This is a genomic window from Hyphomonas sp. (genome assembly GCF_018402285.1).
Taxonomy (GTDB): domain Bacteria; phylum Pseudomonadota; class Alphaproteobacteria; order Caulobacterales; family Hyphomonadaceae; genus Hyphomonas.
Window position 1 is genome coordinate 522,398 of sequence record NZ_JAGYJH010000006.1, and the last position, 54,574, is coordinate 576,971.

The window sequence follows — 54,574 nt, forward strand, 5'->3', positions numbered from 1 at the left end:
CGGAGGCTTCGGAAAAGCCGAGGGCGGCGGGCACACCGGAGTCCGGCACCGGCACGATCACGTCGGCATCGGCATGCGTTTCCAGCGCAAGCTGGTTGCCCATCCGGCGACGGACCTCATAGACCGAGCGGCCCTGGATAAAGCTGTCGGGGCGGGCGAAGTAGACATATTCGAAAATGCACGGGCTTGGCGGGCGCGGCGGGAAGGCGCGGATAGATTCGATGCCTTCCTCGCTGATCACGACGACTTCGCCATTCTCGATCTCTCGGACAAACTCTGCGCCGATGATGTCGAGCGCGCAGGTTTCGGAGGCCAGCACATAGGATTTGCCATGCCGGCCGAGGATCAGCGGGCGCAGGCCAATGGGATCCCGTGCCCCGATGAGTTTCTTGCCGGTAATGCCGACGAGGGCGTAGCCGCCTTCGATCTGGTGCATCGCGTCGACAAGACGTTCGACGAATTTCTTCTTCGGGCTGCGGGCGACGAGATGCAGGATGACTTCGGTGTCCATCGTGGACTGGAAGATCGCGCCATTGCGGACGAGTTCCTGGCGCAGGATGCGGGCATTCGTCAGGTTGCCGTTATGCGCCACGGCGAACCCGCCGGTATCTAGGTCTGCAAAGATCGGCTGGATGTTGCGGGCCATCGGGCGGCCCTGCGTGGAGTATCGGTTGTGGCCGATGGCGGCGTGGCCGGGAAGGCGCTGGCGAAGGTCTCCGCCGAAGCTTTCGCCGACGAGGCCCATATGGCGCTCGGAAGAAAACCGCTTGCCGTCATAGCTGACGATGCCGGCCGCTTCCTGTCCGCGGTGCTGGAGGGCGTGAAGCCCCAGGGCTGTGAGCAGACTTGCTTCAAGGCTGCCAAAGACTCCGAAAACGCCGCATTCTTCGCGGGGTTTATCGTCATCATGATCGAAAAAGACCATCGGACGTTCCGGCTTTGCTGGTGGGGGCCTATGCCTAGGCGGGGATATAGGCCGGTTCGTCTGCGGGCGAAAGCCCGTCAGTGACATTCCTGTCATCAAATCACAGGAGGTGTCTCAGAATGGCTCTGCCGGCATCGAGGCGGCGTGGCGGAAAACGATGTCGGCTGCCGAAGGGTGGAGCGGACGCAGGCGCGGCAATGTCTCCGAAACCTGTTGGCGCCAGCCCGCCACGTCCGGTGTTTCGGGCAGGGCGCGCAGGTCGAGCCAGCCGGACCCGGGGATTATGTCTGCCAGGGCCGCCTCCTGCGTCTGCACGATCCAGACATGGTTGTCTGCCGCTTCGCCGTGGCGCCGGGCGGCGGCCGCCATATCCTTTTCGCCCGTGTGGGCGGGAAGCTGGTCCACGCCCCAGAAAACAGCGGCCCGTTCAGGGGCAGCCTCAGAGGCCGCCGCGCAATGCATTCCGGCTATGCGGATGGTCCTGTCGATGTTCACCGCGTTCCAGCCCCGAAGCACGGTGAGGGTATCTGCCAGCGCGGCTGATTTCTGTCCATCATGGATGGGCGCTTCGCGAACAATCTCGGTTGCAAGCTGGCCCGTCGCAGCGCCGGCCGCATACGCGTCGAGGACAGCAGCCCCCGCACACGGGACATCGAGGATCAGCAGGCCGAGCATGCCCGATTGGGCCAGGGCTTCTGTCAGGGCGCCTTTTAGCGCGACGCGCTCCTGGCTGATCGCTCCGCCGCCCTCGAAGCTGATCAGATCGGCTCCCGATACACTGAGCGCCAGCGCGGCGATGCCCGGATCCCCTGGCGAAAGTGTCTCCACTCGAACGGCCAGCGTCTTGAGTGTCTCTGAAACGGCTGGCTTGGGAGCAGGCTCCACCGGCGGGGCGGGCGCGGGCCGGGTGGCGCACGCTGAGACAAGGGCTGCCGCCAGACCTGCCAGGAACAGCGGGCGGGCGAATGTCAGCGCGCTGGTCTGCATCATTTGGATCCTCGGGTTTTGCTGGAAAGCAGTCTAGCCCGCCTGTCGCGGCTGACAAGCTGCGGCGCTATTGCTGCCGGAGCGCCTCGATTTCACGGCCCGCTTCCTCGGCTTCTCCCGTCACGGTATCGGCAATCTGCTCGAGATAGGGATAGCTGAAGCTCTCGTAGATGAAGGGCGGCACCCGGTCATGTTCGACGGCGACATTCAGCAGCACGGCAAAGAAGACCAGCGCGATGAAGCCCCGGAAGATACCGAAGACGAGCCCGGCGATGTGATCGAACAGGCCGATCTCGCCATTGGTCATGATCGATTTGGACAGGCTCTGACCGAACCACGCGACGATGACATAAACGATGAGGAAGGCCGAGATCACCAGAATGATGTCCGGCGCGAGCGGGTGGCTGCCTTCCGGCAGCAAGCCTGCAACGGTCGTGCTGAAGAATTTGCGGGCATAGTAGGCTGCCGCCAGGGCGCCGATGAACGCGCCGAGTGTGGCCAGTTCCCTCAGGAAGCCGCGCGCAAACGCCATGATCGCCGAAACGATGACGACGCCGGCGACGATTCCGTCAAAAGCTGAAATGTTTTCAAGCATCAGGCGCGTCCGGCGCGAGTAAATCGACGAGGCCGATAAGCCGCGCAATCGGGGTCACCGTCAACCCGCTCTCTGCTGATGGGCTGCCCTCCGGCACGAAAGCCGTATGGAAACCGAGCCGCGCTGCCTCTTTCAGGCGCTGGTCCATGCGCGGCGCTGGCCTGACCGCGCCAGACAGCGCGATTTCACCAAAGAACACCGACCGTTTGGGAACCGGGTTTCCGGCGAGCGAGGAGAGCAGGGCCGCCGCCGCCGCCAGGTCGCCCGCAGGTTCGGTAATCTTGTACCCGCCCGCGACCGAAAGGTAGACATCCATCCCGGTAAAATTGACCCCGCAGCGTGTCTCGAGCACCGCCATCAGCATGGCGAGCCGCCCGGCATCAAATCCGATCACGCTCCGCCGGGGCGTGCCGAACGGGCTCTTGGCCACCAGCGCCTGCACCTCGGCCAGAACGGGGCGCGAGCCTTCCATGGCGGCAAACACAGCCGTGCCCCCCCCGCCTTCATCCTCGGTGGAGAGGAACAGCGCCGAAGGTTCCTTCGCCGGGGCGAGGCCATAAGGGTGCATCTCGAAGATGCCGATCTCGTCTGTCGGCCCGAAACGGTTCTTCACCGCGCGCAGGATGCGGAACTGATGCCCGCGCTCGCCTTCGAAATAGAACACCGCGTCGACCATATGCTCGACCACGCGCGGCCCCGCGATCGTGCCCTCCTTGGTGACATGGCCCACCAGCACCAGCGCTGCGCCAGACTTCTTCGCCCAGCGCACCAGCTCCTGCGCGCAGGCCCGCACCTGCGCTACCGAGCCGGGCGCAGCCTCCAGGCTGTCCGACCAGAGCGTCTGGATGGAATCGATCACCACGAAATCGGGCGCGCCTTCCTTCAGCGCGGCGAGGATCTTGCGCAGGTCTGTCTCGGTCGCAAGCTGGACGGGCGAATTGGCCACCTTCAGGCGCTTCGCCCGCTCCTGGATCTGCGCCGCCGCTTCTTCGCCCGACACATAGACCGTCTTCACCCCATTGCGGGCAAGACGCGCCGCCGCCTGCAAAAGGAGCGTGGATTTGCCGATCCCGGGATCGCCCCCGATCAGCGTCGCCGAGGCAGGCACGATGCCCCCGCCAAACACCCGGTCAAGTTCTTCCACACCGATGACGATCCGGCTCACCGCTTCGGTCTCCGCGTCCAGCGCGACAAACTCCGCCTTCGGGCCGCGCTTGGTGCCCGCCTTCTCGGCCTTCAGCGCGCCGGGCGGGGCAGAGACGGCTTCTTCCACCAGCGTGTTCCATTCCCCGCAGGCTTCACAGCGTCCGGCCCATTTGGCGGCAACCGCCCCGCAGGACTGGCAGACAAAAGCGGACGTGGGCGTTTTCGCCATGGGGAATCGGTTTCCATCTGTATTGTGAGCAACAGAGTCTAGGCGCGGGGCCGGGCCAGCGCAAACGGCAACCCCACCTGAACCGGTGGTTTCCAGACGGTCAGACATAGTGCAATCTCATCCAGGATAGGGACGACACATGATGATCCGCGCACTTGCCGCTCTGGCCTTGCTCGCCGCCGCCAGCCTTCCTGCGGCGGCAGAATATGACGAGCCTGCCAATATCAATGCCGCCTTCGCTCAGGGCAGGACATTTGCTTAAAAAGCCACAGGCAGCCAACGAGAAATGGACCTGCGCTGCCTTCTGGTATGTCTGGTCAGACATGGCCGTTGATGAATTTGGCGAGGCGATGGTCGCCAGACTGGGCCCGGCGATGAGGGAAGCAGCGGCGCGGGAAGCCTCTGCGCACTGGGAAAAACAGGCAGTGCTTGAAATGGGCCTCGGCATGGGCGAGCCCGACCCGGAAACCGAGCTCTATATCGAATTGCAGACCGACAAGGCCTGGGAACTTGCTCAGGGTGTCGTCTGGGGCGAGGACTACGCCTTCGTGTCCATTCTCGGCCAATGCGCCCTGCCCGCAGGCCAATAGCTGGCCACACCTGCGCCCGCCCGCTAAAGGGGCGGGATGAAACAGGTGGTGATCATCGGGGCAGGGCCAGCGGGCCTGATGGCGGCAGAAGCGGCGCTGGAACGCGGCGCGCGCGTCGCGATCTATGACGCGATGCCCAGCCCCGCCCGCAAATTCCTGATGGCCGGCAAGAGCGGCCTCAACATCACCCATTCGGAAGACGAGGCATTATTCCGTTCCCGGTATACCGCGCCGGACGCGCGTCTTGCCGCGGTGGTAGAGGCCTTCGGCCCCGCAAAGATAACCGCCTGGATGGCCGGGCTCGGCATCGAAAGCTATTGCGGCACTTCAGGCCGCGTGTTTCCAGTCGGCATGAAGGCCTCGCCGCTGCTGCGCCGCTGGCTGTCGCGGCTTGGGCAAGGCGGGGCGACGCTGCACACCCGACATCGCTGGAAGGGCTGGGGCTCAGATGGCGCGCTCATCTTCGATACGCCCGAAGGCCAAACGCGCGTCATGGCAGACGCCACCATCCTGGCGCTTGGCGGAGCAAGCTGGGCGCGTCTCGGTTCGGATGGGGCGTGGGCGGATATTCTCGCCGCGCGCGGCGTAGAGCTTGAGCCCTTCGCGCCGTCCAATTGCGCCTTCACGGCGAACTGGTCCGCGCGCCTGCTCGCGGCGCAGGAAGGCGCGCCGGTCAAGGGCGTCGCCCTCACCGCAGGCGGCAAGACCCAGCGCGGCGATTTCGTCATCACGCGGGCGGGCATCGAAAGCGGCGCGGTCTATCCGCTCTCAGCGGCGCTGCGGCACGAACTGGCAGGCAAGGGCTCAGCTACACTTGTCATCAACCTTCTGCCGGATACGGATGAAGCAGCTCTTGCCTCCCGCCTGGCCAGCGCTCACGCAAGAGACTCTGTCTCAAACCGCCTGCGCAAGGCCGCGCGGCTCGACAGCGCAAAGATCGCCCTCCTCAATGAAGTGACGCACGGCGCGCCGCCCAAAGACGCGGCCGCGCTCGCCCGCCTCCTCAAGGCCTTGCCGCTCACCCTGACTGGCACCGCCCCGATGGACACCGCCATCTCCACCGCCGGCGGCGTCGCATGGGACGCGCTGGACGAGCGGCTGATGTTGAGGGCTGTTCCGGGGACGTATTGTGTGGGCGAAATGGTCGCCTGGGACGCGCCCACGGGCGGCTATCTGCTCACGGCCTGCCTGGCGATGGGACGCGCGGCCGGCAGCTTTCTGCCAGCCGCGCCGGGCAACCCTGGCTAGTTGAGGCCCTGAGCCGTTGAAATGACCAGTTCAGCCGGCGGCCGATCTTTGTAGCCTTCTTCGCTGAGCGTTTCCTTTATTCGGCCATCCTTGCCTATGAATACGATCGCAGGGTGCGGAATGCCATAAAAACGCGAGCCTTCCTTCGAGCCTTCGTTGAACAGACTGAAATCCCGGATGACTGAAGAGTCTTCATCAGAGATGAGCGTGTAGCTCAAATTGCTGCGCGCCTTGAATTCGGACAACGTCTCAGCGCTATCGTAGGAAATGGCCGCAAGGCTCCATCCTGCTGCCTTCAGCGGAGCGACAGCGCTTTCAAGGTCCACGAGTTGTTTCTTGCAAAACGGGCACCAGTCTGCTGACCGGAAGAACACCAGAACCGTTCCGTTCTCTCCGGCAATCGAAGCAAGACTCGCGGGCGCTCCATCCGATGTGAACGCAGCGATCTCCGGTGCGGCGGTGCCATCGGACAGTCCTATTTCAGCAGCAGATTGCAGGTTCGCAGAAGGCTCGGCAGACGCCGTGACCGCAAGACAGAAAAGAAGTGATGTTGAAAGCAGACTCCGGAGCATGATTGTCATCCTGGCGTGAAACATTGGCATTGCTTCCTAGCGCGGGTGCTTTCCGGTTGCGAGCGTCTGAAGTCCTGTCTCACGATCAATTGATCGTTGAGACAGGATTATAGTGCAGGCTGTATCGGCCCCTCAGCCCGTCCGTTCACGAACTGGTCAACATACTCATTGCCGCTGGCATAAACGTCCTTCGCCGGGCCCCGCCAGATGATCTGCCCCTCGTAGAGCATTGCGATTTCGTCGGCGATCTTCCTGGCGCTGGCCATGTCGTGGGTGATCGTCACGGCGGCGGCGCCGAGGCCGCGCACCATTTCGAGGATCAGGTCGTTGATCGCGTCCGCCGTGATCGGATCAAGGCCGGTGGTCGGTTCATCAAAGAAGATCAGGTCGGGCTCGGAGATGATCGAACGGGCGAGCGAGACACGCTTCTGCATGCCGCCGGAAATCTCCGCCGGATAGAGGGCGCCGACATCCGGTCCAAGGCGCACTTTCTTCAGCGTCTCGATGGCGCGTTCCTTCGCGTCCTTGCGGCGCATGCCTTCAGAGTTGATCAGGCGAAAGGCGACGTTCTCCCAGACGGTCAGCGAGTCAAAGAGCGCGCCGGACTGGAACAGCATCCCGATGCGCGCACGCATCTTCTCGCGCGCCTTGCCGGTCGCCTGGGTCACGTCGTCGCCGTCAAAGAAGATGGTGCCCTTGTCAGGCGTCATCAGGCCGAGGGCCGTTTTCAGCATCACCGATTTGCCCGAGCCCGAGCCGCCGATGATGACGAGGCTCTGCCCGCGCGCAACATCGATATCGACCCCGCGCAGGACCTGGTTCCTGCCAAAGGTTTTTTCGACGCCTTCAAGCCGGAGAAGGGGATGTGTCACAGGCCGATCTCCACGAACAGGGTGGACATGACATAGTTGAAGGCGAGGATCAGCACCGCCGCGCCCACCATCGAAAGTGTGGCCGCGCGGCCAACGCCGGTCGCGCCCGCCTGGCTGCGGTCGCCCTGATAGCAGCCCATGATGGCGATCACGCCGCCGAACACGACCGCCTTGATCAGGCCCGCGAGAATGTCATTCGTCGTGACAAAATCGAGCGTGTTGCGCAGGTAGACTGTGGAGTCGAAGTCGAGGCCATAGACGCTGACCAGCCACCCGCCCATGACACCAATAATATCAGCCAGCGCCACCAGCACCGGCAGGGTGATGAGGGCGGCGATGAAGCGCGGGGCGTAAAGATAGCGGTAGCGGGAGGCAGAGAGTGTTTCCAGCGCGTCGATCTGCTCGGTCACGCGCATGGCGCCTATCTCGGCGGCGATCCCGGCAGAGACACGCCCTGCCAGCATCAGGCCGGTGATCACCACGCCGAGTTCCCGCGTGATGCCCAGCACCACGATGCTCGGCACGAACTGTTCGGCGCCGTAGCGGCTGCCGCCTTCATAGATGTTGAGCGCCAGGGCCGCCCCGATGAACACGGCGGCCAGCCCGACCACGGGAAGCGAGTAGAAACCGATCCGCACCATCTGGCGCAGGATCTCCCCGCCATACCAGCGCGGGGTCAGGGCGGCGCCCTTGACCCGGCCGGCAAAGACAGCCAGCCGGCCGATTTCACTGAACAGCCCCAGCGTTGCCCGGCCGATGAGTTGGATAGGGTTCTGCATATCAGGCCTCAGCGGTAGACACGTTGCACTCTGGGGCCAAGGCCGGTCAGCAGTTCGTAACCCAGCGTGCCGCAGGCAGATGCCTGCGCCTCGAGCTTGGCGTTCTCGCCCAGAAATTCAACCCGGGCGCCCGGCTTTGCATGCTTTGCGCAATCAGTGATGTCCAGGGTGACGAGATCCATCGAGATGCGGCCAAGGACCGGGCAGGGGTTGCCCTCCAGCCAGCCGGTCAGTCCGCCCCCGCCTGCCGCCCTCGGGATGCCGTCGGCATAGCCGATGCCGCAAGTGGCCAGGACGCGGTCTTCGGTCAGCGTATGGGTCCCGCCATAGCCGACTTTTGTCCCTCTTTGTCCTGTAAATGTCGCCAGAATTGTCGCTTCCAGGATCACGCCGGGCTTCAGTTTGACCTTTTCGGGCGGGTTTGTGCCGCCATAAAGGGCAAGGCCCGGCCGGGTGAGGTCATAGGCAAAGCCCTTGCCGAGATAGCATCCATTGGAGCTCGCAAGGCTTGCCGGGGTGTCCGGGAAGCTGTCGGTGATCTCGTTGAACGCCTTTCTCTGGGCTGTATTCATAGGGTTTTCAGGCTCGTCCGCGCAGGCAAGATGGCTCATCACCAGGACGGGCTGCAACCGCCGCAGGGCCGCCAGATCCTTCTCCGTCATGTCCGCCGGCAGGCCCAGCCGGTTCATCCCCGTATCAAAGTGCAGCGCACACGACCCCCTGGGCGCATTCGCCCAAACCTTCACATGCGCTTCACTGGAAAGCACGGCCGTCAGGTCTGCGTCCCGATAGACAGACATCTCGCCCCGCACCGGGCCATTGAGCACGAAGATGCGGGCTGCCTTCCCGGCTGCCTTGCGCACGACAAGGCCTTCTTCGGCATAGGCGACAAAGAAGGTCTGGCACCCTGCGATCCGGAGCGCGCGCGCCACCCGGGCAGCGCCCAGTCCATACCCGTCCGCCTTGACAACAGCGGCCGTCGTGGCGCCGGGATGGAGGGCGTCCAGGTTTCTCCAGTTGTCGGCGATGTTGCCGGTCATCACGGTGGCGCGGGGCATCTGGCTCATGGGCTCACCGCTAGGCGAGTTTCAGCGCGTTGTCATCCTGCCTGCCTGCCGTTCTCATGATGGGCGAGCCAGGCCGAACCCTTCATGTTCCAGACGGGCGTGAAGAAGATCATCCAGACGATCAGGAGGATCATTCCCCCGGCGGGAACGACGGCAATCTTCTGCGGTCCGAACATGTCTACCAGGAGGCCCATCAGGGCTGCGCCAAAGGGCGCGCCGGCCATGAACCCGAGCTGGTAGATCGACAGCACGCGGGCGAGTTTTTCCTTCGGCGCGGCGTCCTGCACGATCGAGCGGCTCATGGCGATCGAAATGCCGGCAGCGTTGCCCCAGATGAAGACGATCATCAGGAAGGCCCAGTGGGGCACCACCCACAGCATCGGGATCATGGCTGCCGCCGCAATGAACTGCGCGATCAGCAGGAGGCGTCCCTGGCGCTTGATCCGGCGAAAGATGGCCAGCACGACGGAGGAGGCAAAAGCGCCCATCCAGAAGGTCACGAACATGTCCCGGATGCCCGATGAGCCGAAATGATAGACATCGCGGTTGATGATCGGCAGCACCACCAGGAAAGAGCCGATCACAAACACGCCGACGCCGAACATCAGCACGGTCATGGCCGAGAGCTTGCCGTCGCTGCGGACCGCCCTGACCCCGTCCAGAATGTCACCGAATGCCGCGCCGATGCCTTTGCGGCCGGTGCGGACCTGTTTACCGCGCGCCATGAACAGGGCAAATCCAGCCCCGAAGGCCAGCGCAACACCCTGCGCGATCAGCAGGGTTTCGGCCGGTATCGGGCCGACCGAAAAGCCGCCGAGCCAGGGGGGCATCCGTGTTGGCTTGTCGGCATATCCGGCAAGGATAAGCCCGGCAATCTGGGCCAGGAACTGCGCCATCGTGGCAAGCGTAACCCCGAGCTGGAGGGTGACACTGGAGCCGACACGCATGCGGCGCTCGACGACCTCGTTCACGATCGCGTCACGCGCAGGCATCATGAAGGCGCCGATCGTGCCGATGCTCACCGCGTAAAGGATCATTGCCGGGTAGCTGAGTTCGCCGCGCGAAACGGCAAACGCCAGAAAGAGCGAAGGGACAGCGGCCAGAAGGTGCAGGAGGATCAGCAACCGCCGGCCATCGGCCCGTTCGGCGACCACGCCGCCGATCAGGAGGAAAACGACTGAGGGAGCTGAAAGCGCCATGTTGGCGAGGCCAAGGGCAAGGCCGTCGAGATGAAGATGGCTCTGGCCAGTGATCAGATAAGGGAACAGGACAAGCTGCAGGCCGAATGCCATGAACCAGCTGCACTGAACGCCCAGATAGGCGGGCAGCTCGATCCTGACGCCGCGCCGGAGTTTGCGCGCCCGCCAGTTGGTCGCCGTCACCAGAAAGGAGGCGCCGGCCGTGATGGCTTCGCTCACGCCGCTGACCGGCGAGGTTACGCTCGCGGCTGCGTCAACTTCAGCCGGGCTGGTTGCCGGCTCTTCAGGCGCTCCGGCATCATTTCCGGTTTGATCTGTCACTCAACCATCCCCACGCGGCGCATACTCATACAAACCTGCCGATAATGGAACGCGACCGCTAGCAGCAGCCGGGCGCGGTTGCAAAGACATGGCTCAACCGATAGGTTTTCAAGGCACTCAAACCAGGCTGGCGAGGTCTCTACCCATGCGGACGTTCCGGCAAGCTGCAAGTTGGGGGCTCGCCCTCGCGCTGGCGGCCATGTTCATTCATCTGACGCTGCATCCGCTGCCAGGGCCAGTTGCAGGCGAGGTGAAGTTTTTCGATGCCCCCGGGGACCATGTTGTATTCGCCGCCCTTGCCCAGAAATCCGGAATAACCCTGTTTGAGCCTGCCGGACGGTTTGTTGCCGGGGTCCTGGAGCTCGTTGCGGCCATTCTCCTGCTGCTGCCGTTCAGCCGCCGGTTTGGCGCGGTCCTGGCCGTGTTGATCTTCGGGACCGGTCTTGGACTGCATCTGTCGCCCTGGCTGGGGCGGGAAATCACCCTGCCGGACGGCTCCAGCGACGGCGGGACGCATTTCCTGGTCGCCGTCATTCTGCTGGCCCTCAGCCTGCTTCTGCTTGTGGTGCACCCGGGTAAACCGCGCACGTCGCGGGTGCTCACACCCGCCCAATACTGGCGCCAGGCGTAAACAGGGTTCCATGTCTCGTTAATCAATTGATGCGAACCTGCGCCCGAACGCCCGAGGTTTGCGCATGGCTGACGCGACAGAGTCAAACAAAAACCCGCCTTCGGGCATCGCGCAGGACGCACTCCTGCGGCGAATACTCGATGTCGTATCCATGCCCGCTTCGCGGATCCCGCCGCAGGATCGCCAGATGGCAGGCGATATCCTCCTGGACATGCTGTTTCATGTAGGTGAGCGCGAGCGGAGGCTTTGTTCGGTGCGCCTTGCCGGCAGCCGGGAGGCGCCCCGGCGGCTCCTGCGCTACCTGGCCCAGTCCAGCATTCAGGTCGCCCGGCCGCTTCTTGAAGAAAGTGATGCTTTTGACGACTGCGATCTGGCAGACATCATCCGCCTGACAACACCCGAACACCGTATGGTGGTCGCCCGCCGGCGGAACCTGTCGGAAGCGGTCACTGCTGTCATGGTCGATGTGGCTGAGCCTCCTGTGGTGCGGGAAATCCTCGCCAACCGGACGGCGATCTTCGCTGAAATGACGATGGACAAGCTGATCGCAGCCTCCCGCGATGAGCCGGGCTATTGCCTGCTTCTGGTCGACCGGATCGAGCTGAAGCCCGCCCATGCCATGGCCATGTTCTGGTGGGCCGATGCAGCCGCCAGGCGGAAAATACTGACGCGCCATGCGGCTGAGCGGCAGGAAATGATTGCCCTTTGTTCGGACGTATTTGAAATGGCGGCGGCTGAGGGCTGGCAGGATCCGGTCGTGCGCAAGGCGCTTCAGATGATTGAGCGGCGCCAGCGCAATCGCGGCGCCATTGAGCGCAGCCCCTATGACAGTCTCGAAGACGCCGTGAAGTCAGCATCCGTAACAGGCATGGATGCAAAGATCGCGCAGGAGATAGGGTATCTCTCCGGCATCAAGCCGGTCACTGCCGCAAAGATCCTGTCTGATCCGGGCGGGGAGGCTCTCGCGGTGCTCTGTAAAGCGACGGGTCTCAAGCGGGACTATCTGGGCCTGCTCTGGCGGGCGCTCGAGCGGCCACTGGAACTGGAGCCGGGCGTGCCCCATCCCCGTTTCTCGCTTGTTGCGGAGACCTACGAGGTCCTCTCGGTCCTCAAGGCCCAGACAACGCTGCGCTACTGGAACTGGGCCTTGTCGTCGGCCTATTCGCCTGCGGCGCTACGCCACGCCCAATCCATGGGTGAACCTGCCAATGAAGAGGCAGAATTCTCGACAGCACAGCGCACGGCACGCCTCGTCTTCGGGCGCTAGTGCGTTTTTCGGGGCAAACAGGCTTCCCAATCGCATTGTCGCCCTTTAGGTGGGGCGTTCATCAAATTGGGATCGTTCGGAGCTGAGGGGCGCGGTGGCGTATTTCTTGGGACTACTGGCGGCCTTGGTGGCTTTCTGGTTCGGCAATTCGGGCCATTACAAGCCGCTGATGCTCGGATTTGGCAGCGTCTCGGTGCTGCTCACGATGATACTTGCCTACCGGCTGGACATCATCGACCGCGAAGGCGCGCCTTATGTCCGGCTCCCCCAGCTGATCAAGTACTATCCCTGGCTGGCGGTAGAGGTCGTGAAGTCGAACTGGGTTGTGATCCGCGCCTGCCTGCGCGCCGAACTCGATATCACCCCGACGCTCACCAAGGTCAAAACCGTCTGCAGGAGCGACCTTGCCAGAGTTACGTTCGCAAACTCGATTACCATGACCCCCGGCACGGTGACGGTAGAGATCGAAGGCGACAAACTGCTGGTCCATGGTCTCTACGAGTCTGGCACAGAGCCGGAAGGCTTCTTCGAAATGGACAAGCGCTGCGCGGCGGCGTGTGACCCCAAGGAGGCGCGCTGATGACGGCGGCAGCCCTGATCGCCATCCTGATCGGGATGGGGCTTTTGCTCGTGCGCGCCCTGCTTGGGCCGACGCTGTATGACCGGATTCTTGCGGTGAATGCCATCGGTACCAAGACCGTCCTCGTGATCGGGCTTCTGGGTTATGTCATGGGCCGTCCCGATTTCCTCGACATCGCCATGATCTACACGCTGATCAACTTCGTCACGACCATCGCGATCCTGAAATTCTTCCGCTACCGCTCATTCCAGGTGCCCCTCGCGCGGCGCATCGATCCGGCAAAGGAAGCTGAGTGAGATGGCTGATTTTCTCGCAAACCTTGGCAGCTTCTGGGAAATCCTGCGCCATCCGCTCGGCGGGGCGGCCTGCCTTGCCGGCGGCCTGCTCATCATCATCAGCTCGATCGGCGTGCTGCGCTTTCCTGATTTCTACACCCGCCTGCACGCCGCCAGCGTAACGGACACCTCGGGCGCCGCACTTGTGCTGATCGGCATGGCGCTGATGGCCCCCAACTGGCTGGTGCTGGTGAAGCTGCTCTGCATCTTCATCTTCCTGTTCCTGACGAGCCCCACAAGCAGCCACGCCCTCGCCAATGCGGCGCATGTGGCCGGGCTGCAGCCGAGGATCGGACCGGTTGGCGCAGCAAATCCGGAGGACAAGACATGAGAGAGCTCTTTACGGCAGATGCCGGACCGGCGCTCATCAACATTGCGCTGCTCGCGATCCTCTTTGTGGTCGCGATTGCAATTGCGCGCCTGCGCAGCCTGTTTGCCATCGTGATGCTGTCGGGCGTCTATTCGCTCGTGTCGGCCGCCTGGTACATCGCGGTCGACGCGGTGGACGTGGGATATACCGAAGCGGCCGTCGGCGCGGGCATGTCCACAGCTGTCCTGCTTGGCGCGATGCTGCTCACGGCGCGCACCGCCAAGCCCGAGAAGCCGCTCAAGAAACTTGGCCCGTTTCTCATCTGCGGCGCAACGGCGGTGATGCTGATCTATGCGACCGTTGACCTGCCAGGCCTCGGAGACCCGAACGCGCCTGCCAATACCGGCGCCGGCCTGACCTATCTGCAGGTCAACTGGTTTGATACCGGGGTGCCCAACGTCGTGACATCCGTTCTCGCCACCTATCGCGGGTTCGACACGATGGGGGAAACCGTTGTTGTTTTCGTGGCAGGCCTGGCTGTCGCCATGCTGCTCGGGTTTGGCGAACGTTCTCTGGCCGAAACGCTGCGCACCGCAAAGAAGCGCCGCGGCAAGGGCAAGGAGGGCGAAGGATCATGAAGAGCGATCATCACGTGATTTTGCGCGTCATTGGCAAATGCTTCATTCCGCTGATCGTGATCTACGGATTCTATGTCCATTTTCACGGCGAAGTCGGGGCGGGCGGGGCGTTCCAGGCAGGCGTTGTGCTCGCCGTCGCGATTATCCTTCATTCCCTGACCTTCGGCCTCGCCAACACGATGCGCGCAGTTCCTCCGGCATTTGCCAGAACGCTTGCGGCAATAGGTGTTCTGATCTTTGTCGGCATGGGTTTCTTGACGGTCGTGCAGGGGGGGCTCTTCCTTGAATACCAGGCCCTGTTTGCCGAGCCGCCGGGCGGCCATGATGGCCAGCATGCCGGTATCATCATCGTCGAGCTGGGCGTGCTGTTTGCCGTGGCCGGCGCCATGACGACCATCTTCTACGCGCTTGCCGGCCGCGTGGCTGAAATCCGCGACGAGGACTGGTAGGCCATGGTCGAATTCGTTCTCGAGCGCGCGGGTTACTGGGCGATCATCGGGCTGATGATGATCGGCCTCTACATCGCGTTTTCTGCAGAAAACCTGATCAAGCGGCTGGTTGGCCTTTCGATTTTCCAGACGACGATCTGCCTGTTCTATGTATCGCTGTCGAAAGTGAACGGTGGCACGGCCCCGATCCTTCTGCCGGAGGACATGCCCTACTACGATGCGGCTATCCCTAAAGGCACTTCGGGTCCCGACGCCCTGCTGGCGGCAGGCGGCGAGCGGTTCGCAGACCTTTACCACATCTACTCCAACCCGCTGCCGCATGTCCTCATGCTGACGGCCATTGTCGTGGGTGTGGCGACGCTTTCTCTGGGCCTCGCCCTGATTGTCCGCATCCGGGAAGCCTATGGCACGATTGAGGCCGACGAAGTGCGCGACATCGATATTGAAACCGCCCTCGCTCAGGAACTGGAACAAGCAAAAGAGATCAAAGAGGCTTCGGCATGACGCTCGAAACCGTGCTGACCACAGCGCCTGCCTGGGCGATCGCGCACGCGCCGGTGATGCTTGTCGCAGTCCCGATGCTGATTGCGCCGCTGGTTGCCATTCTCCCGAACGGACGCCTGGCCTGGCTGATCACCGTGGCGACCGCTGCGGTGGCTTTCTATCTGGCCATCGTAACGCTGGGGCTGGTCCAGTCTTCCCCGACAGGCATCCTCTCCTACGAGATCGGGCGCTGGCCGCCGCCGATCGGTATCGAGTTCAGGACAGACGCGCTCAACGCGATGATCCTGCTGCTCGTAACGGGCATCGGGTTTCTCGCGTCGGTGTTCTCCTGGCCGACGATTTCGTCCGAGCTCGGTAATCACAACAAGCTCGGCATGTTCTTCGCCGCCTTCCTGCTCTGCCTGGCTGGCCTGCTGGGGGTTGCCTCGACAGGTGACGCTTTCAACCTTTTCGTCTTCCTCGAGATCAGTTCGCTGGCGACCTATGTGATGGTGGCCATGGGCGCCAAGCGCGACCGGCGCGCGCTGCCGGCGGCATTCAACTACCTCATCATGGGCACGCTCGGCGCGAGCTTCTACATTATGGGCATCGGCTTCCTCTATGCTGCCACCGGCACGCTCAACATGGCCGACATCGCTGACCGCCTGCCGGCGCTGACAGACAGCCGGGCCGTGCAGGTGGGCTTTGCCTTCATCATTGTCGGCCTTGGCCTGAAAGCCGCCATGTGGCCGCTGCACCAGTGGCTGCCCAACGCCTATTCCTACAGCCCGAGCTTCGTCACAGTGTTCCTCTCGGCCACGGCGACCAAGGTGGCGCTTTATGCCCTGATCCGGTTCCTGTTCACCATCTTCCAGCCGGATTACACATTTGAACTTGCCAGTTTCCACTGGATACTGGCCCCGCTCGGCATAGCGGCGATGCTGATCTGCAGCTTCCAGGCTGTGTTCCAGACGGATGTGCGCCGCACGCTGGCTTATTCGTCGGTCGCGCAGGTTGGCTACATGCTGCTGGGCATCTCTCTTGCGACCGCGCCCGGCGTCGCCGCCGGCCTGCTCCACCTCTTCAACCATGCCCTGATGAAGGGCGCGATGTTCATGGCGATTGCCGGTATCGTGCTGACCTCTCAGGGCACAACCATCCGCGACTTTGCCGGTCTGGGCCGCACGGCCCCCTGGACAATGACCGCGTTTGCAATTGCCGGTCTCTCCCTCATCGGTGTGCCGCTTACGGCGGGCTTCATGTCCAAGCTCCAGCTGGGCTACGCCCTGTTTGCCGAAGGCTGGTGGTGGGCCGTGCTGCTGGTGGTGTTCTCCAGCTTCCTGGCTGTCTTCTATGTCGGCCGTATCCTGCAGGCGGCATTCTTCCAGCCCCCCGTCAATCCGCGCAAGACCCACAAGGAAGCGCCCTTGCTCATCCTTGTGCCGCTCTGGATCCTGGCCCTCGCTAATATCTATTTCGGCATTGCCGCTGACTTCCCGCTGGGCCTTGCCCAGGACGGCGCCGTGGCTGCCCTTGGACTGGAGGCGTTCCGATGACCCCGGAAACCCTCATCGCCGCCGCGCTTCTCCTGCCGCTGCTGATGGCGGCAGGCATCGCCGCCATGGGCAAGTTCCCCAATATCCGGGAAGGGGTAACGATCATCGGCTCGATGGCGCTGTTCGCGGTCGTTATCCAGCTGACCCTGCTTGTGTCATCGGGCGCGCGCCCTGAACTCTTCATCGGCGAAGCCGCGCCGGGCCTGTCCATTGCGTTCAAGCTGGAACCCCTCGGCGCCCTCTTTGCGGTGGTCGCCAGCGGCCTCTGGATCGTGAACTCGTTCTATTCCATCGGCTACATGCGCGGGAACCGCGAACGTAACCAGACACGCTTCTATATCTGCTTTGCCATCGCCATCTGCGGCGCGATGGGCGTTGCGATGGCCGGAAACCTCTTCACGCTCTTCATCTTCTACGAAGTCCTGACCCTTTCGACCTATCCGCTGGTGGCCCACAAGGGCGACGCGGCCGCCCAGCGCGGCGCGCGGATCTACCTCCTGACCCTCCTTGGCACTTCGATCGGCTTCTTCCTGACAGCGATCATGTGGACCTGGGTCGTGGCGGGTCAGCGGCTGGACTTCATCGATGGCGGCCTGCTCGCCACGGTCGAGATTTCGCCCGTGGTCGCCAGCGCGATCCTGCTGCTGTTTGTTTTCGGCATCGGCAAGGCGGCGCTGATGCCGTTCCATTTCTGGCTGCCCAACGCCATGGTGGCGCCGACACCGGTCTCGGCGCTGCTGCATGCCGTGGCGGTTGTGAAGGCGGGCGTGTTCACGGTGCTTAAGGTGTCGATGTACATCTTCGGCGCAGACCTGCTGAACGCCACGCCCTCTCGCGAATTCCTGATGGATGTGGCCTGTATCACCATCATCGTGGCCTCGCTGATTGCGCTGACCAAGGACAATCTGAAAGCCCGCCTTGCCTATTCGACGATCGCCCAGCTCGCCTATGTGACGCTCGGCGCCATGCTGGCCGACAGGGCAGGCTTCATGGGGGGATCGTTGCAGATCGCCGCCCATGCCGCGGCCAAGATCACTCTGTTTATGTGTGCAGGCGCAATCTATGTGGCCACCGGCCTGACCAACATCTCCGACATGCGCGGCCTCGGCCGGAAGATGCCGTGGATATTCGTCGCCTTCTTCGTGGCCTCGCTGTCGATCATCGGCGTCCCGCCCTTTGCGGGCGACTGGCCGAAGTATGAGCTGATGCAGGGCGCGGTTGACCGGGGCGCCGACTGGGTGCCGTTCATCCTGATCGCCTCGTCGGTCCTGAATATCGCCTATCTGCTGCCCATTGCGATCCTGGCTCTGATGCCGCCTGGGCCGGACGAACCTGTGAAGGAATTCAAACGGCCGGGCGGGGCGCCGGCGCTGACAGTGGCCGCGCCGGTATTTACCGCCTTCCTCTGCCTGATCCTTTTCCTGCTGGTCGGTCCGATCGGTGACTTCCTGTCGCCTGCGCTCGATGCGGCCACAACCACAGTCCAGGAGGCCGCGCTGCCATGAGCAACGACACGACCCCTCCGGTCCGGGATAATTCGGGCCGCTTCGTGAAAACGGCGGCCGAAAAGGTCAATGCCATGAGCCGGACACCGGATGACGGCATTCACCCGATGTCCCGCATCCTGTTCGGGTGGACCGAAGCCAAGGGCATTGGCGGGATCATCTTCTGGGGCATGGCGGGACTTTCGATTGTCCTTGTCCTGCTCGATCTGGTCATTGTGCGCCATGAGAAGATCGCCATTGCCAATTCGGTCGGCTTCTACGGCCTGTGGGGCTTTGCCGCCTTTTCCTTCGTCGTTCTGATGGGCTGGCCCCTCGGCCGCCTCCTGCGCCGGGACGAGAACTATTACGGCGATCTCAGCGGTCCTCCGGCCGACATTGATCCTGCCATTGCTGACCGTCTGAACGCCGGCGAGCCCAAAGCCTTTGAGGGAGAAGAATGATGCCGGCCTGGCTTGCAGCCCTCAATCCCGGCTGGCTGATGATCCTTGTGGGTCTCGTCGCCCTGTTCATTCCCTATCGTCAGGTCCGCCAGGTGCTGACCGTCGGCGCGCCGCTCGCCGCCATCGCCCTGCTGGTGATGGCGCCGCATGAAGTTGACCTGCTGACCGCCGAAGCGCTGGACATCACTTTCAGCTTCTACCGGGTCGACAGCCTGAACTTCATCTTCGGCCTCGCCTTCCTGATCGCCGCGCTGCTCAATGCGATCTACGCGCTGCACACCAACAATCCCCGTCAGGACGGTATGGCGCTCGCCTATGCGGGGGCTGCGGTCTCCGCATCGTTTGCGGGCGACCTGATGACGCTGTTCATCTTCTGGGAGCTGACTGCGATTACGTCGGTCTTCCTGATCCTGCAGGCGGGCACGCGCGCAGCCTACTTCGCGTCCATGCGCTATCTGGTGATCCAGATCCTGTCGGGCGTGATCCTTCTGGATGGCCTCTCCTATGTCTGGCGCTATAACGGCACGCTCTCGCTGGAAGCCTTCCAGAGCTTCAGTGATCCGGGCGCGATCTACATTTTCATCGCCCTGGGCATCAAGGCGGCGTTCCCCTTCATGCATAACTGGCTTCAGGATTCTTATCCCAAGTCATCGGTTGTCGGCGCCGTGGTCCTCTCGGCCTTCACCACGAAGCTCGCCGTCTATGGCTTCGCGCGCCTCTTCCCGGGCTTTGACGCGCTGATCTGGATCGGCGCGATCATGACGATCTTCCCGGTCTTCTTTGCCGTGATCGAGAACGATCTGCGCCGCGTCCTGGCCTACTCGCTCAATAACCAGGTCGGGTTCATGATCTGCGCCATCGGAGTAGGCGCGGTGGGCGTGGGCAATCCGCTCGCGCTCAACGGCGCCAGCGCTCATGCCTTTGTGCACATCATCTACAAGGCGCTGCTGTTTATGAGCATGGGCGCGGTCCTCTACAGGACCGGAACCACCAAGGCCTCCGAGCTTGGCGGGCTTTACCGCTCGATGCCCTGGACAACGCTGTTCTGCATTATCGGCGGCCTGTCGATTTCGGCGTTCCCGCTCTTCTCCGGCTTCGTTGCCAAGTCGCTCACCATGAGCGCGGTCGCCTATGAGGGCGTCTCGGATGCCGGGATGGTCGTGGTCTGGCTGATGCTGCTCTTTGCCTCGGCCGGTGTGCTCGAGCATTCGGGCATCAAGATCCCGTACTTTGCCTTCTTCGGACACGACAGCGGCAAGCGCGTGAAGGAAGCCCCCTTCAACATGCTGCTTGCCATGGGCATGGCAGCCTTCCTCTGCATCGCAGTCGGCCTGCCTGCCATCGTTCCCGGCTTTGGCTATCAGTGGCTCTACAGCCTCCTGCCATACCCCATAGAGGCGGCGAGTTATCAGCCCTTCACGCTGGAACACATCCTCACCCAGATGCAGCTGCTTGTGCTGGCGACGTTCGCCTTCATCCTGCTCAAGCGTTTTGCGCTCTATCCGGCAGAAAAGCCCGGTACGATCCTCGATACCGACTGGTTCTACCGCAAGGCCGGTTATGGCTTTGTCCAATGGTCGGGCACGGTCTGGGGCAAGATGGGACCGGCGACATCCAGCCTGTTCGCGCGCTTCTCGGAACGGGCCTACAAACGGCTTGAATCGGCCTTCAGTCCGCGGGGCGAGATCGCGCGGGGCGGTCTTTCCGGCGGGGCCACAGTGTGGACTGCGGTGATCCTGGCGGCGGTGCTGCTCTTGTCCTTCCTGTCGGGCTGATGCCATGGCTGGCCGGCTGGTCCGGCCAGCCTGCGCAGTTCAAAAAGGCAGCAGACAGCCCGAATAAACCTCGTGCGAAGTCGCGCCGTTCGTCAGTGTCTGAATTTCTGTATTTGATGTTTGTCTTTGCTGGCATACGCTTGGCAAGTAATCGTTGGGGTGCAGCTAATGTCGGAAGAAGATGGCGCATCGGTCAAATCGGGCGATTTCGTAGCATATGCTGCAGAAATCGTGGCCGCCTATGTACGCAACAACACGGTCGCGACGTCCGAACTGCCTGAGCTGATTCGCAATGTTCACCGCTCTCTGGTGGAGCTGGGAGACCCTGTTGCCGAGCCCGAAAGGCTCAAACCTGCCGTTTCCGTCAAGAAATCCATCCATCCTGACTACCTGATCTGCCTGGAAGACGGGCTGAAGTTCAAATCCCTCAAGCGCCACCTCAGGTCGAAGTATGACCTGTCTCCGGACGCGTATCGGCAGAAGTGGGGTCTGCCGGCAGACTATCCGATGGTCGCGCCGGGTTATTCAGCACAGCGCTCAAAGCTCGCAAAGAAAATGGGCCTCGGCCGGCAGAGCCGCTAAGAATAATCAAAGAAAAACCGCTTCGTTGCGCAGTCGAAACGAAATATTTCGATAATCTGTGTTAACAAATTGCTGCGTTGACTCTTGATCCCGGAGTCCACTCGCGCGATAGGTGATTCTTACGAATCACCGCGGGGGTGGCGAGTTATGCGTCAACAGAATGTTTTTTCAGGCGTCACCGATGCCCATGAGGTGCTGATCGGGCACTGGCAGTCACGCCGTGACGGCGAGGGCCGCGTCTCCAGAGACAGCATCGACCCCGGCGCTCTGCGCAGCGCGCTGGCCTGCATTTCCATCGTGGAAGTGGATGAAAGCGGTGAAAGCCGCTTCCGGATCGCGGGGTCGCGGCTGCGCGAGATCTTCGGGATGGAGGTTCGCGGCATGCGCGTGGCCGAGATCGCCGGCGCCCATGGCGAATGCTATGTCCTCGGCCTCTCTGCGGCGCTGGAGCGGGGCGAGCCGGTTGGCGGCGTCATCGAGATTGGCGGCCGCATCCATGCCTGGCTGAGGCTTCCGCTGGCAGGCGAGGACGGGCAGCTTAACCAGGTCCTGTGTCACGACGAGCTGCTGCCGAGCCGCCGCATGCTCCGGCCACTCCCCCAGGATGGGGGCCTTATCGGGCATCCCAGGCCGCGCTACGCTGCCTGATCCCGGCTTTTGCGGGCCATATGCCGGCCACTACAGGAAAGTCGTGGCGATGATGCCTGTCAGGGCGCCAGCGCAGCGGACGCATCCTTCCGGATACGGGCCAGCATCGAGGCCAGCCCATTGGAGCGCTGCGCCGTCAGGGCGCCCTTGACGCCAATCTCATCGAGCAGGCTTTCTGCATCGAACTCGGCCGCTTCTTTCAGCTCCGCTCCGGCGTAAAGCCTGATCAGGAGCGCGATCAGACCGGACACGATGATGGCATCGGATTCAGCGCGCAGGCCAAGTTGCTCGCCGGTCACATCGGTGACCATCCAGACCTGAGACGCGCAGCCCCGCACCCGCGTATCTTCCGTCCGCTCATCGCCGTTCAGCGGAGGATTGTTTTTCCCAAGGTCGATGATGTGGGCATACCGGGCTTCCCAGTCCTCCAGCCAGGAGAACTCTTCGCGGATTTCGTCGGCAGCTCTTTTTATGCTCATGGCCGTCATCTGGGCCCGTTGCGCCAAAAAATAAACCCCGGCGTGGTGTCACGCCGGGGTCTGGACTTCGAAATGGGGCGCGAGGCTTATTTGTAAACGGCGCCGAGACAGTCTGCGATCTCTGCCAGCGCATGCTGGCTGATGCAGTGGGGAACCTCGTATTCCTGGCCCACACCGGCAACGCAGCCCTGCAGCTGCAGGTTCTGCATCTTCATGCAGCTCTGGACGCTGGGCTCCAGCATCACGCGGCTCAGCCTGGCTTCGTCGACCGCATCAGCGCCAAGAATGCGCAGGGCGGCAACAGAGGCGATCTGGTTAGCCACAGGCTCCTTGCCGTATTTCACTTTCTGCTTTCCGCCCGTGAAGCCGCCGGTCAGGAAGCTCGGCAGGCGCACAGCCGTCGCAACGTCAGAGGCGGCGACGACAGCGGTCGTCACGCCGGCCGCGTTTGTTTCCGACAGCGGGGTTGCGCCATTGGGCGCCACCAGGGCCGCGAGAATGAGATTGTCGGCTGCCTGGCCCTTGCCCTGCAGGACTTTCACGGTCTCGGCGCGCTGGCCGCCATTGCGGATACGTGACTTCGCCCAGCCATAGCCCTGCAGCGAGTAGCCCTGTTCCTTGACCATGGCGGCGTTGGAATAAAGCCGCGCAAGGTCTGCATCGGTCACCGCGATCGCCGTGCCTACAGCGTCGTCTCCGCCCTTCAGCGAGCGGGCATAGCCCCCACCGCTGGCAAAGCTGCCAACCACGCGGTCGCGGCCATAGTAGGCTTCGATGTCGCGCACATTGGCGCGGAAGTCGGGGTCCTGCGAGGCAACAAGAGCGGAGTAGGAGATCCAGCCGCGCGTCAGCTGGTCGGCGTTGTAGGAGCCGAGCGTGGCAAGGGCATCGTCGATATCGGTCGTCGATTTGAACGGCTTGCCGCCCACTTCATCGGCATCGGACTGGTAGGTCATGTAGACGGCGGCTTTTTCAGAAACCGGGTCCTTGCCTTGAGCTGTCGAAATGCCTGTCAGTCCCGAAACTGCCAGAACCGCAGCGAACACGCGCATTGCAGCCATGTTATTCTCTCCCTCACGCGACACGCGATAGTGATGCCTGAACTTCCCTGACGGGGGAACCTCACCTTGTCTGTTTGCCGCATTACAAATACAGCAGGTGATCGTTCTGGCAGAAAATGCCTAATAAATCTCTCTGGGGTGTTAACGCTTGGACCCCCGTATGTCGCAGAAGCGATTACAGTTTGTCCATGTTGCCTGGCTCGCCTTGTGCGCCGGCAGCGGCCTTGCGGGCCTGATCGCAGGCGCGCCCATGTGGCCGGCGCTCGCGCTGGCGCTTGCCGCGAGCCTTCCTGCCCTGGCCGGAATCGCGCTTCCGGCAGGCGACACGCTCTGGCGCGGTCTGCTCGTCATCTCCTGGACAGGTATCGCGCTCGCGGGCCTCGTGCTCAGCGGCGGCGGCATGTCCCCCCTTACGGTCTTGCTGATCGCTGCCCCGCTTGCCGGATTGCTGGCGGGCGCCCGCCGCATGGCAGCGGAGGCAGGCGTGTTTGCCGCCTTTGCCCTGTTCCTTGTCCTGGTCGCGGGCGGGGCAGGCTGGCTGCCACAGGCGCCTGACTGGGCAGCCGCGATGGCCGCGCCCTTTGCTTTTTCCGGGCTCGTCGTCTCTGCGCTGATGGTCTGGATGCTGGTGCGCTCGGGTATGGCTGAAACGACCGGGCCGCCACAAGCCGGGGAAAGCTCCGGTCTGCCCCTGACCGCGTCATCTGCCCGCCTGCCGGTCCCGCAAATGCCCGGGCGCGGCGTGACCCTGATCGATGTCACACCGGAAGGCCGGGTCCGCGCAGTGGCCGGTGACGCCTGTGGCCTGACCGGGATGCGTCCCGGCGCAGCGCTGGCAGCTCTCTTCGCCGAGGACGGCGCCCCGGAGGGCCTCGGCCTGCCCGATTGCCGCGTAAGCGGCGAAGCCACGCTGGTTTCGGGCCAACGCGTTCTGTTGATTGCCGAGACGGGCGCGGCCGGAACCGCAATCGTCCTCTTCTCCCCGCCCGACAGCCTCGCCGATCCTGCAAAAGACGCCCGCGCGGCCTACGAAGCCGAGCTGCAGAAGCGCACAGCTTTCTTCGCCTCTCTCGGGCATGACCTGCGCACCCCCCTGCATGCCATCCTCGGCTATGCGGAGATCATGCAGGCAGAGCTCATGGGCCCGATGCCGGAAGTCTATGCAGACTATCCCTCCATCATTCACGAGAGCGGCACCGATCTGCTCCTCCTTGTCGATGACATCCTGGATCTGGCCCGCTCCGAAGCCGGTCAGCCCCGGCTTGATCCGGAACCCGTCGACCTGTCTGCATCCGCCGAATCGGTAATGCGCCAGCTCAAAGGCCATGCCGACCGGGCCGGGGTCACGCTCAAGCTGAAATCCCAGGACGAGGCGTGGGCGGAGGCGGACGCGCGCGCCGTGCGCCAGATCTGGCAGAACCTTGTCTCCAACGCGATCAAGTATTCCGGGAGCGGCAAGACCGTCACCCTCGAAACCCGGATCGAAGGGGGCGCTGCCATTCTCAGCGTCCAGGACCGGGGCGCGGGCATTCCGGCAGCCGACCTTTCCCGCCTCACCGAGCCTTTCGCGCAGGCAGCGGGCGCCAAGCCGGGCACAGGCCTTGGCCTGTCAGTTGTCCGGCGCTTCGCCGAGTTGCATGGCGGCGAGCTCCGGTTGAGCTCGAAACCCGGACGGGGAACCCGCGCCGAGGTGATCCTGCCGCGCGCCAGCGAGGCGGACCTGATGCCGCTCGACGAAGCGGCCGAATAGGCGCGCCAGACAGTCTCCCCATCCGCCGTCAAAGTTTAAGTTATGTCCGCCACCTGCTGTCGCCAGCGTGCCTGCACTGCGCAGAGGACCGGGCCTGACGTCGGGGGCGCCTGGCGGACGCATGGGGCCTTTCGTCTGCCATCCGGGGCCACCCAAGAAACCGGTGGCCTCGCCCTGCGAAGCGTGTAACGCTCGGACAATTATCATCGTCCAAAGGGGTATCCCGAAATGAGAATGGCAATTGTGACCGGCGCCCTGGCGCTGGCGCTCGCGGCATGTGGCGGCACCGGCGGGGCCAAGGCATCCATGGTGAAAGCCTGCACGGACGCGGGCGAAGAACAGGCCATGTGCACCTGCATCGCCGACGGTCTTGAGAAGAACCTCGATGCCAAGACCTTCAACACGGTCGCAAAGGCAATGGAGCAGGGCGAGCAAGAAGGCGGCGCGGCCATCGAAGCCCTGCCGGCGGAAGAACAGGCAAAGATCATGGGCGCCATGATGAGTGTCGGCATGACCTGCGCCTTCGGCGGCGAGTGACTTGACGGGCAGGCGTGAGAAGGGGACGTCTCGGCCCATGATGGAACGCCTGCCTGCCAGACTCTGGACTGACGCGCTGATCCGCCGGGCAAGCCTTGCCGGCGCCAGCGCGTTTGTTCTCCAGCACGGCGATGATGAGCGCGGTGACGTCCTCATCAAGGTCGCCCGCCTCGATGGCACAGCCGCCGCCTATACCCCCTCCATGAACCTGGAGGGCGAGCGCATCTTCCTCAACCTCGCCGTCCAGGGCATCGGCCCGGACGAACGCGCCGTGGACGATTATGTCCGCCGCGCAAAAGCCCGTGACAGCGACCTCTGGATCATCGAGATCGAGGACCGTCAGGGGCGCCATTTCCTGACCGAAGAGGTCGAGGGCGATCCGGCCTGAACCAGGCCCTTTTTCCGCCGCAAGACTGATGTGTCTGTAATCTGGCTATCTCGCAATGCGCAGGGCATCCTCCTGCATCTGACAGGAGGAGATTCCATGAAACTGATCATTGCCTGCGCCCTCGCCGCGCTGACGCTGACCCCGGCCGCTTTTGCCTGCGAGTCCTATGTGGCCGATGTGAACAAGGCCGGCCTTGCCGTCAAAGCCGCCAATAACGAGCGCATGGCGGTCCAGACCCGGTTTGAGGAGGCCGAAGCCCGCCGCGGTGAACTGCGGCGTGAAATCGACGCGACAGGCAACACGCCCGAGCGGCAGGCAGAACTCGACAGCTACAAGGCCGACATCCGCAAGGCCGAGCTTGCCTGGACCGACCGCCAGCCTGAATGGGACGCCGCCGAGGCCGAGCTGATGACCGCAATCGAGGCTCATGAAGGCGCCTGCGCCGCCAATGCGCGCACCGGCGTCCTGATCGAGGCGCTGGGCCTCCGGCTCAACCGCTGACAGCGGCCGCATAAACCCCCTGTTTACCGTATGCCATCAGTTTGTGGCTTGCCGGGAAAATAGGGGGCCTCGGGCGGCGATGCTGTTCCTTCTCAATGACATCGTGACCGAGATAGAGGCGCCCGAAATGCGCCTCCTCATCCGGGAATCCGTGTTCGGGGGAAATGTTCAGGCGCTGCGGCCCCGGGAAGCGATGGACCTCGTCCGAGGCCGCCTCCAGGCGCTGCATGATCGCGGACAGGTACCCGACCAGACGATGGTTGACGATCTGGCCGCGCTGATCATCGCCAAGACCGGCGCCAATGCGGCGCTCTTCCCCGTCCATGACGGCCGGGTGGCTGAAGCCCGCCTCACCATCCTGCCGGAAGCCATCCTCGACGCCGTGCGTGCCCGCATCGCCGAAGGCCGCGGCAGCGACACCTTCACCTTCTGGACGCGCGCGGCCTAGGCGGGACTGGCCCCGGCAAGGCAGGCTGCCCCTTCTATCCCATGCCTAAATCGGCTAGGGCGTCGGCCAGCTAGACCAAAACCAGACAAGACCGGCTATCCCCATGTCGCACGTAACTGAAGCCGCCCGGCGGCGCACCTTTGCCATTATCTCGCACCCCGACGCGGGCAAGACCACGCTGACGGAGAACATCCTCCTCGCGGGCGGCGCCATCCGGGCTGCCGGGGAAGTTGCCGCGCGCGGCGAAGCCCGCCGCACGCGGTCTGACTGGATGAAGATCGAGCGCGACCGGGGGATCTCGGTTTCCGCTTCGGTCATGACGTTCGATTTCGACGGCTACATGTTCAACCTGCTCGACACGCCGGGCCACGAAGACTTCTCTGAAGACACCTACCGTACGCTGACCGCCGCGGACTGCGCCGTCATGGTGCTCGACGCCGCCAAAGGCATCGAGCCCCAGACGCTGAAGCTGTTTGAAGTCTGCCGTATGCGGGACATCCCCATCATCACCTTCATCAACAAGATGGACCGCGAAGCGCTTGAGCCCATCGCACTTCTCGATGAAGTCCAGGACAAGCTGCAGCTCGACACCGCGCCGCTCTACTGGCCCGCCGCCAGCGGCCAGCGCTTTGCCGGCATGCTCGACCTTGCCCGCAACCAGTTCCTGCAGTTCGAGCGCCGCCCCGGCGAGCCTGCCCGCATCGGTCCGGCCACGGAGATTTCCGGGGACACCGGAAGCCTCAAGGCCAATCTCGACCCTTACGTCTTCGCCGAAATGGTGGAAGGCATCGAAATGGCGCGCAGCCTGCTGCCGGAATTTGATCCTGAAGCCTTCCGCGCGGGTAACATGACGCCCGTCGTGTTCGGGTCGGCCCTGCGTTACTTCGGCGTGGCAGAACTCCTGCAGACGCTCCATTCCTATGCCCCGGCGCCCCGCGCCCAGAAGGCCGTCAAGAAAGGCGCCGAGATAATGATCTCGCGCGATGATCCCTCCGTCAGCGGATTTGTCTTCAAGATCCAGGCAAACATGGATCCCAACCACCGCGACCGCGTGGCTTTCCTGCGCCTGTGCTCGGGGGAGTTCCGGCGCGGCATGCGCCTGAAGACAACGAGCGGCAAACAGCTCAACATCCACAATCCGCTGATGTTCATGGCCCAGGACCGCGAGATCGCCGAAACCGCCTATGCGGGCGATGTGATCGGTGTGCCAAACCACGGCCAGCTGCGCGTGGGCGACTCGCTCTCCGAAAATGGCGACATCCAGTTCGGCGGGATCCCGAACTTTGCGCCAGAGCTTCTCCGCCGCGCCCGCGTCAAGGATCCGATGAAGGCCAAACACCTCCGCAAGGCGCTGGAAAGCCTCGCTGAAGAAGGCGTGACCCAGCTGTTCCTGCCCGCCATCGGCTCGGACATGATCGTCGGCGCGGTCGGACAGCTTCAGTTTGAGGTGATGATCGAGCGGATGACGGCCGAGTACAATCTGGAAGTCATGTTCGAGCCTGCGCCCTATAACGTCGCCCGCTGGATGGCGTCGGATGATCCTAAGAAACTCGAAGAGTTCCTCGAGCGCAACAAGTCAGTCTCCGGCACCGACCTGGACGGCGCGCCGGTATACCTGGCGAAGAATGCATGGGATGTCGGCTACGCCCAGGAGAAAAACCCGGGCATCCGGTTTACGGCGACGAAGGAGCGGGCGCTGGCGTAACGCCGGCATCTGCGGTTTCCACCGCCGCCTCGGACGTGTCTGCCTGCGCAAGTCCCCCGTCCAGCTGGCCGGGATCGCTTGCCGGCGCTACGGCCGGCTGAGGCATTTCGCCCAGCGCCGCGGTCCTGAGTCTGTTGGCAATCCCGGACGTGGCGAGACGGTTTTCTTCCTTCTTGCCCTGGCCACGCTTGAGTTCGCAGCGGGCAGGGGAGGCACCATAGGTGTCAACAAAGGACCAGGACCTGCAGCTCATCTCATCATCACAGGCCGCTTCACAGGCAAGCGCAGACGAGCTCTCGACCACATTATAGGTCGCGCCAAACCGGTAGACATCGCGTTCATGTCCGGCGGGCAGGGCGGTCTCCTCATACATCGCCTCGGTCCCGGTCGCTTCCAGCGGCGAGATCGGAGGCACCGACATCGTTTTGCCCTCCTTGCCGTCAGCAAGGGCGCTGGCAGCAAAGCCAAGGCAGGCGGCGGCGATCAGAATGGCAAAGCGCATCGGTTCAGGCTCCCGGCATATATCCGAAAGGCAGGGTAGCCCGGCCGCGTTAACGAAGCGTTTGCCTTGAACGAGGCCGCTTCAGCTGCCGAGGCCGGCCCGCTTTTCCTCGATCTCCAGCCATTCCAGCTCGACCGCCTCCAGCTCATCCCGCGCTGCGCCGATGCGGGCAGATTTCCTGTTGAACGCCGCCGGATCGCGCCCATAGAGCTGCGCATCGGCAAGCTCGGCTTCGAGCCTGGCGATCTCTGCCTGAAGCTTCGGTATCAGCCCGTCGATTTCCTTCTGCCGGTGTTCATCCTTGAAGGAGAGTTTCGACGCTGCCCTGGGTTTAGGCGCCGTCGCCGGGGCAGGCGCCGCCTTCGCCGCCGGGGCGCTCGGGGCGTCCTTCCGGCGCACGTCTTTGAGCTGCTCCTGCGCGTCGCTCCACCCGCCAGCGGTCTGGATCCATTCGCCCCCGCCAATGGGCGAGAGACAGCTCGTCACGGTCGCATCGAGGAAAGCGCGGTCATGGCTCACAAGGATCAGCGTGCCCTCATAGTTGAGCAGCATGTCCTCCAGGAGGTCGAGCGTCTGCATGTCGAGATCGTTGGTCGGTTCGTCCATCACCAGAAGGTTAGACGTGCGCGCCAGGCCGATGGCGAGGGCGAGCCGGTTGCGCTCCCCGCCCGACAGCGCGCCGACAGGCTGGCGCAGCTGCTCGGGCTTGAAGAGGAAGTCCCTGGCATAGGCCGCCACATGGCGCTGATGCCCCTGAACCATGATGGAATCCCCGCCCTCCGGGGCGAGCGCCTCCCAGATCGTCTCCTTCGGGTCGAGTGTCGCCCGCGTCTGGTCCTGATAGGTCACCTGCAGCGTCCTGGAATGCTGGACCGTCCCGGCATCAGGGTCGATCTCTCCCAGCAGCAGTCGCACCAGCGTCGTCTTGCCTGCGCCATTGGGCCCGATAATGCCGATCCGGTCTCCCCGCAGGATACGCAGCGAAAGATCGGTAGCGATGATGAGGTCATTCCCCTCCGGGGTCTGATAGGTCTTGGCAAGGCCCCTTGCCTCGATGACCTTCTTGCTCAGCGAACCGCCCGCATCCGCCGTGATCGTCGCCAGGGATTTGCGGTCATTGAGCGCGCTGCGCACCTGCGCATGCTCTGCCTTCAGCTGCCGCAGCCGGGCAAGGCGCCCCTGATTGCGCTTGCGCCGCGCCGTCACGCCCCGCGCCAGCCAGTGCTGCTCGTCCTTGAGATGGGTCGTCATGCGTTTGAGCTGACGTTCATCCTCTTCCTCAATCTGCTCGGCCCACTGATCAAACTTCACATAGCCTTCCGGGCTTTTCAGCACCTTGCCCTGACGCAGCCAGAGGGTGTTGGTGGAGATGTTCTCCAGGAAGCGCCGGTCGTGGCTTACCACCAGAACAACCCCGTTGAACGCCTTCAGGCGCTCCTCCAGGAACTCGATCATCGGCACGTCGAGATGGTTGGTCGGCTCGTCCAGCAAAAGGATCGTCGGCTCCTGCGCAAACGCTCTGGCGAGGGCGGCGCGGCGCATCTGCCCACCCGAGAGCGTCCTGGGGTCGGCGGCCGGATCGATGCCGAACTCCATCAGCTCGGCCTCGGCCATGTACGCCGCTTCCAGCCCGTCGGTCGCGTAATCCAGCACCGTGGCAAACCCGGCCAGATCAGGCTCCTGCGCCACATTTGCAAAGGTTACCCCCGGCTGGCGCCACACCGCGCCGGAATCTGGCTCGGCCGCCTGCGAGATGATCTTCATCAGTGTGGATTTGCCCGCGCCATTGCGCCCGACCAAAGCGGCGCGTTCGCCCTTGGAAAGGGACAGCGTCACGCCCTCGAACAGGGGCGTATTGCCAAAGGAAAGGCGCACATCGGTCAGGGTAATCAGAGGGGGCTGGGCCATGGCCGGGGAGATAGCCGCTGATGCCCGCGCGCGCTAGGGGATGACTGGACAAGCCGGGACCTCGCCTTCACAGTGGGTTCCATGACAGAACCCGCTATCCCCGAAGGCTACAGCCCGCATTTCCGCAAATCGCCCTTCACAGACCCATGGGAACCGCTCTTCTCCAGGACACAGGCACGGGAGGTCTCCATCGGCCTTGTGCTGTCGCAAGCCCACTGCAATTCGCGCGGCCTCGTTCATGGCGGGCTGATTGCCTCCCTGGCAGACAATGCCATGGGCCTTTCCTGCATGGCGGCCCTTCAGGAAGAAGGCCGCGGCGCGCCAGGCGGCCTCGTCACGATCACGCTGGGCACCGACTATCTCGGCCCGGCAAGGATCGGCCAGTGGCTCGCCACGGACACGCACTTCGTCAAGACCGGCGGGTCGATCTGCTTTGCCGATTGCCTCCTGCGGGCAGACGGCGTGCCGGTAGCCCGCGCCGGCGCCACCTTCAAGGTCCTGCAGGCCGGTTAGAGGCTCAGCCGAGCGCGGCGCGCTCTTCCGGCGTCAGCAGGCGCCAGGCGCCCTCTGCCAGATCGCCCAGCTCCAGCGGCCCGAACCGGCTCCGGTGAAGCGCTTCGACATGATTGCCCGCAGCGGCAAACATCCGGCGCACCTGATGATACCGCCCCTCGCTCAGCGTGAGCCGCGCGGCGCGCGCGCCCGTCACGTCCAGGTCTGCCGGCAGGCAGGGCTTGTCCTCCCCGCGCAGGATCAGGGAGCCGGACGCGAAAAACGCCCGCTCAAACCCCTCCAGCGGCCGCGCCAGCGTGGCTTCATAGGTTTTGGGAATGTTCGATTTGGGCGAGATCAGCTTGTGGAGCAGGGCGCCATCATCTGTAAACAGAAGAAGACCGGTCGTCTCTGCGTCAAGCCGCCCGACCGAGGAAACCTTCGGGTCGCGCTTGAGAAAGCGCGGCGGCAGCAGGTCATAGACGAGCTTGCCCTGGTCCTGATGCGAGCAGGTAAAGCCCGCCGGCTTGTGCATGATGATCACCATGCCCGGTGCCGGGTCCAGCGGCTCGCCCTCAAACCGCACGTCCTCGCCCCAGCCGGTCACAACACCGCGCCGGATGGCCACTTCCATTTCCTTGCGCGAGCCATAACCAAGGCTGGCAAGATATTTTGCAAGCTTGCGGGTCTGCGTCATCGCCGGGTCATGCCCTGATCATTTCTGGCGCTTGGGCTTTTCGGCCCTGATGATCTTGTAGCCGTCCTCGTCTTCGAGCATTTCATGGCTGCGGAAGCAGGCTGAGAGTTCGGCTTCATACGGAAGATGCCGGTTGGCCACCAGCCACAGCGTGCCGGAGGGTTTCAGCGTCAGGGAGGCGGCGCGGATGAACGCCTTGCCCAGGGCGGAATTATCCGCCCGCCCTGTATGGAAAGGCGGGTTCATCAGGGCAAAGTCATATGTCGCCCGGGGCAGGTCTTTGAGCGCATCGGCCCATTTGATCGTGCACCGCTCACCAAACGGCGCCATCGTCTGCTCCTGGCAGAAGAGGGCGCGGTAGTCCGCCTCATAGAGGTCCATCCGCTCCACATTGGCGCAATGGCTGAGAATCTCGCGGCTCAGGAATCCCGTGCCCGCGCCAATGTCGATGCCGATGCCCTTGGTATATTCCGGCACGCTGTCGGCCAGAAGCTCGCTGCCCGGATCTATCCGGTCCCAGCTGAACAGCCCCGGCCGGCTCCAGAGACCAGGTTCGATCTCGCGCGGCAGGTCGGCCTCGATCCACGCCTGCACAAGGTCTTCATTGACGAGGCTTGCATGCTTGACCGTCCAGAAGGCGCGGCATTTGTGTTTCGACAGGCTGCCCGCATCCCCGGCAATCTCGGCCAGCGTCTTCTCGGCGGTCTTCCCGCCCAGCGTATTGGGCAGGCTGGCAAGCAGATAGCCCCCCTCCGGCGCCGCCATCAGGGCGCGGGCATAGAGCGCGCGGGCATAATCGCGCTGGCGTGGCGGCACCACAATCGTCAGCATCGCCTCGGGCACATCCACTGAACCAGGCTCCAGAACGGTAAATCCGGCCGCTTTCAGCGCGTCATAAGCAGGCTTCTGGCTGGTGCGGCAGACCAGGCGGTCCCTGGGCAGTTGCCCGAGCCAGGCGCCCGGTTCGGCGTTCAGCACCAGGATCGGGCCCTCCTCCGGCACAGGAACGGCGCCCGTTTCGAGCGCCAGAAGCAGGGTATCAAAAACAATCGTATCCATCATCGCGGCACCGATAGCCGCCTGCGCGCGCTGAGGAAAGCCACCTTGCGCGGAAGGTGAGGCGCAAACGACATCTGCCCGCGCCAGGAAAAAACCCCGCCGGCGCGAACCGGCGGGGTCTTTGTCTTCCTGTCCCTTGCGGGAAAATCAGGCCTCAACGCGCTCGATGATGATCGCAGGCGCCATGCCGCCAGCGGCGCACATGGTAACGAGGCCATACCGGCCGCCCGAACGCTCAAGCTCGTCCAGAGCGGTGCCGATCAGGATCGAACCGGTTGCGCCGATCGGGTGGCCGAGCGCCATCGCGCCGCCATTGATGTTCACCTTCTCACGGTCGAGATCGAGATCACGGATGAATTTCTCGGCAACCACCGAGAAAGCCTCATTGATTTCATAGACGTCGATATCGGTGGTTTTCAGGCCAGCCTTTTCGAGCACTTTCTTCGCAGCCGCGACCGGCGCGTTGAGCATCAGCGTCGGGCAGTCGCCCATGTTCGCCGTCGCAACAATCCGGGCGCGGGGTTTGAGGCCATGCTTCTTCATGTAGGCTTCCGAGGTGACGAGGATGGCAGCTGCGCCGTCCACCACGCCCGACGAGTTGCCGGCGTGGTGAACATGGTTCACCTTGCCTTCGAGCTGGGGATATTTGCGCGTCACCATGTTGCCATAGGTGTTGCCCTGATCGTCAACCGGAATGTCCATGTACATGCCGAACACGGTCTTCAGGCCGGCAAGGCTTTCCATCGTCGTGCCGGGACGCGGGAACTCTTCCTTGTCGAGGGCCAATGTTCCGTCCACGTTGTAAACCGGAACGACCGACTTGTTGAAGCGGCCTTCGGCGATGGCGCGGGCAGCGCGTTCCTGGCTGGTCACAGCCAGACGGTCAACGGCTTCACGGTCGATGCCTTCCAGCGTGGCGATGGCGTCGGCGCAAACGCCCTGCTGCGATTGCGGATGCTTCTCGCGCAGGCGCAGATTGCCGGCATCCATCGTCGGCGGGTTCTTCGGGTCGGCGGTCGAGGCGGTGTAGCTCATCATCTCGCAGCCGCCGGCAATCACGCAGTCTTCCATGCCGGACATGATCTGCGCAGCCGCGAGCGAAACCGTCGTGATGCCCGAGCCGCAGAAACGGTCGAGCGTCACGCCCGAAGCCTTGATGTCAAAGCCGGCGTCGAGGGCGGCCATGCGGCCCATGTCGGCGCCCTGCGCGCCGCGCTGGCTGGAGGTACCCCAGATGATGTCGTCGACAGTCGCCGTGTCGAGCTTGTTGCGCTCGGCCAGCGCGCTCAGAACGGTGGCGGCCAGGTGCTGCGGGTGCATGTGGGCAAGGGCGCCCTTGCCGACTTTGCCGATGCCGCGCGGGGTGCGGACAGCGTCGATGATATAGGCTTCAGCCATGATGGTACTCCCTGTCTTTATGGATAGGCGCGCTCAAATGGCGTCTGGCCTCAGGCTTACGCGCGCGTAAGGACCATGGGAAGCCGTGACGCCGGGGCAGTGCGGGGCGTCTTGGCGCAGGGGAAACAAAAGGAGCGCGGGCCAGACGGCCCCGGTTTCAGACCGGGCGTTTCTCGTCGCCTTCGCCGCCCCAGAAACGCTTGATCTTGCCCAGGAAGCCTTCGCTTTCCGGGTGGCAGTCGGCGCCGGAGCAGTCACAGAACTGGCGCAGCAGTTCCTTCTGCCGGGGGGTGAGGTTCTGCGGGGTTTCCACGAACATCTCGACATAGAGGTCGCCGGTCTGCCCGTTCGCGCGCACGCTCGGCATGCCCTTGCTGCGCAGGCGCAGCTTGCGGCCGGTCTGGGCGCCTTCAGGGATCGCCACGCGCGCGCGGCCCCCATCAATGGTCGGGATTTCGATTTCCCCGCCCAGTGCCGCCGTCGCCATCGGCACTGGCGCGCGGCAATAGAGGTTGGGCCCGTCACGTTCGAAGATGTCATGCTCGACCACTTCGACGAAGATATAGAGGTCGCCCTTCGGCCCGCCCGCGCTGCCCGGTTCGCCCTCGCCAGACAGCCGGATACGCATCCCGCTCTCGACCCCGGCTGGGATCTTCACCTGCAGCTTGCGTTCTTCCTTGACCTGGCCATGCCCGCCGCAGGTCTTGCACGGTTTGCGGATGATCTGGCCGCGGCCCTGACAGATATGGCAGGTGCGCTCCATGGTGAAGAAGCCCTGCTGGGCGCGCACGCGGCCATGCCCGCCGCAGGTCTCGCAGGTTTCCGGCTTCGTGCCCGGCGCCGCGCCGCTGCCTTCGCAGGGGCGGCAGGCCACGGCCTGGGGCACATGGATGGTCTCATCCTTGCCGTAGAAGGCTTCTTCCAGAGTGATTTCGAGGTCATAGCGCAGGTCAGCCCCGCGCTGCGGTCCGCTGCGCCGGCGGCCTCCGGCAAAGCCGCCCGCGCCGAATACCTGGCTGAACAGGTCCTGGAAAATGTCTTCCGGATTGCCGCCCGCGCCAAACGGGCTGCCACCGGCGCCGCCATTCTCGAAGGCGCCATGGCCATAACGGTCATAGGCGGCGCGTTTCTGCGGATCGGAGAGGACGGCGTAAGCTTCGCCCACTTCCTTGAACTTCTCTTCGGCGGAGACATCCCCGGCATTCTGGTCAGGGTGATATTTCATGGCGAGTTTGCGATAGGCCGATTTCAGAGCCTTTTCGTCAACGCCGCGCTCGACCCCGAGCACTTCATAATAGTCGCGCTTGCTCATGATAGGATGCTGCCTGAACTCAATTTCCGCCCTGTGCGGGACATTTGGGGCGCCCTCCGGCCCCCCGCAAGGGCCGGAGTCAGGTACAGATCAGGCCAGTTAGCTACCGCCGGGCGGGAATTGGGTAATACCTTTCTCCACCACGGAGGCCCCCGACCCGCCGATCTGCTTGACCGCAAGCCCGCGCTGGGCCGTCCCGTCGAGGCGATACCGGAAGAGGCCGTTAACCCCCATGAAGCCGTTGGGATCGGTCACGCCGGAATGCTGGATCGCCCCGGTCGCCGAGAGGTTCACCGCCATCGCGGCCGCGTCATAGGCGGCGGCTGCCAGGTCGGTGGGCGCGCGGCCATAGATCCGGCGGTAGGTCTCCCTGAAAGTCGCCATATTGTCCGGATCGGGGGTCGCAAACAGGCCCCCCTCCAGCGTCGGTTCGCGCCAGATGGAGCTGTCATCCCAAAAGCTCGTGCCCAGCAGACGAACGCGTTTGAGATCAACGCCATTGTAAGGAAGCAGCGGCGCCACCGAGAGCAGCCTGGTGCCCCGCTCGGGGATCATCACGCCGATCCGCTGGTCGGAGACAGAATATTCCGCCTTCACAACGCTGGCGATCTGCCGGGCCTGGTCGCCCGCGCCGCTATCAGCCGGATAGAACGCGCTCGACGCCATGCGCCAGCCATTCCTGGCCGCTTCGGCCCGCATCGCCGCTTCCACCTGCCGGCCATAGGTGCTGTCGGGGCCGAGATAGACAAAGGTCCGGGTCCCGCGGCTGGCGGCATAGCCCATCACGCGGACAACCTCTTCCTCCGGCATGATCGAGGCGAGATAGGCGCCGCCACCGGCTGCATTGGGGTCGTTGGAGAAGGCCACCACAGGGACTGACTTGCGGTTTCCGGCCTGTTTCACCCCGTTCACATTGGCCGAGAAGAGCGGGCCCAGAATAATGTCGGCCCCTTCCTTTATGGCTTCGTCGGCGCGCGCTTCCGCCGTCGAGGCGCGTCCGGCCGTATCCATTGGCATCATCAGGAAATCGGTGCCCGCCAGTTCAAACAGCGCCAGCTCGATCCCGGCCAGCATGCTCTCGGCTTCGGCGCGCACATTGGCGCTCGGATGGGTAAAGGGCAGCAGCACAGCCGCGCGCTTCACATCCTTGCCGCGCATGAATTCCGGCGTCAGGCCCCCGTCATCCCGGGCAAAAGGCTCCAGTTCGCCTTCCGTGATCACGTCTCCGGGCGAGGCGCGCAGGGGCTCTCCTGTCACCGGATCGACCCTCGGCTGGCCCGTCCCGATGGAGACCGGCGGGCGCGCCGGCGCCGAGGCGCAGGCTGTCGCCAGCAGCAGCGACGCCAGCACAAGGCTTGGCGCCTGCAGTTTCCTGAGTAAGGGTGGCAACAATGTCATCTTCCGATCCTTCCGACGCCAGTTCGATTCCAGCCGAGGGCAACTCTATGAGCGCCGCCGGTGCCGGGCAACAGCCCGTTGCCGTTTCACCGGGCCTCTATGTTGTTTCCACCCCGATCGGCAACCTCCGGGACATCACCCTTCGCGCGCTCGACATCCTGTCCGCCGCGGATGAGGTTCTGGCCGAAGACACCCGCGTGGCGGCAAAACTAATGTCCGCCTACGGGATTAAAGCCCGTCTCAGCCCCTACCATGACCATAATGGGGCCGAACGGAGACCACAGATCCTCTCCCGCCTCGCCGCAGGCGGCCGCATTGCCCTGATTTCCGATGCCGGCACGCCGCTGGTGTCCGATCCTGGCTGGAAGCTGGTGCACGACGCGCTGGAAGCAGGCCACAAGGTGCATCCCGTGCCGGGCGCCTCGGCGCTTCTGGCGGGGCTCGTCGCCTCCGGCCTGCCCAGTGACCGGTTCCTGTTTGCCGGCTTTCTGCCGCCCAAACCCGGCGCACGCAAAGCCGCGCTCGAAACATTGAAACACGTTCCTGCCACGCTCGTCTTCTATGAAAGCGGCCCGCGCCTGGCCGACAGCCTTGCCGATCTGGCTGCCGTTCTGGGGGGCAGGCGCCCGGCCGCCGTCGCCCGCGAGCTGACCAAGATGTTCGAGGAAACAAGACGCGGCACGCTGGCGGGCCTTGCCGCGCATTACGAAACCGCCGGCCCGCCCCGCGGCGAAATCGTTCTCCTCGCCGGCCCGCCGGAAGAAAAGTCCGCAACAGCCGAGGATCTCGACACGGCCTTGCGCGACGCGCTCCTCACGCTCCCCACAAAAGACGCCGCCGCCAGCGTTGCCGAAGCCCTCGGCCTGCCGCGCCGGGAAGTCTACCAGCGCGCCCTCCGGCTCAAATCCGGTGATGCCGGCTAAGCGAGAGATCGCCGGGGCGCGCGGGCGCGCTGCCGCGCGCCGCGCCGCCCTCTGGCTGCGGCTCAAGGGCTATTCCATCCTCGCCATGGGCGTGAAACTTCCGGTGGGGGAGATTGACCTGATCGCCCGCAAGGGCCGCCTCATTGCCTTTGTCGAGGTGAAGGCCCGCGCCGGCCTGGACGACGCCCTCAGCGCCGCCTCCTGGCAGCGCATGTCCCCGGCCGCCGAGGCCTGGTTGGGTCAGCGCCCGAAATTTGCCGGTTATGGGCGGCGTTACGACCTCATCACCCTGGCGCCCGGCCAGCTGCCGCGTCACCTGAAAGATGCCTGGCGGCCAGGCCTTGCCTGAGGGCCGGTAAACTGGCTCATCCGGTCCCGGATTATCCCTGACCCGAACCAGGGACCTTCAGGCCGGTCTGGTATTTCGTCCCGGCCGGCCGGCCGTCCAGTTTACAGGTGAAGGGGAGGTCAGTCTGTGATAGGGTCCCCTGGCTGCAAACAGGCAGGAAAGCGCCGGTGCAGCCCGTACATTCAGGATCGGTGGGAGGAAAACATGAAATTCAGAGCAGCTGCAACGACGCGCGCATTTCTGTGTGCGTCCTTGCTTGGCATGAGCGCAGCCATAGGCGCCAGCAGCCAGGGCAAGGTTGAGGAAACACCGGAGAAACAGGTACAGCAGACCCCTGCGGGCAAGGTACCAGAACTCCGGAAGATGACCCCCTCTGTGCCCGTGCAAGGCCCGGCGCCGCGTCTGCAGACCGCGCCTGGCCCGGTGGTTCCCGGACCCATCACACCGATTCCCGTGCCCGCTCCATTGCCTCAGGCCGTACAGCTTCAGGGGCTCGATCAGCTTCAGCTGAAACTTCAGCAGACGGATTTACCCGTCCGTGTGATCGTTCAGTATAATCAGGCGGCTGTCGATCAGGGCGAATCCCGCACAACAGCGGCAAGCGTCACGGCGCTCAAATCCGACAAGCTCCAGGCGGCAAATAATCAGACCCTGACATTTGTCCAGGCGCGCGGCATCGGTTCATTTCGCCCGATCCCGAACCTGCCTCTTGCCACAATGGAGGTGACCCGCAATCAGCTTGGCGTCCTTCAGGAGAGCGGCCAGTTTGCCCTGGTCGTCGAAGACAAGCTCTCGGCGCCCATGCTGGCCTCGTCCGGCACGGTGATCGGCGTGGCTGACGCCCATGCGCTCGAGGCCCGCGGCGCCGGCACGACCATCGCTATCCTTGATACGGGCGTGGACCGCACGCACCCCTTCTTCGGCGGCCGTGTGGTTGAGGGGGCCTGTTACTCCTCAAATGTCGCATCGCAGGGGGCCACATCCCTTTGTCCGGGCGGGGCAACGAGTGCAACCACACTCGTATCGGGCGGCGCCTGCACCGGTTCGACATCCTGCGATCACGGCACACATGTGGCGGGCATCGCTGCCGGCGACGGAGGCGCGTTTGACGGCGTTGCTCCGCGGGCCGACATCATGTCGGTACAGGTCTTTTCGCTGTTTACCGATTCTCCCGGCGGCCCGCAGAATTGCGCCAATGCCGGCCGTGCGTCTCCGTGCGTCCTGACATATGATTCCGATCAGATCCGCGGTCTCCAGAGGGTTAATGCAAGGCGGGCAGCGCGCAATATCGTTGCCGCCAATATGAGCCTTGGCGGCGGCAACAACACCGGCACCTGCAACGGCGATGTCCGCAAGCCGGTGATCGACCAGCTCTGGGCGGCAGGCGTTGCGACCGTGATCGCCTCGGGCAATAACAGCCGGGTCAATGCGGTCAGCGCGCCTGGCTGTATCTCGACAGCTGTCACAGTTGGATCGACGACAGATGGCGATGCGGTCTCGGGTTTCTCCAACATGTCCAATACGGTCGACCTGCTGGCGCCGGGCTCGAGCATAAATTCATCCGTACCCGGTGGTGGCTTCCAGTCGAAGAACGGCACCAGCATGGCCGCCCCCCAGGTGGCCGGCGCGATTGCGGCGCTTGTCTCCCTCTCGCCTGACACCTCCATATCCGACATCGTCAACACGCTGCGCACGACAGGTGTGAATGTGACCGATGGCCGGACGGGCGGCACAGTTACCCGCCGGCGGATCAATCTGGCTGCCGCCGCCGAGCAACTCGCCCCGCGCGACGATTGCATCACCCACAACACCGCCTCGCTGTCCCTCGTCAACCGCGGCGGCACCGGCGGCTGGACGATCACCGACGGCCGGTCCCTGATGTTTGCTTTCGGCAGCAACAAGGCGGAAGGTGAAGCGGCGCTCGCGATCATTCGCAAATACGGCTTTGACCGCACCTGCTATGTTGGCCGCCCCAATCCTTCGATGACGTATCTGCTGGCCGGGACCGGTTCTGCAAACGGCGCGCATGGTTTAGAAGACTGTATCTCCTTCAGCCGGAGCGATCTCTCCGTCGAACGGGTGGGCAGCCAGTGGCGGCTCACTGACGGGCGTTCATCAATGAAGATGTTCCCGAACAATTCTGAAGCCCAGCAGGCCCTTGATGCCATCAATCGCCACCGCTTCAACCGGCAATGCTATGTCGGCCGGCCGGGGCCGTCATTCACCTACTGGCTTGCACAATAAGTCCTGCAAACGCAGCCGGCCCGGCGTGTCGCCGGGCCGGTCTGTCTGCCAAGGGAGACTTTCATGCTGAAATATTTCGCTATTCTCGCGGCCAGCGCCGCCGCTGCCTGTTCCCAGCCGGGAAGTGCCGGAAGTCCGGGTGAAAAGGAAGCGCCAATGGACCGCTATGTCATCACCGTCTCCCATGAAGAGGGACAGGCGGCCTCACAGGCGGATATGGACAAGGTTGTTGCCGCCCTGCAGCAACACGAGGCGCACTCCGTTGAAGTTCTTGAAGGCTTGCCGACAATCATCGTCACAGCGGCGCCGGACGCCATTGAGGCTGCCCGGCAAACAGGGCTTGTAGAGGCCGTTCAGTCCGACAGTCTCAGCGCTCCGCAATAACCTATTGGGCTTCTGGCGCCTCCTGAATGCTCACCAGATAGGCCAGCAGCACATCCATCCCGAGATCCCCGAACACGAAGTCCGGCATGGTCTCATGGCCCACATGAATGCCCGCCCGGAAGTCTTCGGCAAGGTTTTCAGGGGAGTAGAGCGACAGGACATAGCGCAGCGGCGGGGCGTCTGCCCGCAGGCTGGCATCCTGGCCCATGCCGTGACAGATGGCGCAATGGGTCTGGGCAATCGCCTCGCCATCGGCAATCGAGGCCTCATCCATCGGAATGCCCAGCGCCTGGGCGTCAAACAGGGGCGGGGCAGGGGCATCCGGGGCGGGCAGCGTCTCTGTGCCGGCCGGCACATCTGGCGGCCCGGGCGGTTTCTGTTCGCAGGCAGCCATCACCAGCAGGCTGGCGGCAGCAAGGAGAAAGGGCAGGGTGGTTCGCATCGCTTTTTTCCCCGGACTAGAGACTGGCGGACTAGAGACTGGCGGGCCGGAACGGGCGCCAGGGTTCAGCATCACCCTTCAACAAGGCGGGCGCAAGGCAAACCCGTACTTTTCCCTAGTACCGGCAGGTGCCTTCACCCTGCCGTAATCTTCTATCAGTTAGGCTGCGGGTTTCAGGCGTATTTCAGCATTCAGGCCGGGCCATCCACATATGACCGACAGCCACCGACCGCCCCGCAAGCCAAGGGTCATCCGCGTTCCCCCAGCGGCGCTTTCCGCGCGGCGCCTCAGCCCGTTGCGCCTGCTTGTGATCGCCATCGGCGTTCTCATCCTCTGCGGCGGCGGCTGGGCGCTGTGGAAATGGCAAAGCCTGCACAGCGGCATGCCCAAACTGCCCGAAGTGGCCGATCTCTGGCAGGCCCAGCGCGAGCCTTCCATCGAGTTCATCGATAGCAAAGGCAACACGCTCGCCGTCCGCGGCCCCCGCTATGGCCGTGCCATCACGGTGGCAGAGCTTCCCAAACACGTCTCCCAGGCCTTCATCGCTGCCGAGGACAAGCGCTTCTACGAACATGACGGCGCCGATGAGGCCGCCATCGCCCGCGCGGCCCTCTCCAACGCGGCCGCCGGCGAAACCGTCTCGGGCGCCTCCACCATCACCCAGCAGCTGGTGAAGAACCTTGTCCTCAGCCCGCGCCAGACGATGGAGCGCAAGGCGCAGGAAATCACGCTCGCCCGCCAGCTCGAAAAGCGGATGACGAAGGACGAGATCCTCTCCCTCTATCTCAACCGCATCTATTTCGGCGCCGGCCTCTATGGCATCGACGCGGCCTCCCGGCATTATTTCGGCAAGGCCCCGGCGGAGCTCAAGATCCATGAGGCCGCTCTCCTCGCCGCCCTCCCCAAGGCCCCGTCCAAGCTAAATCTCCGGGACAATCTCGACGGCGCCAAATCCCGGCAGCTTTACGTGCTGAAGGAAATGGAGAGCGAGCGCTTCATCTCCAGACAGGAAGCCGCCGCCGCCCGCGAGGCGGCAATCACCATACTTCCCGCGCCGCGCTACGATCCCCAGCTTGGATATGTGCTGGACGCTGCCGCCGAACGCCTTGCCGCGATGCTGCCCCGCGTGCCGGGTGACGCCGTCGTCCAGCTGACGATCGATCCGGAAATCCAGCAGAAAACGCAAAGCCTGCTCGCCGCGCGCCTCGCCAGGGACGGCAAGGCGTCCTCCGCCAGCCAGGTCTCCGCCCTGATCCTTGACCGCACCGGCCGCGTTGTCGCCCTGACCGGGGGCGTCGATTACGCGCTCTCCCCCTTCAACCGGGCCACCCAGTCCAGACGCCAGCCCGGTTCCAGCTTCAAGCCCTTTGTCTTCGCCCTCGCGCTGGAAGACGGCTACTCACCCTATGACGTCTTCAATGACCGCCCGATCACCATCGGCAAATGGCAACCGGTGAACTATAGCGGCGAATATCACGGCCCGATGACGCTCTCTGAAGCGCTCACCCGCTCCACCAACACCGTCGCCGCAGAGCTCGGTAACGAAACCAGTCCCGAGCGTGTCGCCGCCCTTGCCAAACGGTTCGGCATCGCCAGCGAGCTCAAGCCCTTTCCCTCGATTGCCCTTGGCAGCCAGGAAGTCTCCCTCTGGGAACTCGTGCGCGCTTACGGCGTGTTCCAGTCAGGGGGCTACCGCACCGAGCCCTTCCTCATCGAGCGCGTCACGGACTCGCGCGGACAGGTCTATTACGAACACCCCGCCTCCGGGCGTGAACGTGTCTACGCCGAAGACCTTGCCGCCGAAATGAACGCCATGATGATGCGCTCGGTCAGCGCGCCCATCGGCACCGGCGGGCGCGCCCGCATCAATGGCTGGACCGTCGCCGGCAAGACCGGCACCAGCCAGGAGTCGCGCGACGCCTGGTTCATCGGCTTCACGGCGGCCTATCTCGGCGGGGTCTGGGTCGGCAATGATGATGATACGCCCATGAAGCGCGTCACCGGCGGCGCCCTTCCGGCCGAGCTCTGGTCAGGCATCATGGAAATCGCCCATGAGGGCAGGAAACCTGAAGCCCTCATCGGGGCAAACCGCGCCGTCATCCTTGATCCGGCTGCCGAAGAGCGCATCACCTTTTATCGCGGCATGGCCCAGGCCTTCTCCGCTGCATCCGGTTCCTCCCGCACCGCCAGCCGCGGCGGCCCGGTCCAGCAGGCCGAATAGCTCAGCTCGCGATGGCGTTCGCGGGCGTTGGCGCCGCCAGCGCCGGCGCCTCGGCCTGGTCTTCAGAAGGCATGCCGCCGGCAGCCTCGATCAGGTGCAACATCCTGTCCATCGGCTGGGGCTTGCCCACCAGGTAGCCCTGCAACTCGTCGCAGCCATGCTCGCGCAGGAAGCTTGCCTGGAACAGCGTCTCCACGCCTTCAGCCGTACACCGCAGCCCCATCAGCTTTGCAAGGCTGAGTGTCGCCTGGGTGATCGCCCGGCTTTCGGTATCGGTCTCGATGTCCCGCACGAAGCTCTGGTCGATCTTGATCTTGTGGAACGGGAACATCCTGAGATAGCTCAGTGAGGAATACCCTGTCCCGAAATCATCCAGCGAGATGCGCAGGCCCATGTCGCGCAGCTGGCGCAGCCGGTCGAGCGCAAAGCCGGTGTCGGCCATCAGCACCGACTCGGTGATCTCCAGTTCGATGCGTGAAGGGTCGAGCCGGTTGGCCGCCAGCGCATGCACGATCGTCGAGACAAGGTTCGTCGAGTTCATCTGCAGCGGCGAGATATTGATCGCAACCTTGATGTGCTCCGGCAGGCGCGCCGCCTGCGCCATCGCCGAGCGGATGATCCACTCGCCGATCGGCACGATCATCCCGTTTTCTTCTGCAATCGGAACAAATTCCGAAGGCGGGATCATGCCGAGCTTCGGATGGTTCCAGCGCACCAGCGCCTCAAAACCGACAACCTTGTGCGTCTGCGCGCTTATCTGCGGCTGGTAGACAAGATGCAGCTGGCCAAGCTCGATCGCCTGGCGCAGATCGCACTCCCCGCGCAGCCTTGCTTCGGCCCGCTCAGCCATCTCGCCCGTGAACATCGCCCACTGGCCCTTGCCCTTCCGGCGCGCGGCATGCATGGCGAGGTCTGCGTGTTTCAGCGCGGCCGGTGCATCCAGATTGCGGTCATCAAGCCGCCGGACACCAATGGAGGCTGTACAGACAATTGCCGCGCCCCAGACCGAATAAGGCTCGCTGAGATAGGCCGAGAGCCTGTCGAGGAAGTCCTCAAGCCCGTCTTTCAGCGGCCGCTCGACCGCCAGGACAAATCCGTCACTGGCGATGCGCGCGACGATGTCGGCGGGAAGGGAGCATTCGGTCAACCGGTTGGTCACCTGCCGCAGGAGCAGATCCGCCGCCTGATGACCCATCGTGTCATTGATTACCTTGAACGTATCAAGGTCGAGGCACAGAAGTGCCCGCCCGGATGCAGCCGGCAATGGCGCGGTTGCCCAGCCATCCAGCTGCGAAAGGAGGTTGGCGCGGTTGGGCAGGCCGGTCAGGTCGTCAAAATGCGCCATCTGTTCGATGCGGTCTTCGGCCTGCTTGGCCTGGGTCACGTTGGAGGCAACACCCCGGAACCCCACGAACCGGTCATCTTCATGGACGGGCTTGCCCGTCAGCGAGACCCAGCAAGTGTCCCCGCCCGATACGCGCACCTGCAGCACCACGTCCTGAAAGGGCTCGCGCGCCTGCATGGTCTCTTCCAGTTTCCGGCGGCTCTGCCCGCTCTGGAACAGCGAGAAGAAACTGCGCCCGGCGCTCATGAACGCCCTGGATTTTTCGTCATTGCTTCCGCTGCAGGGAACGGCCTCGATCCGGAAATCCGCGCCGGTCTGCCACAGCCAGTCAGAGGAGCTTTCGCCAAAGTCGCGCAGCAGCAGGCTGATCACCTGCGATTGCTCGGCAAGGGCTGCTTCACTCAAGTATTGCTGGACAAACTGCCGGTGCGCCCAGCGGACCGAATAAATCAGCACAAAGACATAAACGGCTGACAGAACGCCGATCAGCTGGCTGGTCAGTCCGCCCCTCAGGAGAGCCGCGCTCACCAGGCCAATTCCGATCGGAACAATGAAACACACCGCCGCAACCGGCACGCGGGAGAGGAGAAATGTCCCGCCAAACATCATGCCGGCAGTGATGGTCAGGATGGCCATGAATTGCGCTTCGGCCGCGCCGATCGCCACCATCAGGGGCAGAGCGCCCCAGAACAGGCCGTGCAGGGTTGCGCCCTTGGCCACCGCGTCAATCTTGCGCTCAGCATAGCCAGGCGCCTGACTGTATTTCTGCCCCCGGAGGTGCTGCAGGAAGGTCAGGCCGTTGAGAAGGATCAGGCCGAAGCCCCAGAAGGCCGCCATGGGGCTCACCCCGCTGATACGCAGCTGCAGCATCACGATGGCGGTGTTGAGCAGCCCGACCAGCAGCATCACCACGATGAGATGACGAATCGAATTGACCTGCTTGGTCCTCAGGCCAGCCTGAAGCTTTTCTGGCACCGGAACCGATCTGATGAATTTCACGGCTGCCTCCAGCCGCTCATCAAGCATCTTCAAGGTGAACATTTGCCGGTCTCACAAGGCTTTTTCGTTGCCTTCAGGACTACGCGCATTGCGTTAATTTCAAGGTTAGGCGGTGGCGGAAATTTTCGCGATCGCCCTGCCGTCAGCAAAAAAAGGTTGCACGCTCAGGGTTAACACGCAGGCGTGCTGGCCTGCTGCCGCGCGGACGTTTCAGCCGATGCCTGGCGCGCAGACGCGGTTGCGCCCCTTGCCCTTGGCATCATAAAGGCTCGCATCGGCTTTCTGCAGCACCTCGCGCGCGGTCATTCCGGGTACAAACTTTGCCACCCCGAACGAGGCGGTCACCATTGGCAGGGGCGCAGCGCCCGCTTCGGCTTGGTGCACCGTCTTGCTCAGCATGTGCTTGATGCTGACGAGCCGGTTATAAGCCGTCATCAGGTCACTGCCGGGGAAGATGATCGCAAATTCCTCACCGCCATAGCGCGCCACCATGCGCGGCTCGTCGGCGCTTGCCGAGATCAGCCGGGCAAAATTCTGCAGCACGATATCCCCGGCCTGGTGGCCATGGGTATCATTGAGCGCCTTGAAGTGATCAAGGTCGGCCATCGCCACGCACAGCGGCTCGCGCGTGCGGGTGGCGTGTTCCATCACTTCCTGGAGCGTCTTGTCGAAGGCGCGGCGGTTGGGAATGGAGGTCAGCGGATCGCGCAGGCTCTGCGTGCGCACCTCGTCCAGCTGCTCGCTCAGGGTCGTGATCAGGCCCTGCGAGCGGGCAAGGCCCTGGTTGAGTTCCAGCGTCACCGCGCTCATGCGGCGGTTTTCGGCAATCAGGCCCGAAACGAGGCTCGAGAGCTCTTCCGGGGAAGAGGCTTTCGGCAAGGTCGTCTCAAGCGTCGAGAGCGTGTCGGTGAAGCTTGTATTCTGCTGCAGGCTCGACCCGATCACGGAGAGCACTTCCTCGATCTCGTCGCCGATGGCCTGGCTGATGTCATGGGTGGCAAACACCGTCTGCTCCTGGGCAAGATATGCCTGGAAGAGCAGCTCGATGTCATAGGACGAAATTGCGTCCTGCCCGAGCAGCAGCTCGTCAATCTCGGCCACAAGGCCTGCGTCGGCCTTGGTCGAATAGGCAAACCAAACCGCATACGCATTGGGATAGGGCGCGGTCTTGTACTTCTCGCTGAGCTGGAACACGCGCACGGCGGCCTTGCACGCTTCCCGGAAATCGAGCTGCGCCCGCTGTTCGGAAGGGGTGGCCGGGGAGGCTCTTTCAATCAGTTGCGCGCCCATGGGGGCTCCATTCAAGATATCTTGTTTGAGAAACCTAGCAAAAGAGGGTTTGAGTAGGGTTAATACCGGATGACGTGTTTTTTTTACGATCGCGGCGCGCCATACACCCGCGATCTGCCCTGACCTGGCCTGACCTGGCCAGATCAGGCATCTTTTTGGCGCACAAATGCTGCTGGAGTTCTTGGGCTTCCTGTAAGAGGTTTTGCGGACCTTTCCGAAATGACAGCCAGAGGCCTGCTTCCCCGGGCCGGCCGCTCCGACCGTTCCGCCCGCCCGTGCTTCCCCGGCCTTCGCAATCACGCTAGCATCCCCAAAACGCCGGGGAGGCACCGCCATGACCTATCTTATCCTGGGGCTCATCATCTTCTTCGGAGCCCACCTGTTCTCCACCTTCCGCAGCCGCGCGCCGGGCAGGGATATACGCCAGAAGCTTGGAGAAGGCCCCTATATGGGCCTCTACAGCCTCGTCTCGCTGGCCGGCTTTGTCCTGATCGTCTGGGGCTTCGGCGCCGCCCGGCCCGCGCCGGTCCTCTACACCCCGCCCCCGGGCCTTGCCCATCTCAACCTCGTCCTGATGCTCCCGGCGATGATCCTGCTGGTGGCGGCCTATATGCCCACCGGCCGCATCAAGAAGGCAGCCAAGCACCCCATGCTGCTCGCGGTGAAGATCTGGGCGTTTGGTCACCTTCTGGCCAATGGCGAGCTCAACTCCGTCCTCCTTTTCGGCAGCTTCCTCGCCTATGGCGTGATTGACCGGATCGCCCTGAAAAGGCGCGGCAATATCGGCCCGGGCCCGGACGCGCCCGTTTCGGCCATGGGCGACATCGCCGCCGTGGTGATCGGGGCAGGGGTCTACGCGGCCATCCTTCTCTGGCTCCACCCGATCCTCTTTGGTATGCCCGCCCTGCCGGGCTGACCTGAAACCCTCAGGCCCGGCGGCTGCGTTTCCCCAGGATCGGGGCAAGTGCCATGATCGCCAGTCCATAGGGAAAAAGGGCCCCCTGCATGAGGTCGTAATGGGCGAGGTATTCGGGCACTGTCTGCCCGATGACGCCCAGAGCCAGCGTGCTTTCCAGCAGGACCAGAACAGCCACCCCGCCAGGGCCGAGCAGGATCCCGGGCGGGGAAGCCCGCCGGCCGGCCCACAGGCCGAGCGCCGCGACGAGGCCTGTCACGAGCGGAAACTCGATCAAATGCCCCGCCCGCTCGCCGAACGCCGGAATGAGAACAAGTTCACGCAGCATGCCCAGCAGGAAACCGATCGCAAACGCGCCGGCGCCATAGGCAACCGGCCATAGAAACAGGGGCGCAATACGAGCCTTCATGCCGGGCTTCCCGTTGTTTTCTTGCGGCAGCGCCATTCAGCCGCTATCGCAGGCGCCATGTCAAAACAAACCCGGACCGCCCGCAAGACCGTCAAGGACATCGCCGCCGCAAAAGGGGCCACGCCACTTGTCATGTTGACGGCGTATGACGCCCCGACCGCCGCGATCCTTGATCCCCATTGTGACCTTCTCCTCGTGGGCGACAGCCTGGGCATGGTGGTCCATGGCCTGCCCTCCACCGTTGGCGTGACGATGGAAATGATGATCCTCCACGGCCAGGCGGTCATGCGCGGTTCGTCCCAGGCCATGGTCGTCGTCGACATGCCCTTCGGTTCCTATGAAACCAATGCCGATCAGGCCTTCCTGAACGCGGCGCGGATCATGAAGGAAACCGGCTGCCAGGCGATCAAGATCGAAAGCGGCGCCTATGCCGCCGGCCAGATCGCCCACCTCGTCGAGCGTGGCATCCCGGTCATGGGCCATATCGGCCTGCGCCCGCAGGCGATCAATGTCGATGGCGGCTTCCGCGCCAAGGGCCGCACCGAAGATGAACGCGAGCGCGTCCTCGCCGAAGCGCGCGCCGCGGCGGATGCAGGCGCCTTCTGCATCGTGATCGAAGGCGTCGCTGAAGATCTCGCCGCCGCCATCACCGCAGAGGTCAGCTGCCCGACCATCGGGATCGGCGCCTCGGCGTCCTGTGATGGCCAGGTTCTGGTCACCCAGGACATGCTCGGCCTCTTTGACTGGACGCCCAAATTCGTCCGGCGCTATGCCGATCTGCGTGAGGCCATCGATATGGCCGCCGCAGAATACGCCGCTGACGTGCGCGCCCGGCGCTTCCCGGGCACGGCTGAAACCTACAGCCTGCGAAAACAAGGGTCTTAACAGCGCTGATCCGTTGCAGGCCTGCCCTCGGCCGTCTAGGTTCGCGCCCGAGTCCCCAAACCCCCGCCGGAGCGCCAGCGTGAGCGACATTTTCACTGAAGTTGATGAAGGCATCCGCCAGGAAAAACTGGAGGGGCTCTGGAAAAAGTGGCGCCCCTTTGTCTATGGCGGTGTTGCGGCCCTGATTATCGGCGTCGCCGTCAATGAATTCGTGCTCAAGCCCCAGGCCGAAGCGCGCCGCGAAGCCCGCGCCCTGGCGCTGGAAACCGGCATCCGCGCGCTCGAAGACGCCGACTATGCGGGGGCCGAAGAAGCCTTCACCAGGATCATGAACGATGATCCAAGGCTTGCCCCCCTGGCTGCCCATTTCCTTGCCCAGACGAAGTTTGAAGGCGGCGGAGACGCCGCCGCCGCCGCCGAGCTGCTCGCCTCCGTCGGCGGCATCGAAGGCGGCCCGTATGAGCGTCTGGCGCTGCTCAAATCGGCCTATTTCAAAGCCGACACGATGACGCTTGAGGAACTTGAACTTACGCTCGGCAGCCTCGCCGACGACGAAAGCACGCTTGGCGCGCTGTCGCGCGAGCTGATCGGGGCCAAGGCGTTCGAAGCCGGCGATCTTGCCCGCGCGCGCACGATCTACAACCGCCTGCGGTTTGATGCCTATGCCCCTCAGGGACTGGTCCAGCGAGCCGATATCGCGCTCGCCGCGATCCCGGTTCCGCCGGAAACAGAAGAAGCAACAGAGGCCGCGCCCGCCGAGGCGGCGCCGGCCGAGCCGCAGGAGACCGGCCAATGAAGTTTGCCCGCACCATTCTACTGACAAGCGCGCTTGCTGCCGCGCTCGCCCTGTCGGGCTGCAACAGCCTGCCGAGATTTGGCGGCAACAGCGCCGCCGAAAAGGAAGCAGAAGACAAGGCCGGCCGTCTGGCAATGGTGCTGGACGAGGAACGGGTGGCGCCTGAACCGGGTCTGGCAGGCGTTGCGATCGAGCTGCCGCCCGCCGTGGCGGTTGAAGCCTGGCCCGAAGCAGGTGGCAGCGCTTCGAAAGTCGCCGGCCATGTCATCGCGGCGCCCGAACTCAAGATCGACTGGCGCCGCTCCGCCGGCAAGGGCTCGACCCGCAAGGCGGCCCTGACCGCAACGCCGGTAACCGACGGCAACCTGATCTTCGTCCTCGATTCCCTCCAGACCGTCCGTGCCATGCGCCTGTCCGATGGCGGCGCCGTCTGGACCGAAAAACTCGAAGGCCTCTCCCGCCGGGACAAAGGCGCTGTCGGCGGCGGCATCGCCGTTTCCGGCGATACGGTCATCGTCGCCAGCGGCTATGGCTATGTCGCGGCCCTCGACAAGGCATCGGGCGACCAGAAATGGCAGCGCGCCCTCGGCGCCCCGATGACCGGTTCGCCCACGGTTGCCGACGGCCGTATCTTTGTCAGCTCCAACAATAACGAGATTTTCGCCCTTGACCTTGCCACCGGCCAGACGCTCTGGAGCGATCAGGCCATCTCCGAAACCGCCCGGGTCCTTGGCAGCACCAGTGCTGCGGCCGTCGAGGAATTCGTGATCGCGCCGTTCTCGTCGGGGGAAATCATCGCCTATCTCGCCTCCAACGGCCGCCGTCTCTGGACCGACGCCATCCAGCAGGCAGGGGGCTTTACGCCGATTTCCGAGATCAACGACATCGGCTCGCGGCCCGTTCTGGGCGCAGGGCTGGTCTTCGCCTCCAACCAGTCGGGTGCCACCGTCGCCATTGACGGGCGCACCGGCAACCGCATCTGGGGCAAGGCCGTCGGCTCGACCCGCGCGCCCGCGCTCGCCGGCCGCTACCTCTTCGTCATCGGCCTCAATGGCGAACTCGCCTGTCTCGATGCCCAGACTGGCGACGCCTTCTGGGTGAGCGATCTGCCGCAGTTCAGGAATGAAGAGAAAAAGAAGAACCGGATCAGCTACACATCCCCGATTGTGGCCTCAGACCGGGTGATCACTGTGTCTTCTGAGGGGGAAATGCTTGCTTTCTCAACCCAGACGGGGCAGCAGACCGCTTCGCTGAAACTTGGCGATACGGTGTATCTTGAGCCCATCGTGGCGCAGGGTAAGCTTTACGTCCTGACGGACGAGGCGCGCCTGATCGCCATCAGATAATCCGGCCGGGGGCGCGCCTTCCGGCTTTGCACGCTGCGGAGGGCGCCAGCCTTGCCATTGAAGCTCGCCATCGTCGGCCGGCCGAATGTCGGTAAATCGACGCTTTTCAACCGCTTGGTTGGAAAGAAGATCGCTCTGGTCGATGATCAGCCCGGCGTGACCCGCGACCGCAAGACCGCTGAGGGGCGTCTGGCCTCCCTGCCGCTGTCCCTGATCGACACGGCCGGTTTCGACAATGTGAAGGATGACAGCCTGGAAGCGCGCATGCGCGCCCAGACCGAAGCGGCGATTGCCGAGGCAGACCTCGTTCTCTTCCTCGTCGATGCCCGGGTTGGCGTGACCCCGGAAGACGAAACCTTTGCCACCCTGCTGCGCAAGGCAAACCTTCCCGTCGTACTCGCCGCCAACAAGGCCGAAGGCCGCGCCGGAGAAGCAGGCGTGTTCGATGCGTTCAGCCTCGGATTTGGCGAACCTGTCGGCCTCTCTGCCGAGCATGGCGAAGGGATGGCAGAGCTTTACGAAGCCATCCGCAACGTCCTCGGTCCGGAAGCCTTCGAGCGGGCCCTCGAAGAAGCCGAGCCCGATTATGAGCGCGGCGCCGGAGAAGACATTCTCGACAAGCTCGCCCATATCGACATCGAAGACACGACCCTTTCCGATGACGACCTTGTCGCCGCCATCGAAGCGGCCGATGTCGATGCCCCGGCCGCCCCTGTGCAGGCAGACCGCCCGATCCGTCTGGCCATCGTCGGCCGCCCGAATGCGGGCAAGTCCACGCTCATCAACCAGCTGCTCCAGTCCGAGCGCCTGCTGACGGGGCCTGAAGCCGGGATCACCCGCGATTCCATTACCATCGACTGGGAATGGGAAGGCCGCCAGATCCGCCTCGTGGATACCGCCGGCCTGCGCCGCAAGTCCAGGGTCCAGGAGCGGCTCGAGCGTATGTCGACCGCCGAGACCATCCGTTCCCTGAAATATGCCGACATCGTTGCGCTCGTCATGGACGCGCATGAAGCGATGGAGAAACAGGACCTGCAGATCGCCGACCTCGCCCTGCGCGAAGGCCGGGGCATCGTCCTCGTCATCTCCAAATGGGATACCGTTCAGGACACCGACGGGGCCGCGCGCCATATCCGCGACCTTGCCAACCGCCTGATGCCGAATGCGGGCGGGGCGCCGGTCGTGTTCCTCTCCGGCCTGACGGGCCGCAACATCGACAAGCTGATGCCCGCCGTCGTCAAGGTCTACAAGGACTGGACCGCCCGGGCCAAGACCGGCGACCTCAACCGCTGGCTGCGCCACACCGTCGAGCATCACCCGCCGCCAAGCGTGCAGGGCAAGCGGATCAAGCCGCGCTACATGGCGCAGATGAAGGCCCGCCCGCCGACATTTGTCCTGATCGCCTCGCGCGGGGACCAGATGCCGGAAGGCTACAAGCGCTACCTCATCAACGGGATCCGCGAAGCCTTTGACATGCACGGCGTGCCCATCCGCCTGTTCGTTCGGCAGGGCAAGAACCCCTATGCCGGCAAGGTCGGCGCAGACGGGCCGCCGCGCCACAAGCGCCGCAACGATTGATCCGGAGGCAGATTAGCCAAGGTCGGCTAGCTCCTGACACAGGGCGGCCAGGCCGATCGCTTCTACATTCTTCGATTTGGGATATCGGTCAGTGCCTGAATAGACGATGAATGCTCGGTCTGGTTGCAAGTGCTCCAGGGCCAGGAAGAAGCCCTTCGTAACGTTGGGTGCTGACCCCCGCTTGATCTCGATCACCCAGAGTTTGTTTCCTGGCAGTTCAAGCACAAGATCGATCTCTGCGCCGGCGCTTGTGCGATAAAAGGTTGCGCGCGATCGCTGAGGGGCTGACTGGATCAGGTTTTCGATTGCAAACCCTTCCCAGCTCATCCCGGCAATCGGATGTCCCAGAACATCATCCAGTGTTTCTAGCCGCAGGAGGGAATGTGCCAGTCCGCTGTCGCGTACATAGGTCTTGGGGGATTTAACGAGGCGCTTGCCTGCATTTGCATGGAAGGGTGCTAACCGTCGCACAAGGAGAAGATCGACCATAAGATCCAGATAGGCTGCCACCGTCTTGCCGTCGACGGCGAGGCTGCGTGCTAGTTCTGCAGCATTGAGCAAGCTACCCTGACGATGGGCAAGCATCGTCCAGAACCGGCGCAGCGTTTCTGCTGCAATCCTCGGTCCCAGCTGAGGAATATCACGCTCGAGGTATGTCGTGATGAAACTGTCCCGCCAAGCTGCACTGGCATCATCAGAGCGTGCTAACAGGCTGCGCGGAAAACCGCCCCGTACCCAAAGATGGGCTTGAGATTCCGGATTTGTTTCCAGAACATCGAGCGGGGTCATCTCCAGATAGGCGATCCTTCCTGCCAAGCTCTCGCTGGACTGTTTGAGAAGGTCGATGGAGGCAGAACCCAGAAGCAGAAAGTGTCCTGAAGGCCGCCCGGCTTGGATTCGATCATCAATTACGCTGCGAAGCACCTGGAAAAGGCCAGGTGACCTCTGGATCTCGTCGATGATCACGAGCCGGTCCGCCTTGAGGTTCAGATACTCGAGGGGGTCTGACAGCTTCGCCAGATCCGCAGGGTTCTCCAGGTCGAGATAGTCGGCCGGCGGGCTTGAGATCTGTGAGGAGAGGCT

57 protein-coding genes (2 of these 57 cut by a window edge) are annotated in these 54,574 nt (G+C 63.7%); 34 read left to right on the forward strand and 23 right to left on the reverse strand.

Features of this window, described 5'->3' with window-relative positions; all coding sequences use genetic code 11:
* From purF to radA, 4 genes are all read right to left on the reverse strand, one after another.
* Window positions 1–925, reverse strand: the 5' portion of a protein-coding gene (purF, locus tag KG722_RS14305; protein ID WP_213272676.1) for an amidophosphoribosyltransferase. The gene continues 527 nt to the left of window position 1, outside the view; 925 of the gene's 1,452 nt are visible here — the first part of the coding sequence; it begins with the start codon at window positions 923–925; the stop codon falls past the left edge of the window.
* A gap of 114 nt (window positions 926–1,039) precedes the next feature.
* Window positions 1,040–1,915, reverse strand: coding sequence for a hypothetical protein (locus KG722_RS14310; RefSeq protein ID WP_213272677.1), 876 nt, complete (start codon window positions 1,913–1,915; stop codon window positions 1,040–1,042).
* 64 nt (window positions 1,916–1,979) lie between these two features.
* Window positions 1,980–2,507: a CvpA family protein gene (locus KG722_RS14315; RefSeq protein ID WP_213272678.1), complete on the reverse strand. Its 528-nt coding sequence runs from the start codon at window positions 2,505–2,507 to the stop codon at window positions 1,980–1,982.
* Window positions 2,500–3,882, reverse strand: coding sequence for a DNA repair protein RadA (gene radA, locus KG722_RS14320; RefSeq protein ID WP_213272679.1), 1,383 nt, complete (start codon window positions 3,880–3,882; stop codon window positions 2,500–2,502). The genes KG722_RS14315 and radA overlap by 8 nt, the downstream gene beginning before the upstream one ends.
* Window positions 3,883–4,021: 139 nt before the next feature.
* On the opposite strand from radA, the gene KG722_RS15275 reads away from it, so the two are divergent.
* Genes KG722_RS15275 through KG722_RS14330 form a run of 3 tightly spaced genes read left to right on the forward strand, consistent with a single transcriptional unit; the run spans window position 4,022 to window position 5,720 of the window.
* On the forward strand, window positions 4,022–4,144 hold the full coding sequence (locus KG722_RS15275) for a hypothetical protein (RefSeq protein WP_300998529.1): 123 nt from the start codon (window positions 4,022–4,024) through the stop codon (window positions 4,142–4,144).
* Window positions 4,137–4,472, forward strand: a complete 336-nt coding sequence (locus KG722_RS14325) for a hypothetical protein (protein ID WP_213272680.1) — start codon at window positions 4,137–4,139, stop codon at window positions 4,470–4,472. Before KG722_RS15275 ends, KG722_RS14325 begins: the two co-directional genes overlap by 8 nt.
* Before the next feature lie 36 nt (window positions 4,473–4,508).
* Window positions 4,509–5,720, forward strand: a complete 1,212-nt coding sequence (locus KG722_RS14330) for a TIGR03862 family flavoprotein (RefSeq protein WP_213272681.1) — start codon at window positions 4,509–4,511, stop codon at window positions 5,718–5,720.
* Here the strand turns inward: KG722_RS14330 and KG722_RS14335 are convergent.
* The 5 genes from KG722_RS14335 to KG722_RS14355 form a co-directional block, all read right to left on the reverse strand.
* On the reverse strand, window positions 5,717–6,316 hold the full coding sequence (locus KG722_RS14335; RefSeq protein WP_213272682.1) for a peroxiredoxin family protein: 600 nt from the start codon (window positions 6,314–6,316) through the stop codon (window positions 5,717–5,719). The two genes, KG722_RS14330 and KG722_RS14335, sit on opposite strands and share 4 nt — an antisense overlap.
* 83 nt (window positions 6,317–6,399) lie before the next feature.
* A complete protein-coding gene (locus KG722_RS14340) occupies window positions 6,400–7,164 on the reverse strand; it encodes an ATP-binding cassette domain-containing protein (protein WP_213272683.1) in 765 nt (254 codons plus the stop codon).
* Complete coding sequence (locus KG722_RS14345; protein WP_213272684.1) at window positions 7,161–7,943, reverse strand: ABC transporter permease; 783 nt, start codon at window positions 7,941–7,943, stop codon at window positions 7,161–7,163. Before KG722_RS14345 ends, KG722_RS14340 begins: the two co-directional genes overlap by 4 nt.
* 8 nt (window positions 7,944–7,951) lie before the next feature.
* On the reverse strand, window positions 7,952–9,010 hold the full coding sequence (gene alr / locus KG722_RS14350; protein ID WP_213272686.1) for an alanine racemase: 1,059 nt from the start codon (window positions 9,008–9,010) through the stop codon (window positions 7,952–7,954).
* Window positions 9,011–9,042: 32 nt separating this feature from the next.
* Window positions 9,043–10,530 (reverse strand): MFS transporter, encoded by a 1,488-nt coding sequence (locus KG722_RS14355; protein ID WP_213272688.1) that lies wholly within the window; start codon window positions 10,528–10,530, stop codon window positions 9,043–9,045.
* 145 nt (window positions 10,531–10,675) lie between these two features.
* Between KG722_RS14355 and KG722_RS14360 the strand changes: the two genes are divergently transcribed.
* The 14 genes from KG722_RS14360 to KG722_RS14425 all read left to right on the forward strand — a co-directional run bounded on the left by KG722_RS14360 (window position 10,676) and on the right by KG722_RS14425 (window position 21,729).
* Window positions 10,676–11,161, forward strand: a complete 486-nt coding sequence (locus KG722_RS14360; RefSeq protein WP_300998530.1) for a hypothetical protein — start codon at window positions 10,676–10,678, stop codon at window positions 11,159–11,161.
* Between the two features lie 187 nt (window positions 11,162–11,348).
* Window positions 11,349–12,428, forward strand: a complete 1,080-nt coding sequence (locus KG722_RS14365; RefSeq protein ID WP_300998531.1) for a DUF2336 domain-containing protein — start codon at window positions 11,349–11,351, stop codon at window positions 12,426–12,428.
* Window positions 12,429–12,555: 127 nt separating this feature from the next.
* Entirely contained in the window at window positions 12,556–13,008 is a 453-nt protein-coding gene (locus KG722_RS14370) for a Na+/H+ antiporter subunit E (RefSeq protein ID WP_366910245.1), read from the forward strand.
* Complete coding sequence (locus KG722_RS14375; RefSeq protein WP_213272694.1) at window positions 13,008–13,304, forward strand: monovalent cation/H+ antiporter complex subunit F; 297 nt, start codon at window positions 13,008–13,010, stop codon at window positions 13,302–13,304. The genes KG722_RS14370 and KG722_RS14375 overlap by 1 nt, the downstream gene beginning before the upstream one ends.
* Before the next feature lies 1 nt (window position 13,305).
* The gene (gene mnhG / locus KG722_RS14380; protein ID WP_213272696.1) at window positions 13,306–13,674 is read left to right on the forward strand and encodes a monovalent cation/H(+) antiporter subunit G; all 369 of its coding nucleotides are present in this window, start codon (window positions 13,306–13,308) and stop codon (window positions 13,672–13,674) included.
* Window positions 13,671–14,291 (forward strand): DUF4040 domain-containing protein, encoded by a 621-nt coding sequence (locus KG722_RS14385; protein ID WP_213272698.1) that lies wholly within the window; start codon window positions 13,671–13,673, stop codon window positions 14,289–14,291. The genes mnhG and KG722_RS14385 overlap by 4 nt, the downstream gene beginning before the upstream one ends.
* Window positions 14,288–14,740: a Na(+)/H(+) antiporter subunit B gene (locus tag KG722_RS14390; RefSeq protein ID WP_213272700.1), complete on the forward strand. Its 453-nt coding sequence runs from the start codon at window positions 14,288–14,290 to the stop codon at window positions 14,738–14,740. Before KG722_RS14385 ends, KG722_RS14390 begins: the two co-directional genes overlap by 4 nt.
* Before the next feature lie 3 nt (window positions 14,741–14,743).
* Complete coding sequence (locus tag KG722_RS14395; protein ID WP_213272702.1) at window positions 14,744–15,244, forward strand: cation:proton antiporter subunit C; 501 nt, start codon at window positions 14,744–14,746, stop codon at window positions 15,242–15,244.
* The gene (locus tag KG722_RS14400; RefSeq protein ID WP_300998532.1) at window positions 15,241–16,779 is read left to right on the forward strand and encodes a monovalent cation/H+ antiporter subunit D family protein; all 1,539 of its coding nucleotides are present in this window, start codon (window positions 15,241–15,243) and stop codon (window positions 16,777–16,779) included. The genes KG722_RS14395 and KG722_RS14400 overlap by 4 nt, the downstream gene beginning before the upstream one ends.
* Window positions 16,776–18,284, forward strand: a complete 1,509-nt coding sequence (locus KG722_RS14405) for a proton-conducting transporter membrane subunit (protein ID WP_213272704.1) — start codon at window positions 16,776–16,778, stop codon at window positions 18,282–18,284. The genes KG722_RS14400 and KG722_RS14405 overlap by 4 nt, the downstream gene beginning before the upstream one ends.
* Entirely contained in the window at window positions 18,281–18,724 is a 444-nt protein-coding gene (locus KG722_RS14410) for a hypothetical protein (RefSeq protein ID WP_213272706.1), read from the forward strand. Before KG722_RS14405 ends, KG722_RS14410 begins: the two co-directional genes overlap by 4 nt.
* A complete protein-coding gene (locus tag KG722_RS14415) occupies window positions 18,724–20,499 on the forward strand; it encodes a Na(+)/H(+) antiporter subunit D (RefSeq protein WP_213272708.1) in 1,776 nt (591 codons plus the stop codon). The genes KG722_RS14410 and KG722_RS14415 overlap by 1 nt, the downstream gene beginning before the upstream one ends.
* A gap of 168 nt (window positions 20,500–20,667) precedes the next feature.
* Complete coding sequence (locus KG722_RS14420) at window positions 20,668–21,081, forward strand: MucR family transcriptional regulator (protein WP_213272710.1); 414 nt, start codon at window positions 20,668–20,670, stop codon at window positions 21,079–21,081.
* Window positions 21,082–21,228: 147 nt separating this feature from the next.
* Window positions 21,229–21,729 carry a PAS domain-containing protein gene (locus KG722_RS14425; protein WP_213272712.1) on the forward strand — a complete coding sequence of 167 codons (501 nt, stop codon included), beginning with the start codon at window positions 21,229–21,231 and terminating at the stop codon, window positions 21,727–21,729.
* Between the two features lie 59 nt (window positions 21,730–21,788).
* Here the strand turns inward: KG722_RS14425 and KG722_RS14430 are convergent, their stop codons facing one another.
* Both KG722_RS14430 and KG722_RS14435 read right to left on the reverse strand, forming a co-directional pair.
* Entirely contained in the window at window positions 21,789–22,208 is a 420-nt protein-coding gene (locus tag KG722_RS14430) for a SufE family protein (protein ID WP_213272714.1), read from the reverse strand.
* 86 nt (window positions 22,209–22,294) lie between these two features.
* Window positions 22,295–23,269 (reverse strand): hypothetical protein, encoded by a 975-nt coding sequence (locus KG722_RS14435; protein WP_213272716.1) that lies wholly within the window; start codon window positions 23,267–23,269, stop codon window positions 22,295–22,297.
* A gap of 160 nt (window positions 23,270–23,429) precedes the next feature.
* On the opposite strand from KG722_RS14435, the gene KG722_RS14440 reads away from it, so the two are divergent.
* The 6 genes from KG722_RS14440 to KG722_RS14465 all read left to right on the forward strand — a co-directional run bounded on the left by KG722_RS14440 (window position 23,430) and on the right by KG722_RS14465 (window position 28,598).
* Window positions 23,430–25,019 (forward strand): HAMP domain-containing sensor histidine kinase, encoded by a 1,590-nt coding sequence (locus tag KG722_RS14440; RefSeq protein ID WP_213272718.1) that lies wholly within the window; start codon window positions 23,430–23,432, stop codon window positions 25,017–25,019.
* 228 nt (window positions 25,020–25,247) lie between these two features.
* Complete coding sequence (locus KG722_RS14445) at window positions 25,248–25,556, forward strand: hypothetical protein (protein WP_213272720.1); 309 nt, start codon at window positions 25,248–25,250, stop codon at window positions 25,554–25,556.
* 37 nt (window positions 25,557–25,593) lie between these two features.
* The gene (locus KG722_RS14450; RefSeq protein ID WP_300998533.1) at window positions 25,594–25,944 is read left to right on the forward strand and encodes a DUF1491 family protein; all 351 of its coding nucleotides are present in this window, start codon (window positions 25,594–25,596) and stop codon (window positions 25,942–25,944) included.
* Between the two features lie 96 nt (window positions 25,945–26,040).
* The gene (locus KG722_RS14455) at window positions 26,041–26,445 is read left to right on the forward strand and encodes a hypothetical protein (RefSeq protein WP_213272722.1); all 405 of its coding nucleotides are present in this window, start codon (window positions 26,041–26,043) and stop codon (window positions 26,443–26,445) included.
* 79 nt (window positions 26,446–26,524) lie between these two features.
* Complete coding sequence (locus KG722_RS14460; protein ID WP_213272724.1) at window positions 26,525–26,893, forward strand: hypothetical protein; 369 nt, start codon at window positions 26,525–26,527, stop codon at window positions 26,891–26,893.
* 103 nt (window positions 26,894–26,996) lie between these two features.
* Entirely contained in the window at window positions 26,997–28,598 is a 1,602-nt protein-coding gene (locus tag KG722_RS14465; RefSeq protein WP_213272725.1) for a peptide chain release factor 3, read from the forward strand.
* On the opposite strand, the gene KG722_RS14470 is transcribed toward KG722_RS14465, so the two are convergent.
* Both KG722_RS14470 and KG722_RS14475 read right to left on the reverse strand, forming a co-directional pair.
* Window positions 28,567–29,100: a PAN domain-containing protein gene (locus tag KG722_RS14470; protein ID WP_213272726.1), complete on the reverse strand. Its 534-nt coding sequence runs from the start codon at window positions 29,098–29,100 to the stop codon at window positions 28,567–28,569. The genes KG722_RS14465 and KG722_RS14470 overlap by 32 nt on opposite strands.
* An 81-nt stretch (window positions 29,101–29,181) precedes the next feature.
* A complete protein-coding gene (locus tag KG722_RS14475; RefSeq protein ID WP_213272728.1) occupies window positions 29,182–31,008 on the reverse strand; it encodes an ABC-F family ATP-binding cassette domain-containing protein in 1,827 nt (608 codons plus the stop codon).
* A gap of 81 nt (window positions 31,009–31,089) precedes the next feature.
* Here KG722_RS14475 and KG722_RS14480 point away from each other — a divergent pair, with 81 nt between their 5' ends.
* Window positions 31,090–31,521: a PaaI family thioesterase gene (locus tag KG722_RS14480; RefSeq protein ID WP_213272730.1), complete on the forward strand. Its 432-nt coding sequence runs from the start codon at window positions 31,090–31,092 to the stop codon at window positions 31,519–31,521.
* Window positions 31,522–31,525: 4 nt separating this feature from the next.
* On the opposite strand, the gene KG722_RS14485 is transcribed toward KG722_RS14480, so the two are convergent.
* The 5 genes from KG722_RS14485 to KG722_RS14505 form a co-directional block, all read right to left on the reverse strand.
* Window positions 31,526–32,197 (reverse strand): 16S rRNA pseudouridine(516) synthase, encoded by a 672-nt coding sequence (locus KG722_RS14485; protein ID WP_213272732.1) that lies wholly within the window; start codon window positions 32,195–32,197, stop codon window positions 31,526–31,528.
* 18 nt (window positions 32,198–32,215) lie between these two features.
* Entirely contained in the window at window positions 32,216–33,259 is a 1,044-nt protein-coding gene (locus KG722_RS14490) for a methyltransferase (protein ID WP_213272734.1), read from the reverse strand.
* Window positions 33,260–33,403: 144 nt separating this feature from the next.
* Complete coding sequence (locus KG722_RS14495; RefSeq protein ID WP_213272736.1) at window positions 33,404–34,654, reverse strand: acetyl-CoA C-acetyltransferase; 1,251 nt, start codon at window positions 34,652–34,654, stop codon at window positions 33,404–33,406.
* Between the two features lie 157 nt (window positions 34,655–34,811).
* Window positions 34,812–35,966, reverse strand: a complete 1,155-nt coding sequence (dnaJ, locus tag KG722_RS14500) for a molecular chaperone DnaJ (RefSeq protein ID WP_213272738.1) — start codon at window positions 35,964–35,966, stop codon at window positions 34,812–34,814.
* 99 nt (window positions 35,967–36,065) lie between these two features.
* Entirely contained in the window at window positions 36,066–37,364 is a 1,299-nt protein-coding gene (locus tag KG722_RS14505; protein WP_213272740.1) for a penicillin-binding protein activator, read from the reverse strand.
* A gap of 47 nt (window positions 37,365–37,411) precedes the next feature.
* Between KG722_RS14505 and rsmI the strand changes: the two genes are divergently transcribed.
* The 4 genes from rsmI (at window position 37,412) to KG722_RS14525 (ending at window position 41,264) form a co-directional block, all read left to right on the forward strand.
* Window positions 37,412–38,287: a 16S rRNA (cytidine(1402)-2'-O)-methyltransferase gene (gene rsmI, locus KG722_RS14510; RefSeq protein ID WP_213272742.1), complete on the forward strand. Its 876-nt coding sequence runs from the start codon at window positions 37,412–37,414 to the stop codon at window positions 38,285–38,287.
* Window positions 38,277–38,636: a YraN family protein gene (locus KG722_RS14515; RefSeq protein ID WP_213272744.1), complete on the forward strand. Its 360-nt coding sequence runs from the start codon at window positions 38,277–38,279 to the stop codon at window positions 38,634–38,636. The genes rsmI and KG722_RS14515 overlap by 11 nt, the downstream gene beginning before the upstream one ends.
* A 204-nt stretch (window positions 38,637–38,840) precedes the next feature.
* Window positions 38,841–40,880, forward strand: a complete 2,040-nt coding sequence (locus KG722_RS14520) for a S8 family serine peptidase (RefSeq protein WP_213272746.1) — start codon at window positions 38,841–38,843, stop codon at window positions 40,878–40,880.
* 63 nt (window positions 40,881–40,943) lie between these two features.
* Window positions 40,944–41,264 carry a hypothetical protein gene (locus KG722_RS14525; RefSeq protein WP_213272748.1) on the forward strand — a complete coding sequence of 107 codons (321 nt, stop codon included), beginning with the start codon at window positions 40,944–40,946 and terminating at the stop codon, window positions 41,262–41,264.
* Window position 41,265: 1 nt separating this feature from the next.
* On the opposite strand, the gene KG722_RS14530 is transcribed toward KG722_RS14525, so the two are convergent.
* Entirely contained in the window at window positions 41,266–41,706 is a 441-nt protein-coding gene (locus KG722_RS14530) for a cytochrome c (protein ID WP_213272750.1), read from the reverse strand.
* Window positions 41,707–41,917: 211 nt separating this feature from the next.
* Between KG722_RS14530 and KG722_RS14535 the strand changes: the two genes are divergently transcribed.
* Complete coding sequence (locus tag KG722_RS14535) at window positions 41,918–43,927, forward strand: transglycosylase domain-containing protein (RefSeq protein WP_213272752.1); 2,010 nt, start codon at window positions 41,918–41,920, stop codon at window positions 43,925–43,927.
* A gap of 1 nt (window position 43,928) precedes the next feature.
* Here KG722_RS14535 and KG722_RS14540 read toward each other — a convergent pair whose 3' ends face one another.
* Both KG722_RS14540 and KG722_RS14545 read right to left on the reverse strand, forming a co-directional pair.
* On the reverse strand, window positions 43,929–46,313 hold the full coding sequence (locus tag KG722_RS14540) for a bifunctional diguanylate cyclase/phosphodiesterase (protein ID WP_213272754.1): 2,385 nt from the start codon (window positions 46,311–46,313) through the stop codon (window positions 43,929–43,931).
* 168 nt (window positions 46,314–46,481) lie between these two features.
* The gene (locus KG722_RS14545; RefSeq protein WP_213272756.1) at window positions 46,482–47,561 is read right to left on the reverse strand and encodes a GGDEF domain-containing protein; all 1,080 of its coding nucleotides are present in this window, start codon (window positions 47,559–47,561) and stop codon (window positions 46,482–46,484) included.
* A gap of 334 nt (window positions 47,562–47,895) precedes the next feature.
* Here KG722_RS14545 and KG722_RS14550 point away from each other — a divergent pair, with 334 nt between their 5' ends.
* Window positions 47,896–48,477, forward strand: a complete 582-nt coding sequence (locus tag KG722_RS14550) for an NnrU family protein (RefSeq protein WP_213272758.1) — start codon at window positions 47,896–47,898, stop codon at window positions 48,475–48,477.
* Between the two features lie 10 nt (window positions 48,478–48,487).
* Here KG722_RS14550 and KG722_RS14555 read toward each other — a convergent pair whose 3' ends face one another.
* Window positions 48,488–48,886, reverse strand: a complete 399-nt coding sequence (locus KG722_RS14555; RefSeq protein WP_213272760.1) for a hypothetical protein — start codon at window positions 48,884–48,886, stop codon at window positions 48,488–48,490.
* 57 nt (window positions 48,887–48,943) lie between these two features.
* On the opposite strand from KG722_RS14555, the gene panB reads away from it, so the two are divergent.
* From panB to der, 4 genes are all read left to right on the forward strand, one after another.
* Complete coding sequence (gene panB / locus KG722_RS14560; protein ID WP_213272762.1) at window positions 48,944–49,771, forward strand: 3-methyl-2-oxobutanoate hydroxymethyltransferase; 828 nt, start codon at window positions 48,944–48,946, stop codon at window positions 49,769–49,771.
* A 79-nt stretch (window positions 49,772–49,850) separates the two neighbouring features.
* Complete coding sequence (locus tag KG722_RS14565) at window positions 49,851–50,567, forward strand: tetratricopeptide repeat protein (protein WP_213272764.1); 717 nt, start codon at window positions 49,851–49,853, stop codon at window positions 50,565–50,567.
* Window positions 50,564–51,913: a PQQ-like beta-propeller repeat protein gene (locus tag KG722_RS14570; RefSeq protein ID WP_213272766.1), complete on the forward strand. Its 1,350-nt coding sequence runs from the start codon at window positions 50,564–50,566 to the stop codon at window positions 51,911–51,913. The genes KG722_RS14565 and KG722_RS14570 overlap by 4 nt, the downstream gene beginning before the upstream one ends.
* 51 nt (window positions 51,914–51,964) lie before the next feature.
* Window positions 51,965–53,491, forward strand: a complete 1,527-nt coding sequence (gene der, locus KG722_RS14575; RefSeq protein WP_213272768.1) for a ribosome biogenesis GTPase Der — start codon at window positions 51,965–51,967, stop codon at window positions 53,489–53,491.
* A gap of 12 nt (window positions 53,492–53,503) precedes the next feature.
* On the opposite strand, the gene KG722_RS14580 is transcribed toward der, so the two are convergent.
* Window positions 53,504–54,574: the 3' portion of an ATP-binding protein gene (locus KG722_RS14580; protein ID WP_366910255.1), read on the reverse strand. Its footprint extends 90 nt past the window's final position; only the last 1,071 of its 1,161 coding nucleotides appear in the window; its start codon lies beyond the right edge, outside the window; its stop codon occupies window positions 53,504–53,506.

What these genes read in the sequence shown, in the direction of transcription:
- KG722_RS14310 (WP_213272677.1), bottom strand. Translation starts at nt 1,915, where the DNA reads ATGATGCAGACCAGCGCGCTGACATTCGCCCGCCCGCTGTTCCTGGCA.
- KG722_RS14315 (WP_213272678.1), bottom strand. Translation starts at nt 2,507, where the DNA reads ATGCTTGAAAACATTTCAGCTTTTGACGGAATCGTCGCCGGCGTCGTC.
- radA (WP_213272679.1), bottom strand. Translation starts at nt 3,882, where the DNA reads ATGGCGAAAACGCCCACGTCCGCTTTTGTCTGCCAGTCCTGCGGGGCG.
- KG722_RS15275 (WP_300998529.1), top strand. Translation starts at nt 4,022, where the DNA reads ATGATGATCCGCGCACTTGCCGCTCTGGCCTTGCTCGCCGCCGCCAGC.
- KG722_RS14330 (WP_213272681.1), top strand. Translation starts at nt 4,509, where the DNA reads ATGAAACAGGTGGTGATCATCGGGGCAGGGCCAGCGGGCCTGATGGCG.
- KG722_RS14335 (WP_213272682.1), bottom strand. Translation starts at nt 6,316, where the DNA reads ATGTTTCACGCCAGGATGACAATCATGCTCCGGAGTCTGCTTTCAACA.
- KG722_RS14345 (WP_213272684.1), bottom strand. Translation starts at nt 7,943, where the DNA reads ATGCAGAACCCTATCCAACTCATCGGCCGGGCAACGCTGGGGCTGTTC.
- alr (WP_213272686.1), bottom strand. Translation starts at nt 9,010, where the DNA reads ATGAGCCAGATGCCCCGCGCCACCGTGATGACCGGCAACATCGCCGAC.
- KG722_RS14360 (WP_300998530.1), top strand. Translation starts at nt 10,676, where the DNA reads ATGCGGACGTTCCGGCAAGCTGCAAGTTGGGGGCTCGCCCTCGCGCTG.
- KG722_RS14365 (WP_300998531.1), top strand. Translation starts at nt 11,349, where the DNA reads ATGGCAGGCGATATCCTCCTGGACATGCTGTTTCATGTAGGTGAGCGC.
- KG722_RS14375 (WP_213272694.1), top strand. Translation starts at nt 13,008, where the DNA reads ATGACGGCGGCAGCCCTGATCGCCATCCTGATCGGGATGGGGCTTTTG.
- mnhG (WP_213272696.1), top strand. Translation starts at nt 13,306, where the DNA reads ATGGCTGATTTTCTCGCAAACCTTGGCAGCTTCTGGGAAATCCTGCGC.
- KG722_RS14385 (WP_213272698.1), top strand. Translation starts at nt 13,671, where the DNA reads ATGAGAGAGCTCTTTACGGCAGATGCCGGACCGGCGCTCATCAACATT.
- KG722_RS14390 (WP_213272700.1), top strand. Translation starts at nt 14,288, where the DNA reads ATGAAGAGCGATCATCACGTGATTTTGCGCGTCATTGGCAAATGCTTC.
- KG722_RS14395 (WP_213272702.1), top strand. Translation starts at nt 14,744, where the DNA reads ATGGTCGAATTCGTTCTCGAGCGCGCGGGTTACTGGGCGATCATCGGG.
- KG722_RS14400 (WP_300998532.1), top strand. Translation starts at nt 15,241, where the DNA reads ATGACGCTCGAAACCGTGCTGACCACAGCGCCTGCCTGGGCGATCGCG.
- KG722_RS14405 (WP_213272704.1), top strand. Translation starts at nt 16,776, where the DNA reads ATGACCCCGGAAACCCTCATCGCCGCCGCGCTTCTCCTGCCGCTGCTG.
- KG722_RS14410 (WP_213272706.1), top strand. Translation starts at nt 18,281, where the DNA reads ATGAGCAACGACACGACCCCTCCGGTCCGGGATAATTCGGGCCGCTTC.
- KG722_RS14415 (WP_213272708.1), top strand. Translation starts at nt 18,724, where the DNA reads ATGCCGGCCTGGCTTGCAGCCCTCAATCCCGGCTGGCTGATGATCCTT.
- KG722_RS14420 (WP_213272710.1), top strand. Translation starts at nt 20,668, where the DNA reads ATGTCGGAAGAAGATGGCGCATCGGTCAAATCGGGCGATTTCGTAGCA.
- KG722_RS14425 (WP_213272712.1), top strand. Translation starts at nt 21,229, where the DNA reads ATGCGTCAACAGAATGTTTTTTCAGGCGTCACCGATGCCCATGAGGTG.
- KG722_RS14430 (WP_213272714.1), bottom strand. Translation starts at nt 22,208, where the DNA reads ATGAGCATAAAAAGAGCTGCCGACGAAATCCGCGAAGAGTTCTCCTGG.
- KG722_RS14435 (WP_213272716.1), bottom strand. Translation starts at nt 23,269, where the DNA reads ATGGCTGCAATGCGCGTGTTCGCTGCGGTTCTGGCAGTTTCGGGACTG.
- KG722_RS14440 (WP_213272718.1), top strand. Translation starts at nt 23,430, where the DNA reads ATGTCGCAGAAGCGATTACAGTTTGTCCATGTTGCCTGGCTCGCCTTG.
- KG722_RS14445 (WP_213272720.1), top strand. Translation starts at nt 25,248, where the DNA reads ATGAGAATGGCAATTGTGACCGGCGCCCTGGCGCTGGCGCTCGCGGCA.
- KG722_RS14450 (WP_300998533.1), top strand. Translation starts at nt 25,594, where the DNA reads ATGATGGAACGCCTGCCTGCCAGACTCTGGACTGACGCGCTGATCCGC.
- KG722_RS14455 (WP_213272722.1), top strand. Translation starts at nt 26,041, where the DNA reads ATGAAACTGATCATTGCCTGCGCCCTCGCCGCGCTGACGCTGACCCCG.
- KG722_RS14460 (WP_213272724.1), top strand. Translation starts at nt 26,525, where the DNA reads ATGCTGTTCCTTCTCAATGACATCGTGACCGAGATAGAGGCGCCCGAA.
- KG722_RS14465 (WP_213272725.1), top strand. Translation starts at nt 26,997, where the DNA reads ATGTCGCACGTAACTGAAGCCGCCCGGCGGCGCACCTTTGCCATTATC.
- KG722_RS14470 (WP_213272726.1), bottom strand. Translation starts at nt 29,100, where the DNA reads ATGCGCTTTGCCATTCTGATCGCCGCCGCCTGCCTTGGCTTTGCTGCC.
- KG722_RS14475 (WP_213272728.1), bottom strand. Translation starts at nt 31,008, where the DNA reads ATGGCCCAGCCCCCTCTGATTACCCTGACCGATGTGCGCCTTTCCTTT.
- KG722_RS14480 (WP_213272730.1), top strand. Translation starts at nt 31,090, where the DNA reads ATGACAGAACCCGCTATCCCCGAAGGCTACAGCCCGCATTTCCGCAAA.
- KG722_RS14485 (WP_213272732.1), bottom strand. Translation starts at nt 32,197, where the DNA reads ATGACGCAGACCCGCAAGCTTGCAAAATATCTTGCCAGCCTTGGTTAT.
- KG722_RS14490 (WP_213272734.1), bottom strand. Translation starts at nt 33,259, where the DNA reads ATGATGGATACGATTGTTTTTGATACCCTGCTTCTGGCGCTCGAAACG.
- KG722_RS14495 (WP_213272736.1), bottom strand. Translation starts at nt 34,654, where the DNA reads ATGGCTGAAGCCTATATCATCGACGCTGTCCGCACCCCGCGCGGCATC.
- dnaJ (WP_213272738.1), bottom strand. Translation starts at nt 35,966, where the DNA reads ATGAGCAAGCGCGACTATTATGAAGTGCTCGGGGTCGAGCGCGGCGTT.
- KG722_RS14505 (WP_213272740.1), bottom strand. Translation starts at nt 37,364, where the DNA reads ATGACATTGTTGCCACCCTTACTCAGGAAACTGCAGGCGCCAAGCCTT.
- rsmI (WP_213272742.1), top strand. Translation starts at nt 37,412, where the DNA reads ATGAGCGCCGCCGGTGCCGGGCAACAGCCCGTTGCCGTTTCACCGGGC.
- KG722_RS14515 (WP_213272744.1), top strand. Translation starts at nt 38,277, where the DNA reads ATGCCGGCTAAGCGAGAGATCGCCGGGGCGCGCGGGCGCGCTGCCGCG.
- KG722_RS14520 (WP_213272746.1), top strand. Translation starts at nt 38,841, where the DNA reads ATGAAATTCAGAGCAGCTGCAACGACGCGCGCATTTCTGTGTGCGTCC.
- KG722_RS14525 (WP_213272748.1), top strand. Translation starts at nt 40,944, where the DNA reads ATGCTGAAATATTTCGCTATTCTCGCGGCCAGCGCCGCCGCTGCCTGT.
- KG722_RS14530 (WP_213272750.1), bottom strand. Translation starts at nt 41,706, where the DNA reads ATGCGAACCACCCTGCCCTTTCTCCTTGCTGCCGCCAGCCTGCTGGTG.
- KG722_RS14535 (WP_213272752.1), top strand. Translation starts at nt 41,918, where the DNA reads ATGACCGACAGCCACCGACCGCCCCGCAAGCCAAGGGTCATCCGCGTT.
- KG722_RS14540 (WP_213272754.1), bottom strand. Translation starts at nt 46,313, where the DNA reads ATGTTCACCTTGAAGATGCTTGATGAGCGGCTGGAGGCAGCCGTGAAA.
- KG722_RS14545 (WP_213272756.1), bottom strand. Translation starts at nt 47,561, where the DNA reads ATGGGCGCGCAACTGATTGAAAGAGCCTCCCCGGCCACCCCTTCCGAA.
- KG722_RS14550 (WP_213272758.1), top strand. Translation starts at nt 47,896, where the DNA reads ATGACCTATCTTATCCTGGGGCTCATCATCTTCTTCGGAGCCCACCTG.
- KG722_RS14555 (WP_213272760.1), bottom strand. Translation starts at nt 48,886, where the DNA reads ATGAAGGCTCGTATTGCGCCCCTGTTTCTATGGCCGGTTGCCTATGGC.
- panB (WP_213272762.1), top strand. Translation starts at nt 48,944, where the DNA reads ATGTCAAAACAAACCCGGACCGCCCGCAAGACCGTCAAGGACATCGCC.
- KG722_RS14570 (WP_213272766.1), top strand. Translation starts at nt 50,564, where the DNA reads ATGAAGTTTGCCCGCACCATTCTACTGACAAGCGCGCTTGCTGCCGCG.